This window comes from Methylobacterium brachythecii, from assembly GCF_014196345.1.
GTDB lineage: Bacteria > Pseudomonadota > Alphaproteobacteria > Rhizobiales > Beijerinckiaceae > Methylobacterium > Methylobacterium brachythecii.
Map to the genome: position 1 here is coordinate 222,222 of NZ_JACIDN010000001.1, position 52,458 is coordinate 274,679.

Consider the following 52,458-nt stretch of genomic DNA (forward strand, 5'->3'; position numbering starts at 1 on the left):
GGCGTCCCCTCGCTCAGCCTGACCTCGCCGAGGCTCAGACCTTCGGGCGCGCGGCCAGCAGATCGCGGATCTCGGCGAGCAGCTTCACGTCGGCTGGCACTTCGGCGACGGGCTCGGGCTTGGCCTCTTCCTTCGTCTTCAGCTTGTTCATGGCGCGGATCACCATGAACAGCACGAACGCGACGATCGCGAAATTCACCGCCAGGGTCAGGAATTGCCCGTACCCGACGACGGCGCCGAGCTTCTTGGCATCCCCGTAGGACAGGCCTGGCGTCACCTTGGACGACAGGGCGACATAGTAGTTCGAGAAGTCGAGGCCGCCGGTCACCGCGCCGATGATCGGCATGATGACGTCCTGCACCAGCGACGTGACGATGGCGCCGAAGGCCGCGCCGATGATCACGCCGACCGCGAGGTCGACGACATTTCCGCGTAGGGCGAACTTCTTGAATTCTTCCAACATTCGTCGTCTCCTCGGATCACGGGCAGGATGTGCCGAGTGGCAACGCTATTGCAGGATCGGAAACCGCCAAAGCTTCACCACGCTCTGTCCACGGCCGATTGTGGTCCGGGCCGGCGAAGACCTTGAGCGCAAACGGCCTGCGGCCGAGGGGAGGCGCCATGTCGGACTGGAACGCGGCCCAATACCTGCGCTTCGCCACGGAGCGGACCCGGCCGGCGGCCGATCTCCTTGCCCGGGTGCCCCTCGAGGAGGCAGCCGAGATCGTCGATCTTGGCTGTGGGCCGGGCAACAGCACCGGCCTGATTGCGGCGCGTTTCCCAAAGGCGCACATCACCGGCGTCGACAGCGCGCCGGACATGCTGGCCCAGGCCCGGCGGACGCTTTCACGGATCAGCTTCGTGCAGTCGGATCTGCGCGACTACACGCCCCATGACGCACCGGACCTCGTCTTCGCCAACGCCGTGCTGCAATGGCTCCCGGACCACGCGACGCTCGTCCCGCGACTCGCACGGCTCCTGAAGCCGGGCGGATGCCTCGCCTTCCAGGTGCCCGACAATCTCGACGAGCCCTCTCATGCCCTGATGCGTACGGTCGCCGCCGACGGGCCGTGGAGCCCTCTGATCGGCGATGCGGAGGCGGTCCGTGCCCGGATCCCCTCGGCGGGCGTGTATTACGACTGGCTCAGGGCAGCCGATTGCAGCGTCGACATCTGGGCGACGACCTACATCCATCCGCTGGCCGATGCCGCAGCCATCGTCACTTGGCTGCAGGCGACGGGCCTGCGCCCGTTCCTGACGCCCCTCGACCACGACATGCGCGTCGGCTTCCTCGCGGCCTACGAGGCGGCGCTGGAGACGGCCTATCCGCGGCAGGGGGACGGGCGCGTGCTTCTCAGGTTCCCACGCCTGTTCGTGGTGGCGCGGCGGGGTTGAGCGACCCCATCCTCGTCGCAGATGGGACGGCGATCAGGGCTCCTGCGCCTCGCTCGATGCTGGCGCGGCGGCCTCCTGCTTCACGCGTCGGCGGTACTGCATCGCGCCGACCGGCAAGGCGACGAGATAGACGGTCGCCAGCGTCACCATCGTCTCGAAGGGGAAGCTGATCACCAGGCCGAACACCACGACGAGCACCAGGAAGATCGGCAGCACGTGCTCGCGCGGCACCCGCTTGCCCCAGGTCTTGCCGGAAAAGGTCGGCACCGTTGAGACCACGAGCAGCGCGATACAGAGCACGTAGACGAGCAGAACCGGCGCGGCCCAGCTCTCGAAGGTCAGGCCGAGGAAGTGCAGGTAGAGCGGCAGCATGCCGGTCAGAGCCCCCGCCGGGGCGGGCATGCCGACGAAGAAGTCCTTCTTCCATTCCGGCCGGTTCGGGTCGTCGAGCATCGCGTTGAAGCGGGCGAGCCTCAGCGCCATGGCGATGGCGAAGACGAGCGCTCCGATCCAGCCGAGCGATTTCAGGTGGTGCAGCGCGAATCCGTAGAGGATCAGGGCCGGCGCGCAGCCGAAATTCACGAAGTCCGCCAGCGAATCGAGCTCGGCGCCGAAGCGCGAGGTGCCCTTGAGGAGCCTCGCCACGCGCCCGTCGATGCCGTCGAGGACGGCGGCCACCACCACCGAGATCACCGCCGGCTCGAACCGGCCTTCGAAGGCCAGCCGGATCGCGGTCAGCCCCAGGCAGAGGGCCAGCAGGGTGATCATGTTGGGCGCGATCAGCCGGAAGGGAATCGGCTTGAACCGGCGCGGCCGGGATTCATTCGCGTCCGGCGCGAAAGGCGGAAAAAGATCGTCCATGTCGCCTCCGTCCGCTCGCCGCTCAGATACGGCGGAACGCCCGCTCGGCGCCACCCCCGAGATCGGCCAGCACGGTCTCGCCGGCCACCGACTTCTGGCCGAGCCCGACCAGCACCCGCGCCGTCGTCGGCAGGTAGACGTCGACCCGCGAGCCGAAGCGGATCAGGCCGAAGCGCTCGCCGGTCTGGAGCGTGTCGCCGGCCGAGACGAAGCCGACGATGCGCCGCGCCACGAGGCCCGCGATCTGCACGACGCCGACGCGCAGGGGCAGGCCCTTGTGCGTCGTCTCGATGACGAGGCCGTTGCGCTCGTTGTCGTCGCTGGCCTTGTCGAGCTCGGCATTGAGAAACAGGCCGGGCGTGTAGTGGATCTGGCCGATCCGACCCGTCACCGGCACGCGGTTCACGTGGCAGTCGAACACGTTCATGAAGACCGAGATGCGCAGCATCGGCTCGTGCGAGAGGTCGAGCTCGGGCGGCGGCACCACGGTGGAGATCAGGTTCACGCGCCCGTCGGCCGGGGCGATGACCAGGCCCTCGCCGGAGGGCACCACCCGCTCGGGATCGCGGAAGAAGTAGCAGACCCAGAGCGTCAGGATCAGGAAGATCCAGAACAGGAACTGCGCGAACCAACCGAGCAGCACGGTCAGCACGATGCCGATCAGGATGAAGGGGTAGCCCTCCTTGTGGATCGGCACGAGGGTCCGGCGGATCGTCTCGAAGAGGTCGGTCATGGCGCCCTGGCTGTGTCGCGCTTCGTCTCGCGATCGGCGCCGCGATGGCAGGCACCCGCGCCGCCGTCAACCGGCGGGGTCGCGACCCGCGCCAGCCATGGCCGGCGCGGGCGGCATCGTCTTCGTCTCCGGGGTATGGCCCCAATCAGCAGCTCAAGCGCCTGTTCTCGCGGCGCCCGAACGTCCGGTAATGCGCCAGACCGGACGTCACCTGCCCGTTGACGACGGCGCGGCGGACGTCGGGATTGCAGCGCAGATACTCGCGCTCGTCGAAGGCGTAGTCGCCGCGGTTGCGCTCGCGTCCGCGGTATTCGCGGTCCTCGTAGCCGCGGTCACGATCCCGATAGCGGTCGCCGCGGTCGTAATCGCGGCTCTCGTAGCCGTAATCCCGCCCGCCATAGGGCTGCGCGACGGCCGGGACGATCGTGGCGAGCCCGACGACGGCCGCCATGCAAAATCGGATCATTGTCTCACTCCCCCAAAAGTTTCTCGGTGGAGGCTGCTTGAAACACGGCTTGCCCCCTCAGCGCCAGGGGGCAAGCGCGGCAGCCGCCGCACTTGCTCCAATGCCCGGGAGGCCGCCCGGTTCACCGGAATGCCGTCGGCCGCCGCGGCTTCCGGACGAAAGGTGGGCCCGTCAGCGGGTCGCGAACTTGATGCTGATCGCCGCCTTCGCCGTCAGGCCGGGACTCTGCAGCAGATTGAGATACTGCGTGTAGCGCTTGTCGAAGGCGTTCTGCAGGATGAAGTCCGCCTTGACGCGGTCGTTGACCTGGTAGGACGCGAAGAAGTCCACCAGTCCATAGTCCTTGGTCTTCAGGATCGTCGCGCCAGCGGGAACGTTGAGGCGGCTGTCGACGAAGGTCAGGCGGCTGCCCACCGTGAGACTGTTTTCGAGGAAGCGCAGCCCGATCGTGCCGCTGACCCGGTCCGGCGCCACCGTCAGCAGCGATTGGCGGGTAGCCTTGTCGCGGCCCTCGGTATGGGTGGCCGCGACCGAGACGAAACCGCTACCCCAATCGTAGGCACCCTCGAGTTCGACGCCCGAGAGCTCGGCCTGGGCGACGTTCAGATACTGGAAGGACTGAACCGGGATCACGCAGGGGAAGCGCCCCGGGATGCGGGCGCAGATCGAGGCCGGGATGCCGGGGATCGCCGGGACGAAGTAGGTCGGCCCGACCGCCGAGATGTTGATGAAGTCGTCGACCTCGTTCTGGAACACGTTCGCCTTGGCGCGGAAGCTGTCTCCGGGCGTGAAGATGTCGCCGTACTTGAGATTGACGCCGCCCTCGATGTTGTGGGCCACCTCGGGCCGCAGCGTCGGGTTCGGCAGGATGTTGAAGGCTGGGAACGGGTGGATGCCCTGGACGAGCGTCTCGGTGATCGAGGGCGCGCGGTAGCCTTCGGCGTAGGTGCCGTAGAGCTCGATCCCTGGCAGCGGCGTGACGCCGACGGTGATCTTCGGCGAGATCCGGTCTCCGCTGGAGCGGAAAGCGCCGCCGGACAGGTCGTAATGGTCGTAGCGCAGGGCGCCGATCACGCGCAGCCACGAGCCGTAGCGGACCTCGTCCTGGATGAAGGCGCCGGCGAGCGTGCGCTGGCCCGACGGGGTGAATGCGCCTCCGAAGCCGCCGGCATTGTCCGTGGTCTTGACCCGGTCGAACACCGCGTCGCCGCCGATGGTCAGGGCGTGGCTGAGCGCCCAGGTGTCGAAGCGCGACGTGTTGTGGATGTCGAAACCGCTGGTCTCGATGTCGTAGCTGATCCGGTTGCCGGCCTTCACGCCGAGATTGCCGTAGACCCCGCTGGCGGAGTCGTTGAGGAAGGTCAGCGTGTTGTGCGTGGTCGTGTAGTAGCCCTTCGCGCTGAAATCGATCAGCGGCGTCTCGGGCCGGGCGAAACGATAGCCGAGGGTGTAGGTGTCGGCCTGCACCGAATTCGCGAAGCGCGCGCCGGCATTGCTCGAGCCGTTATTGGTGAAGTCGAAATTCTGCAGCAGCGCCGTACCGCTGATCTCGTGGCCCTCCGCCGGCCGGAGGTTGACCTTGGCGAGGCCCGAGGTCAGCTCGTTGCCGGTATCGCGCACCAGCGTCCCCATGCCGTCCCGGTAGGGGTCGTTGTTGCGGTAGACGAATTGGCCGAACACGTCCGCGCCCTCGCCGATGCGGGCACCCATCGAGGTCGAGTTCAGGAATTTCTGGCCGTTCGTGCCGAAGCCCTGCTTCTGTACGACGCCGGCCCGCTCGTCGGGGTTCAGGATGTCGTCGATGGAGCGGGTGCGGAAGGCGACGACGCCGCCGATCGCGCCGGATCCGTAGATGGTCGAGGTCGGGCCGCGTGTGATGTCGATGCCGCCGACGAGTTCCGGGTCGAGGTAGAACACGCCGTTGGCGCTGTGGCCCGAGGTCTGGAAGTTCTGGCGGGCCCCGTCGACCAGCACGTTCACCCGGCCGAAATCCTGGAGACCGCGGATGTTGATGGCCTGAGCCGGATCGTTCTGGTTCTCCTGCGTGGTCACGCCGGGCACGTCGCGCAGCACGTCGGACAGCCGGCTCGGCTGGATGCGCTCGATCTGCTCGCGGGTGACGACGCTGGTGCCGGAGAGGGCGTCGATCGCCCGCTCCTCGGTCTTGGTGGTGGTCACCGAGATGGTGTCGAGGCTGACGAGTTCCGGCAGCGGTGCGGCCGGCAGGCGCGCGGCGGTTTGTGCCTGCGCGGCGGCGATCGACAGCAGGGAGACACCGGCCGCGATGACGGAGCGGCAGGACAGGGACACGCGAGGGGAGGGCATCTTGGGGTTCCGCGAGGCAGCACGCAGCGAGGGGAGAGGTCGGCTGGCTGGCTGGCGGAGGGCTGGCTTGCTGAAGTCCTGATGCGTTCAAGCTCGGCCCAAGGTCAACGAAGTGTTCCAGGACGCTGTCTGGTGTGAATCTAAGTCATTCCTTGCAAAGACTGAAACCATTCCAAGTCGAGTTCACGCGTCTGTGAACTGTGGTCAGGGTGCAACATCTTTTCGCGGCAGGATGAAGGGCTGGCCGCCTGGCGGAACCCGGCCGACGGGCCAGCGTACCCCGAAAACCTCGGCGATGAGATCGTCGCGCAGAATCTCGGAGGGCGTACCCCCGGCGACGAGCCGGCCCTCCTTCAGCACCAGCAGCCGGTCCGCATAGGCCGCCGCCAGGTTGAGGTCGTGCAGGATCGCGACGACGCCGACGCCGTCACGCCGCAGGAGGTCGACGGCATCGAGGATGGCGCTCTGGTGGCGCAGATCGAGGCTCGCCGTCGGCTCGTCGAGGAGCAGCACCTGCCTCTCGCTGAGCGTACGGCCGGCGGCGAGCTGGCAGAGCACGCGGGCGAACTGGACGCGCGCCTGCTCGCCGCCCGACAGCCGATGATACGGCCGCTCGGCGAGATGCAGCACGTCGGCAGTCCCGAGGGCGTCGTCGAGGATCGCCGCCTTGTCCTGCCGGGACAGGCCGCGGCCGATCCCGTCGAGGCCGATGCGGGCGACCTCGGCCACCGAGAAGGGAAAGGCCAGCCGCGCGCTCTGCGGCAGCACGGCACGCAGGCCGGCGAGGCGCCAGGCCGGGATCGCCGCGACGGGTTCGAGGCCGTAGGCGACCTGCCCACGCGTCGGCGCCAGTTCCCCGCTCAGCAGCCGCAGCAGCGTCGACTTGCCCGCTCCATTGGGGCCGACGACGACCTGCAGCGTGCCGGCCTCCACCGAGAGCGAGACGCCGTCGACGAGCCTGCTCTCGCCGGTCTGGAAGGCGAGGTCGCTCGCCGTGAGGAGCGGTGTGGGCTCAGGCATCGAACGAACGGGAGCGTCCGAGGAGCAGCCAGAGGAAGACCGGCGAGCCGATCAGCGCGGTGACGATGCCGATCGGCAGTTCGGCCGGCCTCACCACGAGGCGCGCCGCCACGTCCGCGAGGACGAGGAGCGTGCCGCCGAGGAAGGCGCAGGCCGGCAGCAGCCGGCGATGCTCCGAGCCGATGACCAGCCGCAGCATGTGCGGCACCACCAGCCCGACGAAGCCGATGATCCCAGCCGCCGCCACGCTCGCGCCGACGCTGACGGCCACGAGCAGGATGATGGCGCGTTTCAGCCGCTCGACCGGCACGCCGAGATGGAAGGCCTCCGCCTCGCCGAGAACCAACGCGTTGAGCCCGCGGCCAAGGAAGGGCACGGCGACCAGCACCGGCAGGATCGCCGGGGCGATCGCGGCGAGCTTCGTCCAGCTCGCGCCTCCGAGGCTGCCGAGGGTCCAGAAGGTCAGGTCACGCAATTGCCGGTCGTCGCTGGCGAAGACCAGAAGCCCCGTCATGGCGCCGCCGAAAGCCGCGAGGGCGATGCCAGCGAGCAGCATCGTCGCTACCGAGGTGCGGCCGGACCGCGTCGCGATCAGATAGAGGCCGAGGATCGCGCCGAGGCTGCCGAGGAACGCGCCGATCGGCAGAACCCAGAAGGGCAGCGGGCCGGCCACCGCGAAGGCCGCCAGGGCCGCATCGCCCAGGACGATGACGCAGGCCGCCGCGAGGCCGGCTCCCGCCGAGACCCCGACCAGTGCGGGATCGGCCAGGGGATTGCGGAACAGGCCCTGCATCAGGGCGCCCGACACGGCGAGCGCCGCCCCGACGAGAAGGCCGAGCAGGGTGCGCGGCAGGCGGATGCCCTGGATGACGAGGGCGTCGCGCGCCAAGCCCGGATCGTCGGCTCCGCCCGTCAGCACGGCGATCACCCGCAGCGGCGAGATCGGAATCGCGCCGACGCCGATGGAGAGAAGCGCCGCGCCGAGGGCGAGGGCGGCGAGGCCGAGGAGAACGAAGAGGGTGGAGGCCTGGGCCGGGACGAGGCGCTGGGAGCGTCCGGTTCCCGACTCAGTCATGGGCGAGATCGGGATAGACCGCTCGCATCAGCTCCCGCGCCGCATCCGGGGTGCGGGGGCCGAAGCCGAGCAGGTAGAGGCCGTCCATCGCGACGAGCCTGCCCTTCTGCGCCGCAGGGGTGCGCCCGAGGACCGTGCCGGGTGCGAAGACGGCGTCGCGCCCCGGGGCCTCGGGGCCGTTGCGCATCATCACCACCGCATCCGGCGCGGCCGCGACGATGGCCTCGTCGCTCATCGGCTTGAACCCCTCGATCTCGGAAGCGGCGTTCTGCAGGCCGGCCAGCGTGAGGATGCCGTCCGCTGAGCTGTTGCGTCCGCCGACCATGATCCGGCCGTTGGCGAGCGAGAGGATCACGAGCGCCTTGGCCGGGCTCTTGATGCCGGCTCGGGTGCCGCCGAGCTTCGCGAAGCGCGCCCCGATCTCCTTGGCAAGCCCTGCGGCCTGGTCTTCCAGGCCGACGATGCGGCCGATCGTGGTGATCTTGTCGAGGACGCCCTCGGGTGTCGGCGGCTCCTTGATCAGCGAGATCGGCACGCCGGCCTCGCGGACGAGGGCGAGCACGTCCGGCGGCCCTGCCCCCTCGGCCGCGACCACGATGTCGGGACGGGTCGAGAGCAGCCCCTCGGCCGACAGCGCCCGGAGATAGCCGACATTCGGCTTCTCGCGCATCGCCTCGGCCGGAAACAGGCTCGTGGTGTCGACCGCCACGATTCGGTCCGCCGCGCCGAGCCTGTAGAGCGTCTCGGTCACGGCGCCTCCGAGGGAGGCAATCCGCCGGGCTCCGGTCGGCGCGATCTCGGCCGCACCGGCGATGCGCGGCAGGCCGGCGGAGGCGAGCAGGCCTGCCAGCACCGCGCGTCGGGACGTGGGAGAGCGCGTCATTTGGTCAGGATCAGTTTGTCGTTGGTGGTGACTCTGAGCTGATACCGCTCGTTACCATGCACGATCGTCAGTTGGCGACGACCCTTCATCAGGCTCACCGACTCGACCACACCGCCGGTTGCAAAACTCTCGTCGCCTGATGTAGCGGCTGTATTTTCATCTTTGCTAAGATCATCGCTTTTTATCTCTGGAACTCCAGGCTTCATCAGACGATGCTCTTTTGAATTGTTCAATTTATAAGAACAATATTTCAGATATTCTCCCGTACGAGGTTGCTTTCGGTTTCGCAAGCGAGGTGAGTGAGAGCAGCCATCGCGAGATCGCTTGACAGTGCCGCGCTTGAGGAAAGACATCACGCCGACCAGCGGAGAGCGAGAGCCATGGCGAGATCGACGATGAGCGCCCGCGACGCGGCGGAGGCGGCCTTCAAGAAGACGACGACCAAGCCCGTCGAGGCGGCGGTCGCGACGAAGGCGCCTGCCATCCCAGGCGCGCGGGAGCAGGTCTCGCTGCGCATCGATCGCGACGTGCTCGAGCATTTTCAGGCGAACGGACCGGGATGGCAGGACCGGCTCAACGCCGCGCTCCGCAAGGCCGCTGGCCTGGCCTGAGGGCGTGGGCTGGGCGGCGCGACGGAGGGGTACCGCTTGTCCGTGAACCCGGTCCGGGCATTCTGGATGCGTCCGCGCCTCCTCGGCGCGATCGTCGTCGCGATCGTCCTGGCGGCAGCTTTGCCCTTCGCGTCGATCTGGACGCGTCTGCTCGTCGGCTGGTGCGCCGGCGTCGTCATCTACGTGACCCTGGTGACCTGGCAGGCCTCCACTGGCTCGCACGATGCCCTTCGCCGCGAGGCCTCGCGGCTCGACGACAGCGCGCTGGTGATCTCGCTCTTCGCCATCCTGGCTGCGGCGGCAAGCATCGGCTCCGTCGCCATGCTGGTCTTCGGTCAGCGGGAGCACGACGCCGACAAGGTGGCCCACCTCGTCCTGGCGGCCGCCACGATGGTCTGCACCTGGGTCTTCGTGCAGATCGTCTTCACGATCCACTATGCTCACGTCTATTACGGGTCTGACGAAGACTACGGCAGTCGCGGCGGACTGGATTTCAACGGCGACACCAAGCCGGACTTCTGGGATTTCCTGTATTTCTCCGTGACGATCGGCGCGACGTCGCAGACCTCCGACACCGACATCACGTCGAAGCGGATGCGCCGCATCGCGACGGTGCAGACGGTTTACGCGTATTTCTTCAACACGAGCATCCTGGCCCTCGCCATCAATATGGCGGCCGGCTTCGCTCAGCATTGAATGGCCGGCTGCAGCGTGGCCGCGACCTCGACTTGCCCGAGGGTCGGGCGCCTTCCGCTGCGCTCACCCACCTTCGGACGAGGCCGAAGGCTCCTCGAACAATCAGTTCAGATAGCCGCGGATCGCGATCGGGGCGAGCATCTCGCCGTCTTCGGTGACGATCCAGGGCTGCCGGGACGAATCCGCCAGCACGCGGGCCGCGGCGGCGAGCGCTTCGCGAAGGCTGGCGTAATGCGTCGAGACCGCTTGCGCGGCGCCTTCGGCGAAGGCGGGCCAGATGGCGAGATCGGCGGGTCGTTCGAGGGCTTCGGTTTCCATCGGGTCGCTCCTTTCCCTTGCGGGATCTCTGTGCTTGGCAATCCTCGCCGCCTCCGCTTGAACGGGCGGTGAGATCGACTGTCGGCTGATGTTCAGGATTCGACCTTCGCATCCCCGTCGGCGGGAGGATGTGCCCCGCCGCACGCTTCCCGAAATGCCGACAGCCGTAATCTCTACCCATTGCGGCGGCGGCCTGTGGGGGCTCTTAAGGCGGGACCGCTCCGGTCTCGTTCACGCGAAGCCGAACGGGTGGCGGACCGAGCCGCGTTTCGCGCTACGGGTTCCGGTCCGCCACTTTCGCTCGGCCCCGGATCGCGATAAATTCCTTCAGTAGGAATTTTAGGATTGACAGCGCGACGCTCCTCCAGTACAAATCATGAACGTTCCAGAGGTGTGACGAGACGGCGGGGGCGGCGATGGCATTCCGGAGTTCTCACGCCCCGGAGATACGCCAACGCGTCTTAGCCCTGCTGGTGGACACCGATCTCAGCATGGCCGCGATCGCCCAGCAGACCGGCGTACCCCCGACGACGGTGAAGCTCTGGAACCGGCAGGCGCGCATCCGCCCCAGGACGCGAGCCCCACAGTTCGAAGCCAATCCACGCAACTGGACGAAGAGGCGCGTCAGTGCGGCTGCCCGGCTGCTCGGGCGCGGCGACCTCGATCCGGGCGATCTCGCCGAAGCGATGGGGGTCAAGCGCGACGATGCCGGCATTCTGATGCTCGCCTGCGGGCTCACGGCCGTGCAGGCCCTCCCCACGCAGGCGCCGGGCACGCCGGACCTCGCGGATCTGAACGCGGCCCTGCGCGGCCACATCGCCCGCCAGATCGTGGCCCTCGACGACAGACTGCACAAAGCCGGACCGGCCGACGACACCGCGCGGCTCCTGCGCGACGTCGGCGGCCTCAAGCGCCTTCTCGACGACCTCTCGACCCCACGCCCACTGGATGCCGTCGGAGACACGGATGGAGAGCCCCTGCCGGATCTCGCCGCCCTCCGCGCGGATCTCGCGCGACGCTATGAGGCGTTCGCGGCAGGCGGGCACCCTGCAGGCCTTCCTGGAGAGCCTGCCGCCGGAGCACCTGGAGGCGCTCGTCCATGACTGGCTGCACCTCGCCCGCGACGACCAGCTCCCACCGCCCGGCGACTGGACGACCTGGGCCTTCATCGGCGGGCGTGGCTCGGGAAAGACCCGTGCCGGCGCCGAATGGGTGCGTGGCCTCGCGCTGGGCGATCCGTGCCTGACGCCCGAGCCGGTCGGTCGCATCGCGCTGGTCGGCGAGACCTATGCCGACGTGCGCGACGTGATGATCGAGGGGCCGTCCGGCCTCCTCTCGTTGCCACTTCGTGGCAGTGCGCGCCCGCTCTGGCAGCCCTCGCGGCGCCGGCTCGCTTTCGCCAACGGCGCGGTGGCGCTGGCCTTCTCCGCCGAGGAACCGGATTCCTTGCGCGGTCCGCAATTCGGCGCCGCCTGGTCCGACGAGGTAGCGAAATGGCGCTATGCCGATGCCGCCTTCGACATGATTCAGTTTGGCCTGCGCCTCGGTACTTGTCCACGCGGGTTGGTGACGACGACACCGAGGCCGATTCCCCTCCTGCGTCGATTGCTGACGGACCCGCGTACGGTGGTGACCCGCGCCCGCACCGCCGACAACGCCCGAAACCTCGCGCCGGATTTCCTGGAGACCGTGGTCGGCCGCTATGCCGGAACTCGCCTCGGGCGGCAGGAGCTCGACGGCGAGCTGATCGAGGACCGGCCCGACGCGCTCTGGACCCGCGAGACCATCGAGGCGGCCCGCGTCGCGGTGGCGCCCGTCCTGATGCGGCTGGTGGTGGCGGTGGACCCGCCGGTCTCCTCCCGCGCCGGAGCTGATGCCTGCGGGATCGTCGCCGCCGGGCTCGGCCCAGACGGCGCAGCCTATGTCATCGCCGACGCCACCGTGAAACAGGCCCCGCCGGAGCTGTGGGCCGGTGCGGCCCTGGCGCTCTATCACCGGCTTCGGGCCGACGCCCTCGTCGTCGAGGTGAACCAGGGCGGTGAGATGGTCTCGACCATTCTCGCCGAACTCGATGCGTCGGTGCCGGTCACGTCCGTACGGGCGACGCGCGGAAAGTACCTGCGAGCCGAGCCGGTCTCGCTGCTCTATGCGCAGGGCCGTGTCCGCCATGTCGGCGCCATGCCGGCGCTGGAAGATGAACTCTGCGATTTCGGCCCCGGCGGTCTCTCGACCGGTGCCTCGCCCGACCGGCTCGACGCCCTGGTCTGGGCACTGACGCATCTCATGCTGACGCCCCCGGCCGAGCCGCGGGTGCGGGTGTTGTAGCGCTACGCTGGTCCCCTCCCCCTTGCGGGAAGGGGAAGGGGTGGGAGTCGCCCAGAAGGCACCGCCGCGCTCGATCCTGCACCACCCCCACCTCCAACTCCTCCCCGGCAAGGGGGAGGAGAGCGGGAGCCGCCATGCCCAACCTCCTCACCCGCCTCGCCCAGGCCGCCGGCTACGCCCCCGCCACCAAGGCCGCCCCGACCACGGTCGCCTTCTACGGCGAGGGTCGCCCGGTCTGGTCGGCCCGCGAGCCGGCGGCCTTCGCCCGTGAGGGCTATACTCGCAACGCCGTCGCGCACCGTGCCGTGCGCCTCGTCGCCGAAACCGCCGCCTCCCTGCCCCTGATGCTGAACGGGGCCGACGACGCGCATCCGCTGCTTGCCCTGCTGGGCCGACCGAACCCACGCGAGGGCGGCGCCCGCTTCCTGGAGGGCGTCTATGGGCACCTGATGGTCTCGGGAAACGCCTACATCGAAGCGATCGGGCTCGACGGCATGCCCCGCGAACTGTTCGGCCTTCGCCCCGACCGGATGCGCGCCGTTCCGGGCCCCGATGGCTGGGTTGGCGCCTACGACTACACCGCCGGCGGCCGCACCGTCCGCTACGAGCAGTCTGGCCCGCTGCCGCCGATCCTGCACCTCGCGCAGTTCAACCCGGTCGACGACCATTATGGGCTCTCGCCGATGGAGGCGGCTGCCGTTTCGCTCGACATCCACAATGCGGCCGGCGCCTGGCACAAGGCGCTCCTCGACAACGCCGCCCGGCCCTCCGGCGCCCTGGTCTTCGCACCCTCCAGCGGCGCGGCCCTGAGCGACGCGCAGTTCAGCCGGCTCAAGAGTGAGCTGGAAGCCAACTACCAAGGCGCGGGCAATGCGGGCCGCCCGCTCCTCCTCGACGGCGGCCTCGACTGGCGCCCACTGGCACTGTCGCCGAAGGAAATGGATTTCGTGGAGGCCAAAGCGTCGGCCGCCCGCGAGATCGCGTTGGCCTTCGGCGTGCCGCCCCTTCTGCTCGGCCTGCCGGGCGACAACACCCACGCCAACTACGCCGAGGCCAACCGCGCCTTCTACCGCCAGACCATCGTGCCGCTGGTCCGCCGCACCGGCGATTCCATCGCCGCCTGGCTGGAACCCGCCTTCGGCCCGGCCCGCCTGGAGCCCGACCTCGACGCCATCGAGGCGCTGGCCTCCGAGCGGGAATCGCTTTGGCGGCGTGTCGGGGCGGCGGATTTCCTTTCGGTCGGCGAGAAGCGGCAGGCGGTGGGGTATCCGGCAACGATGCCGGACGCCTGACCCCTCCCACCGTCATTGCTTCGCTGCGCTCGAAATGACGGGCGCGCTTGAACCCCATCCCCATCACCAGAGATCCCCCATGGATGGCCATTTTGCCGGCTACGCCAGCGTGTTCGGCATGCCCGATCTCGGGCGCGACACGGTCGTGCCGGGCGCCTTCACCGCGAGCCTCGCCAAGCGCGGCGCGACCGGGGTGCGGATGCTCTGGCAGCACGATCCGGCCGAGCCGATCGGGCGCTGGCTTTCGCTCGCCGAGGATGCCCATGGGCTTCGCGTCGAGGGGCGATTGAACCTCGCCGTGCAGCGCGCTCGAGAAGTCGATGCACTGATGCGCGAGGGCGGCCTCGATGGGCTCTCCATCGGGTTTCGCGTGGTGAAGGCGAGCCCGGAGCGGGGCGGGCGAAAACTCGTCGCCGTCGATCTCTGGGAGGTTTCGCTGGTGACCTTCCCGCTCCAGCCCGGCGCGCGGGTGCTGGCGAAGGCCTCGACCGATCTCGCGGAGAACCTGCGGGCCCAGGCGCGGCGGATGCGAGAGCCGCCGCGATGCCCTCTCCCCGCACGCGGGGAGAGGGCCGTCGACCCCTCGTCGGGTCGGCGGCGAGCGTAGGCGAAGCCGAAGCGACGGTGAGGGGGCGTCTCTGGATGAGCCTCTCCCGCGCGGCCCCCTCACCTTCGGCTGCCGCCTCGCTGTGACGACGACGGGGTCGTCACAGCCCTCGCCCCGCAAGCAGGGCGAGGCGATGTGCGGCGCCTTCAGTGAATTCCTTCAACCGTCGAGGACACCCATGACCGCACACAGCCCCATCGAAACCAAATCTGCCCATCCCGTCACCGAGAACAAGGCCGCTACCGGCACCGTCGATGCCGCATTGGAGGACTTCGCCCGAGCCTTCGAAGCCTTCAAGCAGGCCAACGATACCCGCCTCGGCGAGATCGAGACCCGGCTCTCGGCCGACGTGCTCACCGAGGAAAAACTCGCCCGTATCGACATGGCCCTCGACCAGGCCCGCAGCCGGCTCGACCGGATCAGCCTCGACCGCGCCCGACCGCCGCTGGCCGGCCCGGACGGCGCCCCGCGCGATACCGCGGGGACCGAGCACAAGGCGGCCTTCGATCTTTATGTTCGTGCTGGCGAGAGCGCCGGCCTCAAGCGGCTGGAGGAGAAGGCGCTCTCCGTCGGCTCAGGGCCGGATGGCGGCTATCTCGTGCCGGCAACGATCGAGCGCGAGGTGCTGCGCCGGCTGGCGCAGATCTCGCCGATCCGGGCGCTGGCCACCGTGCAGACCATCTCCGGCGGCCTTTACAAGCGTGCCTTCTCGCCCACCGGCCCGGCCGCGGGCTGGGTCGCAGAGACGGCGGCGCGGCCGCAGACGGATTCGCCGAACCTGCTGGAACTGAGCTTCCCGGCCATGGAGCTCTACGCCATGCCGGCGGCGACGCAGACGCTGCTCGACGACGCCGTGGTCGACATCGACGCTTGGCTCTCGGCGGAGGTCGAGGACGTCTTCGCCGAGCAGGAGAGCGTGGCCTTCGTCACCGGCGACGGCATCGGCCGTCCGCACGGTTTCCTCGCCTACGACACCGTGGCGAACGCCTCCTGGGTGCCCGCCAAGATCGGCTTCCTCGGCACCGGCACGGCCTCCGCCTTCCCGGCGAGCAACCCGGCCGACGTGCTGTTCGACCTGATCTATGCCCTGCGCGCCGGCTACCGCCAGAACGCCAGCTTCGTCATGAACCGCCGCGTGCAGAGCACGATCCGCAAGTTCAAGGATGCAGACGGCAACTACCTCTGGCAGCCGCCGAGCGCGGCGGACCGGTCGGCGACGCTGATGGGCTTTCCCGTGGCGGAAGCCGAGGCGATGCCGGACATCGGCGCCGGCAGCCTGTCGATCGCCTTCGGCGACTTCAAGCGCGGCTATCTGGTGGTGGATCGCACGGGCTTGCGGACGCTGCGCGACCCCTACTCCGCCAAGCCCTACGTGCTGTTCTACACGACGAAGCGCGTCGGCGGCGGCGTGCAGGATTTCGACGCGATCAAGCTGTTGAAGTTCGCCTGACCATCGCGGGGCCTCACGCCGTCTTTCCGAGTTCGGAAAGGCGGCGCCCTCCGTGATTTAGCGCTTGCGGCCCATCCCCGAGCCTCCATGCACGTAGCGCTTCTTCGGCTTTGCCATCCGGCGAAGCGCGTCGGTTACGGGCTTCGTCACGCTGCTGAAGATCCGCTCGAAGAACAGCGTCACCGCCGAGACGATGATGGCGAGGAGACAGCAGGTTCCGATCGCGATCCCGAGCACGCCCGGGGTCGGCAGCACCATGATGCAGACCAGCCCGATCAGGGCGACGGCAGGAACCCATTTGCTCATGGCGGCTGTCTTCTCTTCGAGGCAGGCCGATTATTGCATTTTAATGCTTACGATTTGATCAATGGCAGGAATGTTGTCTTTTAGACAGTCGAGGTTGCCGTAGAGCGGGAGAGGTTTCGGCCATACAACTTTTGATGAAGGCGGAAACCTGTCGGCTAACGCTGAACGACCTCACGACAACCGTCTCGATTTGGCTGCGCGATCTGCGCTGAGCCCGCCTAGTTCTTCGACTGAAACCTGTCCTCGGTCCTCGCCGAAAGGCGCTCAGCGCGCCCGGCGGCGGCCCGGTTTGGCCGCCCATTCCGTCGTCGGCCGGGAGGCCTCGCTGGTCTCCATCGCCTCCATTTGCGAGGCGCGGGCCGAGATCCAGCTCGCATGCTCGCCGGTGGGTGTGACGGCGGTGAAGCCGCCGCAGGCGGTGCGGGCGCGCTTGTCCTGGCGCATGGCGCCGCTTGACCAGCTCACCACGCCGACCATCCGGCCGTTGCGCAGGATCGGCCCGCCGGAATCGCCGAGGCAGGCGCCCGCGCCCGCGGTCTCGGCGAGCCGGTGCGCGTCGGTCACCACCGTGACCCGGTTGGCGACCTGGAGCGAGCCGATCGAGACGAGGCGCGCGGTACGCAGGGTGCGCGCGGTGCCGCGCTTGTTCTCGGCCACCACGCCGAAGCCGGCGATGTCGACACCGTCGCCCGAGTCGATGGAGCCGTTGCCGCTCGGATTGAGCGGGCGGAAGCCGGGGCCGACGGGTTGCGCCAGCTTCAGCATCGCCAGGTCGATGCCGGGCTGGTCCTCCGGCGAGGTGCCGGGCACGAAATCGGGATGGGTGGTGGCCGCCAGCGCCGGGATGCGGCGCTGGCGGAAGGACGGGTCGACCACCACGACGCTGTATCCGGCCTGATGCTGCACGCAGTGGGCCGCGGTCAGCACGAGATCTTGCGAGATCAGGGTGCCGGAGCAGATCTCGCCGGAGGTGCTCTCGATGCGCACCACCGAGGCGCGCAACCCGTCGGGATCGCGGCTGACCTGACCCTGCACCACCGCCTGGGCGGAGAGGGGAACGAGCCCGAGGACGGCGCCGGCGAGCGCGGCACGGACGGGACCTGCGACCATGGTCTTGTCTCCAGCGCCCGGCGCGCCTCGAAACCTTCGGGCGCCCAAGCTAGCCGAAGGCAATGCCCCGGCCAAGCTGGAGTTCCCTGAAGCAGAATCCTGCGGCACTCAGCGCGACCAGCGCGCGGTGCTGCCCCAGGTTGCCAGCGTCCGGTCGATCCAGCCGCGCTGGGGGCCGACCAGCACGCCCTGCGTGAGGCCGCCGCACACCTTCTGGACCCAGGCGGCGACGGCGAGCACGCCGGCCCCGTCCGAGATCGGGCCGCCGGAATCGCCGTTGCAGCCGCCGGCTTTCGCCGCGTGCAGCCAGACCAGGATGCGGCTCGGTCCGTGCGGCTCGACCACCGGGAGTTCGACGAGGCGGAACTTGCCGGTGGAGCGGAAATCGTCGCCGCGCACTGCGCCGTAGCCGCCGAAGATGAGGGACTGGCCCTGGCCCGGCATGGCATCGCTCAGGGCGGCGGGCGTGAACCGGGCCGGCAGCGGCTCGCGCGAGCGCAGCAGGGCGAGATCGATAGAGCGGGTGCGCCCGCGGATCGCATCGGGATCGTAGCCCGGATGGACCGCACGGGCCGCGACCTCGAGGAGAACGGGCTTACCCGCCTCGTCGCGAAAATGGACGCGGTTTTCGGCGAAACCCTGCACGCAATGGCCTGCGGTGAGCACGGCATCGCGCGCCACCACGACGCCGGTGCAGGCCCCCCCCTTCGAGGTCAGCACCATGACGGAGGAGCGCGCCTCGGCCGAATCCGGTGCCTCGCGGCCTCCGGTGATGGCGGCGGCGGGGCCGGCGGTGAACAGCAATGCGCAAAACCCGAGCAACACGCGCCGGGTACTCCAACCCCCCTCCTCATCCCGAGGGGCTCGGCGAAGCCGTGCCTCGAAGGAAGGCTCCAGCAGGCGCAGCGATCCCTGGAGCCCTCCTTCGAGGCCTCCGCTCCGCTGCGGCACCCCGGGACGAGCGCGGGGATGGGATCGGCCGAAGAGCGCTCTGCGCATCCAAAAAGCATCTCTGCGGGAGGTGAAGCATGACCCCGATACGCGTCGAGGAGTTCGGCGTCGAGCCGGTGAGCCTCGCCGAGATGCGCGGCTACCTGCGCCTCGACGGTGACGACGGCAGCGAGGATGGCCTGATCGGCAGTCTCGTCACCGCCGCCCGCGCCAGCGTCGAGGCGGCGACGCGCCGGCTCGTCCGGCCGGCCCGTTTCCGGCTGATGCTGACCGCCTGGGCGGCCGGCGGCGTGCTGCCTTTGCCGCTCAGCCCGCTCGTCGCGGTGACGCGGGCCGGGATCGTCGGCGCGGACGCCGTCGTCGAGGAGATCGATCCCGGCCTGCTGCGAATCGGCCCCGACCCGTGGGAGGCGCCCTGCCTGCTCGTCGATCCGTCCGTGCCGCTTCTGATGCGCAAGGCCGCCCTGATCGAGGTCACCGCGGGCTGCGGCGGCGACGGGCCGGCTGTCCCGGCTCCCCTCGCCCAGGCGATCCGCATGACCGTCGCCGATTGGTACGAGAACCGCGGGGACGGCGTCCCCGGCAAGCCGCTCGCGCCGCCGCCGGCCGTCGCCGAGCTGGTCGCGCAGCATCGGATGATGCGCGTCTAGACGGAACTCGCCGGCCCCCGCCGCCGAAACGGACCGCCGCCCTCTCCGTCCGCTTCGCGGCCATCTCCCCCCGCGGGGGGAGGAGACACACCGCCCATCACCGGAGATCTGCCATGACCCATGCGCCCATCGGCGCGCGGCGGCGACGCTTCGTGCTCGAAACGCCCCTCGATCAGCCGGACGGTTTCGGCGGCAGCCTTCGCCGCTACGTAGCCGGTGCGGTGCTCTGGGGTTCGCTCGAACGCGCCGAGGCCGACGCGCGGCGCAGCAACGGCCGCGAGGACAGCGTGATCGTCTACCGCGTCGGCCTGCGCTGGCGCCCCGGTATCTCGTCCGAGATGCGGCTCGCCGCCGGCCCGCGCCGCTTCGCCATCCGCTCCGCCGCCGACCCGGACGGCTGCCGCCGCGATCTCGTCTGCGAGGTCGAGGAGCTTTCGGGAGAGACGGCATGACGAGCCCGCTGCTGCCGCTGCGCGCCGCCATCCTCGCAGCGCTCGAAGGGGACACCGTGATCGCGCAGGCGATGGGCGGCGCGTTGCGGCTGCACGACGAGCCACCGTTCGGCGCGGTCCCGGTCTACGCCGTCTTCGGTGACGGCGAGGCCCGCGACGATTCCGTCGACGGCGCGCGGCGCCACCGCGTCAGCCTCGCCGTCACCGTGTTCGGCAAGCGCGGCTCGACCCGCTCCGCCCTCGACGCCGCCGAGCGCATCGCCGCGTTGCTCGACGACGTTGCCCTCACGCTCGCCGGCCACGCCCTGGTCTCGCTCCGCGTCGACGCGGTCACCACTCACCGCGACGAGGCCACCAGCGAGATCCACGCAACGGTGACCGTGAAGGCCGTCACCGAGGTCCTCACCAACTAACCCCACCGTCATTGCTTCGACCTCGCCTCGCAATGACGGCTCCGAACCATCAAGCACCGGAGCCCATCATGACCGCCCAGAAAGGCAAGGACCTGCTCATCCGGGCCGGAGACGGCGCCGGTGGATACGTGGCGGTGGCCGGCCTGCGCGCCCGGCAGATCGCCTTCAACGCCGAGACCGTCGACATCACCAACGCGGATTCCGCAGGGCGCTGGCGAGAGCTTCTCGCCGGAGCAGGCGCGCGCCGGGCCTCCATCTCCGGCTCGGGCGTGTTTCGCGACGAGGCCTCGGATGCACGGCTGCGCCAAAGCTTCTTCGACGGGGTGATCGACGGCTATCAGATCGTGGTCCCATCCTTCGGCACCATCGAAGGCCTCTTCCAGATCAGCAGCCTCGAATACCGCGGCGACCATGCCGGCGAGGTCACCTTCGACATGGCGCTCGATTCCGCCGGGCCGCTGAGCTTCACGGCGCTCTGAGCCAAACACACCCCATCCCAAAAATCCGGAGCACCCGATGCCCAACCGCAAACGCGGCGAGGTGCCGCTCACCTTCGGGGCTGAGCGCTACACGCTCTGCCTCACCCTCGGCGCGCTGGCCGAGCTGGAAGACGCCTTCCAGGCTGGCGACGTCGTCGGCCTGGCCGAGCGTTTTTCGAGTGGCCGGCTCTCGGCCCACGACGTCATCACTCTGCTCGGTGCGGCACTGCGCGGGGGTGGGCACGATCTCGACGATGCGGCGGTGGCCCGGCTGCCGTTGGCAGGCGACTTTTCTGCCGTGGCAACCGCCCTCGGCGAAGCCCTGTTCGCCGCTTTCGGCGAAGCGGACGCACCGCCGGACCCTCGCGTGCCACGGAGGGCCTGACTTCGGAGGCTGCCGCCTTCGCCTTTCCGTGGGACGACGCCCTGGCGCTCGGGCTGCACGCCCTGCGCTGGACCCCAACGACGTTCTGGTCCGCGACGCCGCGCGAACTCGCTGCAGCCGCGGGCCTGAAGGCCTCCCCCGCCGCGGGCCGGGCCGACCTCGACCGCCTGCTCGCCGCCTTCCCCGACCCGTGAGAGCATTATGGCCGACACCGATCCCGACCGCGCCAATGCGGACCGCGCCAAGCAGCTCGAGACGCTCGACCAGCTCTCCAAAAAATTCGGGCAGAGCCTGTCGAGCGCGCTCACCACCAACCTCAATGCTGGGCGCCAGCTCGACGGTGTGCTCGGCACGCTCGCCACCAAGCTGTCGAGCATCGCCCTGAAGGCGGCGCTGACCCCGGTGACCAAGGGGTTGGCGAGCCTGGTGAAGGGCCTTCTCGGCAACGCCGTCGATGCCGGCACCAGCGCCTTCGCCAAGGGCGGCGTCATCGCCGCCGGCCGGGTGCGGCCCTTCGCCAGCGGCGGCATCGTCGCCGCGCCGACCTATTTTCCGATGCAGGGCGGCACTGGCCTGATGGGCGAGGCCGGCCCCGAGGCCATCCTCCCCCTCCAGCGCGGCAGCGACGGCCGCCTCGGCGTCGCCTCTGCCGGGGAGCGGCCGGTCTCGGTCAGCATCAGCATCGCCACGCCTGACGCCGAGAGTTTTCGGAGATCCGAGGCGCAGGTGGCCGCGAGCCTGGCGCGGGCGGTCGCGCGGGGCAGACGTGCGTTGTGAGCGTGGGCTCTCCTCGCCTTGCCGGGAGGAGTTGGAGGTGGGTGTGGTTCCGCCTGCCTGGGGAAACCAAGCGGAACCACCCCCATCCTCGATCCCTCCCCGCAAGGATGAGGGAAGACGCGCCGAGATCGCCGCGAACAGGTGACACACCATGCCCAGCGACTTCCACGAGGCCCGCTTCCCCCTCGACGTGGCCCTGCGCGGCAGCGGCGGCCCGAGCCGGCTCACCGAGATCGTGACGCTGGCCTCGGGCCGCGAGCATCGCAACAGCCGCTGGGCGGACTCGCGGCGGCGTTACGATGCCGGCCTCGGCATCCGCACGCTCGACGCGCTCCACACCGTGCTCGCCTTCTTCGAAGAACGGCGGGGGCGACTCTACGGCTTCCGCTATCGCGACCGGGTCGATTTCCGCTCCGCGCCGCCGAGCACCGCACCGGGCCCCACCGACCAGCCCCTCGGCACCGGTGACGGCAGCACCACCATCTTCGCCCTGGCCAAGACCTATGGCAGCGGCCCGACACCCTATCGTCGCGCCATCCAGAAGCCGGTCGCCGGCAGCGTGCGGATCGCCGTCGACGGCATCGAGGTGCCGCCGGCCGACTTCGTCTGTGATGCGACGACCGGGCTCGTAACCTTCGCCGCCTCGTCCGTCCCCGCGCCCGGAGCCACCGTGACCGCCGGCTACGAATTCGACGTGCCCGTCCGCTTCGACACGGACGACCTCGTCATCGACCTCGCCGCGTTCACCGCCGGCGAGGTTCCGAAGGTGCCGCTCGTCGAGATCGTGCCGTAGGGCCGGACAAATCTCATCCCGGCCAACCTCCTCATACTGAGGCTGCTTCGCAGCATCGCGGGATGAGGGGGCGGGTTTTGGACTCATTCCGCCGGAGCCGCCATGCGAGACATCCCCGCCGCCCTCGCCGCGCGCCTCGAAGAGGGCGCGACGACTTTGTGCCATTGCTGGTCGCTCACGCGCCGCGACGGCCTGGCCCTCGGCTTCACCGACCATGACCGCGATCTCGTCATCGACGGCCTGACCTACGCCGCCCGCACCGGCCTGGAGGCGGCCGAGGCGAGCGCCGAACTCGGCTTCGCGGTGGGCGGCGGCGATGTGGCGGGGGCGCTCAGCTCGGCGGGGATCGCGCCCGACGACATCACCGCCGGGCTCTACGACGGCGCTAGCGTCGAAACCTGGCTGGTCGATTGGAGCATGCCGGAGGCCCGCCTGCTCCTCGACGTCGCCACCATCGGCGAGATCCGCCGCGCCGGCACGGCCTTCGTGGCGGAGCTGCGCGGGCTGATGCAACAGCTCGATATCGAGCAGGGCCGCCTCTACCGCGCCACCTGCGACGCCGAACTCGGTGAGCCCCGCTGCGGCATCGACCTCGACGATCCGCGCTGGCGAACGGGCGGGACGGTCATCGCCATGGCGGGGCCGAGCCGTTTGACCGTCACGCTCGATGGCAGCTTCGCCGAGGGTTGGTTTGCGGGCGGCCGTCTACGCTGGACCTCCGGCGCCAATACCGGGCTCGATGCCGGCGTGCGGGCACAGGGACGTTACGGCGCCCTCGACCTCTGGCAGCCGCCAGCCCGCGAGGTTGCGCCGGGCGACGCCTTCATGCTCACGGCCGGCTGTGACAAGCGCTTCTCGACCTGTCGCGAGAAGTTCGCGAACAGCCTGAACTTCCAGGGCTTTCCGCACATGCCGGGCAATGACTTCGTCATCCGCCCGGCACCTGGATCGAACACTGCGCTCGATGGCGGGAGCCTGTTTCGGTGAGCCTTCAAAACCCTCCCTCCTCTGCGGGGGAGGATGCCTCGCGGATGCGAGGCGGGAGAGGGGACGGCTCACATCACGCCGGAGATGGCGCTCCCCTCTCCCGACCCCTGCTGACGTAGGGGCCACCCTCTCCCGCAGAGGGGAAAGGGCTTTTCGCGCGCATCGATCGAGACACCTCCATGCCATCACCCGCCCTCACCCAAGCGCTCGTCACCGAGGCCCGGGCCTGGATCGGCACGCCCTACCGCCACCAGGCGTCGCTCAAGCACATCGGCTGCGATTGCCTCGGGCTGCTGCGCGGCGTCTGGCGGGAGGTGATCGGGCCGGAGCCCGAGGCGCCGCCGCCCTATGCGGCGAGCTGGGCCGAATCCGCTCCCGGCGGGGCCGATCCACTGGTCGAGGCGGCGCGGCGGCATCTCGTGGCGGTGGAGACCGGTGAGCCCATGGCCGGAGACGTCTTACTCTTCGCCTTCCGCGCGCATCTGCCGGCCCGGCACTGCGCCATCGTGACGGGCGACGGCACGATGATCCATGCCCATGACGGCGCGGCCGTCACCGAGGTGGCGCTGACGCCTTGGTGGCGGCGGCATCGCGCGCATGTGTTCCGGTTTCCCGGAGCGCCGTCAGGCGAAGGAATTCAGGGAGACGGCCCATGGCGACCCTGATCCTTGGCACGGTCGGCGGGGTCGTCGGCACGGCTCTCGGCGGCCCGATCGGCTCGGCCGTCGGCAAGGTGCTTGGCGCGGCGGGTGGCTCGCTCATCGACGGTGCCCTGTTCGGCGGAGGCACCCGCTATGTTGAGGGGCCTCGCCTGAGCGACGTCGCCGGCCTGACCTCCACTGAGGGCGAGCCGATCCCACGCGTCTATGGCCGAGCCCGCCTCGGCGGCACGCTGATCTGGGCGACGCGGCCGCTCGAAGTGGCCAATACCAGCACGCAGCGCTCCTCCTCTGGCGCGAAGGGCTCTGGCCAGAAGACGGTCACGACGAGCTATGCCTATTTCGCCAACATCGCCGTGGGCATCTGCGCCGGCGAGATCGCCTTCATCCGCCGGGTCTGGGCGGATGGCAGCGAGCTCGACCTCACCACGCTGACGATGCGCGTCCATACCGGCCGCGCCGACCAGGAGCCGGACCCGCTCATCGTCGCCAAGGAGGGCGCGGCACGCACACCGGCCTATCGCGGGCTCGCCTATGTCGTGTTCGAGCGGCTGGCGCTCGCCGATTTCGGCAACCGCATCCCGCAGCTCGCCTTCGAGGTGATCCGGCCGGTCGACGGCATCGCGCGCCACATTCGCGCGGTTTGCCTGATCCCCGGAGCGACCGAGTTCGGGCTCGATCCCACACCCGTCTCCGTCGATGCCGATTTCGGCACGACGCGGCCGGCCAATCGCTTCCAGCTCCCCCACGCCAGCGACGTGGTGGCCTCCCTCGACGCCCTGCAGGCGCTCTGCCCGAACCTCAAAAGGGTCTCAGTGGTGGTGAGCTGGTTCGGCAGCGACCTGCGCGCCGGGCACTGCGACATCGCCCCGCGCATCGACAGCCTGACCAAGAAAACCACGGGCGACAGCTGGAGCGTCGCTGACCTGACCCGTCTCACGGCGGACAGGGTCTCACTCGTCGACGGCAACCCGGCCTATGGCGGCACCCCGTCCGATGCCGGGCTCGTCCGCCTCGTGGCCGAGCTGACACGGCGCGGGCTCGGGGTCGTGCTTTACCCCTTCGTGATGATGGACGTGCCGGCGGACAACGCCCTGCCCGATCCATACCGCCCCGGTGAAAGCCAGCCGGCCTATCCCTGGCGCGGGCGCATCGCCTGCGACCCAGCCCCCGGCCTGCCCGGCTCGCCCGATGGCACGGCGGAAGCCGCGATCCAGGTGACGGCGTTCTTCGAAGGCCACCGCCGGCTGGTGCTGCATTATGCGAGCCTGCTGCGCGACAGCGGCCTCGCCGGCCTCATCATTGGCAGCGAATTGCCGGGCCTGACCCGCCTGCGAGGGGCCGATGGCGGTTACCCGGCGGTCGAAGCGCTTCGTGTTCTCGCCGGGGAGGCACGCGCCATCCTCGGGCCATCAGTGAAGCTCGTCTACGCGGCCGACTGGACCGAGTACGGCGCCCATGTCCGCGATGGCGGCGCGACGATCCGCTTTCCCCTCGACGCGCTCTTCGCCGATCCTGCGATCGACGCGGTCGGCATCGACTATTACCCGCCCCTCTCTGACTGGCGCGACGGCGACGGGCAGGCCGACGCTGCGCTCAGCCCCACGATCTACGACCGCGCCTATCTGAAGAGCCGCCTCGGCGCAGGCGAGGCCTTCGACTGGTTCTATGCGAGCGACGCCGACCGCATCGCGCAGACCCGCACGCCGATCACCGATGGCGCCTACCAAAAGCCCTGGATCTACCGGGCCAAGGACCTCGTCGCCTGGTGGTCGAACCCTCACATCGAGCGCGACGGCGGCGTCGAGACGCTGACAACCGCCTGGCTGCCGGGCTCCAAGCCGATCTGGCTCACCGAGATCGGCGTGGCGGCGGTGGACCGCAGCACCAACGGCCCCAACGCCTTTCCCGACCCGAAATCCTCGGAGAACGCGCTGCCGCCGTTCTCCCGCGGCATCCGCGACGAGCTGATCCAGGTGCGCGGCCTGGAGGCTATCCTCTCTCGTTTCGACCCAGCGGTGAGTGGTTTCGAGCCGGCTCACAATCCGATTTTCTCGGAGGGTGGGCTGCGCATGGTCGACCCGGATGGCATCTTCGTCTGGTGCTGGGATGCGCGGCCGTTTCCTGCCTTCCCGGCCTTCGACACGGTCTGGTCCGACGCGGATAACTGGGCGCTCGGTCACTGGATCACAGGACGGAGCGAAGGCCAGGAGCTCGACCGGCTGATCGCCTTCATCCTCGCCGCGTTCGGCATCGCGGCGCCGACGACCATCGCGGCGGACGGTTTCGTGGATGGATTCGTGATCGACCGGCCGCTCTCGGCCCGCGGCGTGCTCGAAGGCCTGTGCCAGCTCTTCGGCCTCGACGTCTCGGTCGCGGCGGGGCGGCTGCTGATCCGGGGTCCGCAGGCGTCGCAGCCCGTCGCCCTCCTGGCGGCCGATCTCGTCGAGCCGGGTGACGGAAGCGCACCGCTGAGCAGCGTGCGCGCCGAGGACGGCGCCCTGCCCCGCACGCTGGAGGTGGGATTCAGCGACGGCGAGAGCGACGAGTACCGCCGTGCCACGGCAGCCGCCCTGCGACCAGGGGGAACGCGGCGGCGCGAGAGCCGGATTGAGGCGTCCATCGTCTCCCGGCGCGGCGCCGCCCAGAGTCTCGCGGAGGGAGCCCTCGATGCCGCGCTTGCCGCGCGCGAGACCGCCAGTTTTTCCGTGAGCCCGCGCCGGCTCGACCTGAAACCCGGCGACCGGCTGATCCTGCCCGATGGTAGCCTCCACCGCATCACGCGGATCAGCGACAGCCCGGTGGGGCGCGCGGTCGAGACCGCCGGCGCGCCCGTGATGACGGCGGATGGCGGCAGCGCGGCGGCGAGTGAGACCCGCTCCCGCGCCGGACCGCCCTCTCTGCCCAGCCCGCCCTTCGCGGTCGCCCTCGACCTGCCGGTCACCCGCGGCGATCCAGTGCCGCTGCAATACCTCGCGGTCGCCGCCGACCCGTGGGCCGGCCTGATGGCCGTCTGGCGCGCGGACGGCGCCGGGGCGCCGCTCGCCGTGCAGCGCCTCGTGGAGCATCCGGCCTGTCTCGGGCGCACGCTTTCGCCGCTGCCACCCGGCCCGCTCTGGCGCTTCGACCGCGCCGCGCGCCTCGACGTGATGCTGCGCCATGCCGAGGGCTTCGCATCGGTGGACGAGGGCGCAGCGCTGGCCGGTGCGAACACCTTCGCCCTCGTCGGCCCCGATGGCACGGTCGAGATCCTCTCGGCGGCTGGAGCGGAGCTGATCGGCCCCGACACCTTCCGCCTGACGAGACTCATGCGCGGCCTCGCCGGCAGTGAAGCCGCAGCGTCGCAAACCGTGCCGGCCGGCGCGCTGATCGTCCGGCTCGATGACGGCGCCGTGGTGCCTCTGGTCGATCGCCTCGACGAAGCCGGCCGCGCCTTCGCCTATCGCGTTGGGACGGCCGACCGCGACCCTGGCGATCCTGCCGTGATCGGGTTTTCCGCGAGCGCGGGGCTCTCCGTCTTCCTGCCCTTGCGTCCGGTCCATCTGCGGGCGCGGCGCGAGGCTGATGGCATCCGCTTCACGTGGATCCGCAGGGCGCGGCGCGACGCCGATGCCTGGGAGCCATCCGAGATCCCGCTCGACGAAGCGAGCGAGGCTTACACTCTAGACGTCTTTCGCAGTGACGGCGGCCTCGCCCGCTCGCTCAGCGCCGGCACGGCGAACGCGTTCTATTCGGCGGAGGACGAGGCCGCCGATTTCGGAAGTGTCCAGACGACGATCGAGGCGGCCGTCGCCCAGATCAGCAGCATCGCCGGACGTGGTCCTGCCACCCGCGCGCGGGTGCCAATCCGCTCAGCCTGAGACCACGCCTCACCTCCCACCCATCGGCTCCGCGCATCCCCTCTCCCCGCCGGGAGAGGGGACATGCGCGACGGACCGATCGATCGACAGCCAACCGATCCCACCCGAAACGGAGCCCATCCGATGGCGGACATCACGCCCCGTCTCGGCTTGCCGCTGCTCGCGGCGGCCCAGGCGCAGAAGCACGTCACGCACAACCAAGCACTGTCTGCCCTCGATGCGCTCGTCCAACTCGCCTGCCTCGACAAGGACTTGTCTGCTCCGCCGGCCGATCCGGCCGAGGGCGACCGCTATCTCGTCACCGCGACGATGCCGACGGGAGCCTGGGCCGGCCTGTCGGGCCAGATCGTGCGCCGGGAGGACGGTGTCTGGGTCGGCTTCGAGCCGCGGCCGGGCTGGCTCGCCTATCTCGTCGACGAGGCCGATCTCTATGTCTTCTCCGGCACCGCCTGGAGCAGCCTCAAGGCCAGCCTCTCCGCGATCGAGAGCTTGGCGCGGCTCGGCATCGGCACGAGCCCCGACGCGACCAACCGCTTCGCCGTGAAGTCCGAGGCGGCCCTGTTTTCCTGGGACGATGCGACGCCCGGCTCCGGCGACATCCGCCTGACGCTCAACAGGCAGGCTTCGGGCAAGGATGCGGGGCTGACGTTCCAGACCGGCTTTTCCACGCGGGCGCTCCTCGGCACCCTCGGCTCGGACGATGTCGGCCTCAAGGTTTCGCCCGATGGCGCCAGCTTCTCGACGGCCTTCACCGCCTCCGCTGCGACCGGCCGCCTGAGCCTCGCCCGGATCGAGGCTCCGCTTGAGGTCAGCGCCCATCCCGGCGCGCTGCCGGATGCGCCTGCGCAGACCGTCCTGCGCGTCTCCGGTGCCGACGGCCAACCCGCCCGGCTGGTGCTCGACGGCTTTGGCGTGGCTGCGCCGGGCACGATCAGTTTTCGCGCGGCTGGCGGCACGGCGGCGGCGCCGGCGGCGCTGGCGAATGGAGCGAGCCTCGGCCAACTCTCCGCCTTCGGCCACGGGGTCACCGGTTATGCCGGGTCGGCGCGGGCGGAGCTCGCATTCCTCGCGGCCGAGACCTGGACCGATGCGGCGCAGGGTACCCGCGTCGCGATCCGAACCACGCCGGCCGGCACCACCGGAAGCGCCGAAGTTTTTTCCGCCGAAGCTAACGGCGCGGTGAAGCTTGCGCCGCTGGCTTCCGCTCCGTCCACCGGTCTCGCCCTCGGCCAGATCTACGCCGACAGCACCGCGACAGCCCTGAAATGGCATACCGGCGCGGCCTGGGCGCGGATCAGCAACTTCGGCAAGTTCGCCGCCGCGACGAACTTCGACAACTACATCCCGGCCGCCGCCTGGACGAAGGTGCAGTTCAACAGCGCCGACAGCAACGACCAGGGCGCCTTCTCGGCCGGCAGCAACCGCTTCGTCGCGCCGGAGGCCGGGCTCTACGGGTTCGATATCGCGCTGGTCTTCAAGGCGAACGGTGGCAATGCGCCGAGCGCCTTCGAGGCGCGAGTCCATCGAAACGGCAGTTCGGCCGGCCGGGGCCGGGCTTCGGCCACCGGCACGCTCGTCGACGGCGTCACCACCCTCGGCCTGTCCTCGGCTCTGACGCTCGCAGTGGGCGATACGGTCGAGGTCTTCGTGCGCTTCACGGGCGCGGACGGCTACGTGGCCGCGAGCGATTCCCTCTTCGCCGGCCGACAGTTGGCGTGAGTATTCCGCGGCCTCAGCCGACCCAGCGCAGGCCTACGAGCATACACAGCATCAAGCAGAGGCTGGCCACGATCACGGCCGCCGCAGCATCGAGCGACCAGACGGCGCGGTCCCACCGCTTGTCTTCCGGCGTCATCGGTTTCCTCCCGATCGAGCTGCCTGCGTAACCCGCTCGTGTTGCCCGAAGATTTCGGAAGTCTCTTTCCGATCTCGCGCTTCCCCTGACATCACGGAGACTGACCATGACCGCATCGGCGATCATGACGCCGCTCGGCATCGCGGTGCTGAAGGCGCGCGAAGGCGTGCGGCTGAAGGCCTATCGCGACAGCGTCGGCGTGCCGACCATCGGCTACGGGCATACCCGCGGTGTCAGGCTCGGGCAGAGCATCACGCAGGGCCAGGCCGACGCGCTCTTCCTGGAGGATCTCGCCGGTCATGCCTTGCCGATCCTGTCCTGCGTCACGGTACCAGTTGAAGACCACGAGCGCGACGCGCTGATCTCCATCGCCTTCAATATCGGCGTGGCAGGCTTCCGGAATTCGACGTTCTTGCGCCGGCTCAATACCGGCGACCGAGCCGGCGCGGCCGAGGCGATCCTCGCTTGGCGAAAGCCGCCGGAGATCCTCTCGCGGCGGCAGGCCGAAACCGACCAATTCCGCACGCCCTATGCCAGCGCACCGCCGAAGGCCCGGCGTAGCGATCCGCGCCCCGTCGCCCTGCCGACGGCTTTCGACCCTGCCCGACCGCTGCCCGTCAGCCCACCCGGCATGTTCGGCCGCCTGTGGCAACAGCTGCGCGACCGCCTGCCCGGCTAAGGCGCCCTTTCCAACTGCAACCCGAGGAGATCACCATGTCCATCACAAAAGGCGCCGCTGCGTGTAGCTTCGCCGTCGCCGTGCTGCCCGCCATCCTCGCCGGAGGCCTTCCCGCGCAGGCCGCCGAGACGGACGTCACCGTCCATTGGGGTGACGCCGTCATCACCGGTGCGCAGACGATCGGCACGATCCTCGTCCCCCTGGCCGTGACCGCGGCAACCGCGGCCGTGGCGCGGATGGCCGGCCCCCTGCGCTTCCTCGTCACCACCACGCTCGTCGAGCGCATGGTGCGCAATGCCGCCGACTATGCCCTCAACGCCGTCGCCGGAGCGGTTCGCGGCAAGAGCCTGACGATCCCCGTGGGGTCGGCGGTGATCGCCCAAGGCGTGCAGCGAGCCCTCGACCAGGCGCCGGCCTGGCTGATCGAGGCGGCCGGCGGCCCGACCGGCATCGCCGAAAAAATCTTCCGCAGCCTGCCGTTGGAGGCGACGGCCAATGCCGGCAACACGTTGGTGCCCGGCCTCGACGCCGTCCTCAACCGCCGAACCGCCATCTGAGAACGCCAGAGGCCGCCATGGACGCCATCGCCCTGGAGGCCGTCCGCCTGTTGTTCAGCGCCGGGGGCACCGGCTGGATCGTCGCAGTGCTGCTCGGGCTGGCCTGCCTTCACCTGCACCGCGAAAACTTGCGCGCGCTGGAGGCCCGGATCGAGGAAACCGGCACTACCGCGACGGCCCTGGAACGCGCCTCGCAGACCAACGCCGCCGTCGCGGCCGCCCTGGAGAGCCGCACGCGCGTGCTCGAGGATCTCACCCGCCTCTCCAGCGAGATCGCCCGCGGTGTCGATCGCAGCGACGAGCGCTCTCGGGAAAAGTTCGACGAGATCCTCAGGCGCATCAATGAGATCCGGCTCGTCGGCAGGGCGTGACGGCGCCGATCTCGAAGGAAGAGACGTTCATGGCCCGCATCTTCGTCCGTTCCCGCGGCTTGGACAGCCTGCGGGGCCGGACCCGCGCCAGGGGCGCGGCAGCCACCACGCGCCTGTATGCGGCACGCAGCACCTTCGACCTCTCGGTCCAGGCGCTGCGCAAGGCGGCCCTCGACCATGTCGACCTGCAGGATCTCGCGAGCATCGCGCTCCGCGCCAATCTCATCCGCCTCGCCGAGCGGCTGGGCGCGGATGCCTGATACGGCCGGCCCTGTGGACGCCGACTGCGCGACAGGCCGCCTCATGGAACCGTGGCAGGCCTCCACCCTTATGTTCATCCCGACATGCGGCACCGGCCGCGCGGCGTCGGTGATTTGGCACGACTGGATGAAACGGTTCCCGACACGGCCTGCACGGACCATTCAGCACGTATTCAGTGCCTGGGCCCAACAACAGGGCACCATGCATCACGCGCTCGCCCTGCTGCTTGCCGTCTCAGCCGTCGCGGCGATCGCGACCGGCTCCGTCGGCACGCTCGCCGAGGAGACCGAGGGTCCGTCTCCCAAGACGCATCCGGTCGCCCGGATCGAGAATTGTCTCTCGCCCGCCGACATGCGCGAGTCGGTGGCCGAGAAGCGCGTCGTGCCGCCGCTCACCGCGATCCGCGCGGCGCGCAGCGTCTATCCCCGTGCAGAGATCCAGCGGGCGACCTTGTGCAAGCAGGAGGCCGGCCTCGTCTACGTGCTGACGGCCCTGCGACGGGACGGGCAATTCGTGCAGGTGATGGTGGACGCCCAGTCCGGGCAAGTGCATGGACAATAACGTGAGTTCGCCGCGATCGCTGCGGCGCCAAACGAGGGGTGGTTGAGGTGCGTCTGCTCGTCGTCGAGGACGACCGGGATATCAACCGGCAGGTGGTGAAGGCGCTGGAGGAGGCGGGCTACGTCGCCGACACGGCCTTCGACGGTGAGGAGGGCGGCTTTCTCGGCGAGAGCGAACCCTACGACGCCATCATCCTCGACATGGGCCTGCCCAAGACCGACGGCGTCAGCGTGCTCCAGAACTGGCGCCGGGCCGGCGTGAAGACCCCCGTCATCATCCTCACTGCCCGCGACCGCTGGTCGGACAAGGTCGACGGCTTCGATGCCGGCGCCGACGACTACGTCACCAAGCCCTTCCACATGGAGGAGCTGATGGCCCGGGTGCGCGCGATCCTGCGCCGCGCCGCCGGCCACGCCACCTCGCAGATCTCCTGCGGTCCCGTGGTGCTCGACACCCGTTCCGGCCGCGTCTTCGTCGACGGCAACCCGGTCAAGCTCACGAGCCACGAATACCGGCTGCTCTCCTACCTGATGCACCATACCGGCCGCGTGGTCTCCCGCGCCGAGCTGACCGAGCATCTCTACGACCAGGATTTCGACCGCGATTCCAACACGATCGAGGTCTTCGTCGGGCGGCTCAGGAAGAAGCTCGCGGTGGATCTGATCCAGACCGTGCGTGGGCTGGGCTATTTGATCGATGGGGCGCAGACGAAGGGCTGATCAGATCCCACCGAGATCGGTGTGGACGAAGTCTTCGCCCTTGTAGAGCAACGGCACCCCGTGGCCCTTCGCGACGGCGTAGGCGAAGCAGTCGCCCATATTCAGTCGAGCCGGGTGGCCGGTGCCTTTGCCGTATTGCTCGTGGGCTGCGAGCGCCCGGTCGGCATCCTCGGGCGTGACCGGGACGACGCGAATTCCAGTGAGTGCGAGAAACGCATCGAGATCGCCTTTGGCGGCACGCGGGCCGCCCTTGAACGTTCTGCCGATGGCCATTGCGGCTTCGTAGATCGCGACCGGCGATGTGATGGGTTCGGCCGCATCCTGGATTTGGCGGATCATGACGGGAGCGTCGGGCTCGCGCTTGAAGATCGCCACCAGGGCCGAAGCGTCGACGAACATCACTCGTCGTTCAGGCTGTCGTAGAACGCCTTGTCCGCCTCGAGCCCCGTCGATCCGCGTGCCGCCACCCTGTCGAGCAACGGCTGCAACCGCTCCCACAGATCCGGAGTCTTCTCGTCGCGCTCTAGTGCTTCGCGAGCGGCAGCCGCCACAGCCTCCGTCAGCGGAATACCCCGACGCGCTGCGAGTTCACGGACCAAGCGGTCCGCCTGCTTGTCGCGGATATGTAGGGCCATGACCGTTCCTCGGGCAGCGCTTGTGTACATAGGCCGACCGTTCGATCTACACAACGCAACGATGACGACGCAGCTTTCATGACCGACCGCTTCTCCTGGCTGCCCATGCGCCGCCGCTCGATCGGCGTGCGTCTCGCGGTCTCGGCGCTGCTGTCGAGCGCGGCGATCCTGGTCATCGCGGCCTGGATCCTCACCACGCTCTATCGCGAGAACACCGAGCGGGGTTTCGACAGCCGATTGCTCGTCTATGCCAACAACCTCGCCACCGATCTCGTCAGCCCCGACCCGGAGGCGCGCTCCTTCGCGCTCGGCGATCCGCGCTTCGATCTGCCCCTCTCGGGTTGGTACTGGCAGGTCGGCCATCCGGATGCGAAGCCGCGCGACCTACGCCAGTCGCGCTCCCTCGTCGGCGTACCGCTGAAAGGCCCGGACAAGGCCGGCACCGCGACGATCGGCCAGATCCGCCAGGGCTACGGCCATGGCCAGGACGACAGGTTGCTGCGCGTCGTCGAGCGCGACGTGGATGTCGGCCAGGACGGGCGCTACACGGTGCGCGTCGCCGGCCCCGCCGACGAGATCGTCAACGACGTCGACCGTTTCCGCTTCTCGCTCTCGGTGACCTTCGGCCTGCTCGGCCTGTCGCTGGCGCTGACGGCCCTGCTGCAAATCCGATTCGGCCTGGCGCCCCTGAAGAGGCTGCGCGCGGCGCTCGGCGCCATCCGCCGCGGCGAGGCCGACCACATTCCCGGCGAATACCCCCACGACATCGCACCGCTCGCCAGCGAGACCAACCTCCTCATCGATACCAACCGCGAGATCCTGGAGCGCGCCCGCACCCAGGTCGGTAACCTCGCCCATGCGCTGAAAACGCCGCTCTCGATCATCGTCAACGAGGTCGGATCGAGCGACGCGCCGCCGGAACTGGCCGAAAAGATCCGGGAGCAGGCCGCGGTGATGCGCGATCAGGTGAACTACCATCTCGACCGGGCGCGGGCGGCAGCGCTCGCCGGCACGCTCGGCACCTCCACCGAGATCGAGCAGGCGCTGGCCGGCCTCGTGCGCACCTTCGGAAAGATCTATCGCGACAAGGACATCGCCTACGAGGTGCGGGTTCCGCCGGGCCTGCGCTTCCGCGGCGAGCGGCAGGATTTCGAGGAGATGGTCGGCAACCTCGTCGACAACGCTTCGAAATGGGCGAACGGACGGGTCGCCATCGCGGCCGCCCTCATGGCCGAGCACGATTTCACACGCCTCCTCATCACCATCGAGGATGACGGCCCCGGACTGCCGGAGGAGGATCGCGCCGCCGTGCTCGCCCGCGGGCGCCGGCTCGACGAGAGCAAGCCGGGCTCGGGCCTGGGGCTTTCCATCGTCGCCGACCTCGCGGCGCTCTATCGCGGACGCTTCCGGCTGGAAGCCGCCGCGCTCGGGGGGCTGCGTGCGGTCCTGGAGGTCCCCGGGGACGCGCCCGCCGCCGCCCAGCGGTAGTCCGTCGCCGTTACGATCTTAGCGTGCTGTGCTAAGCCGCCTCTCGCGGCACGGACGGGTTCGCCCGCCTTCAGGCATCATCCGACGACGGGTCACACCGGCGCAGACGGAGTGGATGAGCGTGGGAAAGGCGCGACGGACTCGTCTCGTGCGACGCCAAGAAAGGCTGTTTAGGGTCGAATGACGGCGATCTGGTTCATCCTGGCGATCATGACCGGTTCGGCCGTGTTCGCCCTGCTCTGGCCGCTGGCCCGGCGGCGCAAGGCCGAGCAGGCGGGCACCGCCGAGACCGGACTCGCCACCGAGACCGCCTTCTACGAGGACCAACTCGCCGAGATCGAACGCGATCTCGGGCGCGGTCTGATTGGCCCATCCGAGGCCGAGGCCGCCCGAATCGAGGCCGCCCGCCGGCTGCTGAGGGCGAGCCGCGAGGGCCGCACGGAAGAGGCTGGACCGATCGCCGAGCCGCATCTGCGCCAGCGCCGCGCGGCTTCCGCCTTCGCCCTCTCCACCGTCCCGCTGGTGGCGCTGGTCGTTTACGGGCTCTACGGCTCCCCCAACCTCCCCTCCCAGACCGAGGCCGACCGCAAAGCGGCGCAACAGGGCGGCGAGGGGGTGATGAAGGCGATCGCCCAGGTCGAGGCGAAGCTCGCCAGCAACCCGAACGACGCCCGCGGCTGGGCGGTCATCGCCCCGGTCTACATGCGGATCGGCCGTTTCGACGATGCCGCCCGCGCCTACGAGCAGGTGCTGCGCCTTCAGGGTGAGGATCCCGAGCGGCTCTCGAATTGGGGCGAGGCGCTGGTCGCGGCCGGCGAGGGCGCCGTCTCGCCGCATGCGCGCAAGCTGTTCGAGCGCGCCCTCGTGCTCGACGCGAAGTCGGCCAAGCCGCAATTCTACCTGGCGCGGGCAGACGAACTCGCCGGCAATCCAGGCGGCGCCGCCACGCGCCTCGAAGCTCTTGCCGCACAGGGCCCCGAGGACGCCCCCTGGATGGGGCTTGTGCGCCAGAATCTCGCTCGCCTGAAGGGCGAAGCGCCATCCGCCGAATCCTCGAAGGCCGAGGCGGATGCCAAAGCCGCGAGCCCGAAACCCGACGAGTCCAACTCTGACGCGGCCAAGTCTGACGCGGCCAAGCCTGCCCAGAGCCCGGCCGCTGGCCTCCAATCCCTTCCGCCAAACGAGCGCATGGCCGCCATCCGCGGCATGGTCGAGGGACTCGACCGGCGTCTGACGCAGCAGGGCGGCAGCGCAGAGGATTGGGTGAAACTCGTGCGCTCCTACGGCGTCCTCGGCGAGCGCGACAAGGCGCGTGAGGCCCTGGCACGCGCCCGCACCGCCCTTGCCGACGACGCGGAAGGCCGCGGCCGGCTCGAAGCCGAGGCCAAGGATCTCGATCTCGCCGAGCCGGGACGGCAGGGCGATGCCGGCCCCACCGCCAAGCCGGCTCTGGCGGCCCCCGTACCGACACCCGATGCGCCTGCCCCGGCCATGATGCCCTCGGGCGCTCCCGCGACCGACGCGCCGGCGAGCGGCTCGACCGCCGCCATCCAGGCAATGCCGCCAGCCGAGCGCGAGAAGGCGATCCGCGGCATGGTGGCAGGGCTCGACCGGCGCTTGTCCGCCAAGGGCGGCAGCGCCGACGAATGGATGCGGTTGGTGCGCTCCTACAGTGCCCTTGGCGACCGCCAAGCCGCCGCCGGAGCGCTCGACAGGGCTCGCATGGCGCTCGGTGCCGACAGGAGCGCGATCGAGCGCCTCGACGGACTGGCACGCGACCTCAGCCTCAAGACCGCCGCCGTCGGACGCTGAGGTGGGGGGCCTCCCCCTGACAATAGGTCCCGGCCTGAAACCTTGACCCGGCGGCGCGCGCGTCGGAAACCGGACCCAACACTTTAGAACGACGCCAAGGCTCGCGCGCTCGCCGCGCCCATGCCGGTGCCCTGGGACGGAACACGTGACCCGCAAGAGCCGCCGCCTGACTCTGATCGCCGCCTGCGGGGCCGTGCTCGTCGTCGCGGTCGGGCTGATCCTCTGGCAGATGAGCGGCTCGATCGTGTTCTTCCGCTCACCGGCCGAGGTTGCCGCGCAGGGGGTGGCGCCGGGCGTGCGCTTCCGGCTGGGCGGCCTCGTCCTCGATGGCTCACTGAAGCGCGGCCCGGACCAGACCGTCGACTTCGCGGTGACCGACACCAAGGGTACCATCCCTGTGCACTACAAGGGCCTGTTGCCGGACCTGTTTCGCGAGGGTCAGGGCGTGGTGACGGAGGGCATGCTCGACGCCGGCGGCACCTTCCGCGCCGACACCGTGCTGGCCAAGCACGACGAATCTTACATGCCCCGCGAGGTTGCCGACGCCCTCAAGGCACAGGGACGCTGGCAGGAGGGGACCGGCGGTAAGCCGGTGCCGAAGGCCGAAGGGTCCGACAGTTTGCTCGGCAAGCGCAGCGAGCGGTGATGTCGTTGAAAGCTTTCGCTTCCCTGGGATCCCCCTCCTTCCCATTCAGAGGGGAGAGGGTTTTCGCACGCCGCGACATCACCGAGGACGCCCTCACATGCTCGTAGAGGCCGGCCATTTCGCCCTCGCACTGGCGCTCGCCCTCTCCGTCATCCAGATCGCGATGCCGGTCTGGGCGACGTACTCGGGAGACGAGGCGCTGCGCGAGACCACGGTGCCAGCGGCGCTCGGGGTGTTCGCCTGCATCCTGTTCGCGTTCGGCGCGCTGACCTACGCCCACGTGATGTCCGACTTCTCGGTCAAGAACGTCGTCGAGAACTCGCACACCCTGAAGCCGCTGATTTACAAGATCTCCGGCGTCTGGGGGAACCACGAGGGCTCGATGCTGCTCTGGGTGCTGATCCTGTCGCTGTTCGGCGCCATGGTCGCGGTGGCCAGGAACTCTGTGCCGCCGGTTCTGCGCACCAACACGCTGGCCGTGCAGGCCACGATCACCTTCGTGTTCGTGCTGTTCATCATCACCACCTCGAACCCGTTCGATCGGGTCGCGCCGGCGCCCCTCGAGGGCAACGACCTCAACCCGCTGCTGCAGGATTTCGGCCTCGCGGTGCATCCGCCGCTGCTCTACCTCGGCTATGTCGGCTTCTCGATCACCTTCGCCTTCGCCGCCGCCGCGCTGATCGACGGGCGCATCGACGCCGTCTGGGCGCGGGCCGTGCGGCCCTGGACGCTAACCGCCTGGGTCTTCCTGACCCTCGGCATCGCGATGGGCTCCTACTGGGCCTATTACGAGCTCGGCTGGGGCGGCTGGTGGTTCTGGGATCCGGTCGAGAACGCCTCGCTGATGCCCTGGATCGCCGGCACGGCGCTGTTGCACTCCACCGTCGTCATGGAGAAGCGCGACGCGCTGAAGGTCTGGACGGTGCTCCTCGCGGTGCTGACCTTCTCGCTGTCGCTGCTCGGCACTTTCATCGTGCGCTCGGGGCTGCTCACCTCGGTCCACACCTTCGCCACCGACCCGACCCGCGGCGTGTTCATCCTGGCGATCCTGGTGCTGTTCATCGGCGGCTCGTTGACGCTGTTCGCTTGGCGCGCGCCGATGCTGCGCCAGGGCGGCCTTTTCGCGCCGATCTCGCGCGAGGGCGCCCTGGTCCTGAACAACCTCTTTCTCGTCGCGGCCTGCGCGACGGTCTTCGTCGGCACGCTCTACCCGTTGCTGCTGGAGATGCTGACGGCCCAAAAAATCTCGGTGGGGCCGCCCTTCTTCAACTGGACCTTCGTGCCGCTGGCGATCCCGCTGCTGCTGATCGTGCCCTTCGGCCAGTCGCTCGCCTGGAAGCGGGGCGACGTCGCCGCCGCCGCGCAGCGCCTGTTCGCAGCCTTCGCATTCGCCTTCGTCGTCGCCATCGGCACGGCGGCCTTCACCTGGGGCGGCCCGGTGATGGCGCCCGTCGCCATCGGCCTCGGCGCCTACCTCATTATCGGTTCGGCGCTCGAAATCATCGCGCGGGCTCGCGGCTACGGTGCCAGCCGGGCGCGAGACCTCGGCACGATCTGGCGGCGCGCCGCCGGCCTGCCGCGCTCGGCCTGGGGCACGGCGATCGCCCATGCCGGTGTCGGCGTGGTGGTGATCGGCATCGCAGCCCAGAGCTGGGCGGTGGAGGGGCTCGCCACGCTGAGGCCGGGCGGCACGCTCGCCGTCGGGCCCTATGTCGCGACCCTCGACAAGGTCGGTCCGCAGACTGGCGAGAATTACGAAGAGACCGCTGCCTTCCTGACGCTCCGCACCGCCTCCGGCGACATGGTCGGCCCGGTCGAGACCGGTAAGCGCTTCTATCCATCGCGAAAAATGTCGGTGACGGAGTCCGGCCTGAAGACCATCGGCGTCAGCCAGGTTTATGCCAGCCTCGGCGAGGTCATGCCGGACGGCTCGATCGGCCTGCGGCTCTATTACAAGCCGCTGGTCCTGCTGATCTGGCTCGGCGCCGTGGTGATGGCGCTCGGCGGCGCGGTCTCCCTCACCGACCGTCGCATCCGCGTCGGTGCCCCGGCCAAGGCGCGCGCGAAGCTGCCGCCGCATGCGGTGCTGGCGGAATGATTTTTTTCGCAGTTTCTCGCCGCGTAAACCCTCCCTCCCCCGCAGAGGGGGGAGGGTTTGCGCGGTCGATCATACTGGCGATGCTTCTGACGTTCAGCGTCTTCCCAGCCCACGCCGTCCAACCCGACGAGGTCTTGAAGGACCCGGCTCTCGAAGCCCGCGCCCGGCACATCTCCGAAGGCCTGCGCTGCCTCGTCTGCCAGAACCAGTCGATCGATGATTCCGACGCCCCGCTTGCCAAGGACCTGCGCGTGATCGTGCGCGAGCGTCTCACTGCCGGCGACGGCGACCGCCAAGTCGTCGACTACGTCGTGGCCCGTTACGGCGAGTTCGTGCTGCTGAAGCCGGTTTTCGCCTGGCACACGCTGCTGCTCTGGCTGACTCCACTCCTGGCGGTGCTGCTCGGCGGTTTCGGCATCTGGCGCCTGTCCCGCCGCCGCGCGCCGGAGAAGGCAGCGGGTCTGTCCGCCGCCGAACAGGCCGAAGTCGAAGCGCTCCTCGATCGGCGATAGAGCGCTTTCCGACGAAGTCGATGCCGGTTCGTCGAAGGAAAGCGCGTCAATTCAAAGACCTAGAGCCGCCGGCCTGATGCAATCAGGTCGGATGCTGCGCTAGGCGGCCCGGGCCGAGGCCGTCTCGGGCAAGACGAGGTCCGGGCAGGCGGCTTCGACGCGGTCGCGGCCGGCATGCTTGGCCCGGTACAGGGCCTGATCCGCCGCTTCGATGAGCCCTGCCGGCGTCACGCCGAGCACATGCGTCGTGCCGTGCATCGCGGTGACCCCGACGCTGGCGCTGAGCCGTGTTCCGGGCCTGCCGGGATGAGGCAGCCCCAGGCGGGTGACCGCATCGTGCAGCGCCTGTCCTGCCTCGATCATCGCTTCGGGCGTTGCGCCGGGCAGCAAGGCCACGAACTCTTCTCCGCCGAACCGCGCCACCAGCCCCACGCGTGATGCGAGCGCCTGCTGCAGCGCCGATGCGACCTGGCGCAGGCAACGATCCCCCTCGGCATGGCCGGCGGCGTCATTGAACGCCTTGAAGTGATCGACGTCGACGAGGGCGAGGCCGAGCCAGGCCCGCTCGCGGCCTGCGGCGATCCAGGCCTCGACCAATCGCTGGTCGAACAGGCGGCGGTTGGCGACGCCCGTCAGGGCATCGGTCTCCGACAGCACGGTCAGCCGGGAATTGGCCTCGGCCAGGGCATCGGCCTGGATCCGCTCGCGCAGGCCGAGCAGGAAGCTCTGCTTCGTCTCCCATTCCTGGGCGTAGGTGAGCTTCAGCGGCACCAGGATCAGGCTCGCCACCAGCATCGGCACGCCGAACCCGTCGTGATCGCCGAGGCCGAAGCCGGCAATCGCGCCGACATAGAGCGTGAAGCAGGCGGCGCAGTAGATGATGCCGTGCCGGAACGAGAGCGGCGCGATCATGCCGACCACGAGCGGGATGATCGCCGCGAGGATCGAATAGACGTCCCCATGCGGCCCCGGCACGATCCAGGCGCTGTTCAGCGTGACGGCCATGGCGACGAGGCTGACCGTGAGCACAGCGCCGAGCTGCCGGCGTGGCGAGGGCTCCTTCCTGAGGAGCAAGATCGCCAGCAACGTGATCGGCACGAGCACGCCGAGCGTCAACGCCGCGGGAATGGCGACGGCCTCGGGCCCGAACAGATCGAGATCGACCTTCACCGAGATCACGTTGACGAGGATGAAGACGAGGAGCCAGGAGCGGATGCGCCGCGCGTTGGCCGCGCGGCCCTGAGTGGCCCAGCGCGCCTCCAGAGGGGCGGGCAGCCGAAGGCGATGCCAAGGCCGAGTGAGGCCTTCTTCGATGAGCGGCAGCATCGCGGTGGTGGCGGCTCCTGGATCACGTCCGGCGAGACAACCTTACAAATTCAGCGTTTCCATCAGGTTAACCCTCGGGCGCCGGGAGGTATTTCGTCCCAATCGCCGCGCGCGCAGAGGCGCCCCGAGCCGGCGGCAGTCGCGTTCGTGTCCGAGATCGCCTATACGGACGCCGTTCCGCATTTCCCAAGGTCACATCAAGTCATGGCGACGGCGTCGTTCGACAGCGCCCGGCGTGAGCCCGGTGCTATTCCTCCGATCGAGAAGACGCCCGACTTTCGCCCCGAGCCGGCCGCGCTCGGCGGCAAGACCTCGTTGGTCGGCCTGACCCGCGTGGGCCTCAAGGACGCCCTGCTCGGCATCGGCGTGCCCGAGCGCGAGGCGCGCATGCGCAGCAGCCAGCTCTGGCACTGGATCTACCTGCGCGGCGCGAGCGCCTTCGACCAGATGACCAATGTCGGCAAAGGGTTGAAGGCGCAGCTCGCCGAGCGCTTCACCCTCGACCGGCCCGAGGTGGTCAGCGAGCAGATTTCTCGCGATGGCACCCGCAAGTGGTTGATCCGCATGGCGCCGACCAACGTGCAGGAGCACAATCGCGGCGCCGAGATCGAGTGCGTCTACATCCCGGGCCCGGATCGCGGGACGCTCTGCGTCTCGTCCCAGGTCGGCTGCACGCTCACCTGCACCTTCTGCCACACGGGCACCCAGCGCCTGGTACGCAACCTCTCGGCAGCCGAGATCGTCTCTCAGCTCATCCTCGCCCGCGACCGCCTCGGCGACTGGCCGGGCCAGGAGCCCGTGCGCAATGCCGGGTCGACCGGCGAGGCCGGGCGTCTCGTCACCAACGTCGTGTTCATGGGCATGGGCGAGCCGCTCTACAACGTCGATGCGGTGATCGACGCGGTCCAGGTGATGACCGACCAGGAGGGCATCGGCCTCTCGCGCCGTCGCGTCACCGTCTCGACCTCCGGCGTCGTGCCGCAGATGTTCCGTCTCGGCGACGAGTCGCACGCCTCGCTGGCGATCTCCTTGCACGCAGTGCGCGACGAACTCCGCAACGAACTGGTGCCGCTGAACCGTAAATACCCGATTGCCGACCTGCTCGATGCCTGCCGCACCTATCCGGGCCTGAGCAATGCGCGCCGCATCACCTTCGAATACGTGATGCTGAAGGGCGTGAACGACAGCGACGACGACGCCTACGAGCTGGTCGAGATGCTCAGGGACATTCCGGCCAAGATCAATCTGATCCCGTTCAACCCCTGGCCCGGCAGCGTCTATGCCTGCTCGGACTGGAGTCGGATCGAGCGCTTCTCGCAGATCATCTTCGACGCGGGCTATGCCTCGCCGGTGCGGACTCCACGCGGCCGAGACATCCTCGCCGCCTGCGGCCAGCTCAAGAGCGAGACGGAGAAGCTGCGCGCCCGCGCCCGGATGATGCTCGAAGAGGGCATGGGCGCGGAAGCCGTCTACGCGGGCTCCGACACGGACGATTGATGCGGCTCCTCGGCCGGCTTTTCCTCGGAGCCTTCGCGCTCGTCCTCGCTGTGCCCTGCGGCGCGCTCGTCCTCGCGGCCGGGGTGCTGCTCGATCCGGTCTCGCGCGACACGATCGGAGCGCTCGGGCTGATCGGCATCATCGAGGGCATCGACGACATCGCCGCCGGCCTTCCGCCGGATGTCGCGATCGGAGCGGTGATCGCCTTCCTCAAGGCGCTCGCCACGCTCCTGCTGCTGCCGCCGGCCCTGGCCGCGCTGATCGGCGAGACGCTCCGTCTCAGGGCCCTCGCCTGGTACGGCGGCGCCACCGGTCTCCTCACCGCCGCTTTGCCCTGGATCGCCCGCGGCGGCGTGAAACCGCCTTCGGGGCAAGGCGCGCTCGTGGCTGAGGGCCGGGTGATGGTGGTGCTCTTCCTGACCGGCGCGGTGTCGGGGCTCGTCTACTGGATGATCGCCGGACGCAGCACCGTGGACGAACGAACCCCGCCCGTTCATCCCTGATGTCGCCCAACTACAACAGCCCTAAGCCCTTCCCAAAGCGCACGAATTAAGTCCACCGCATCGGCCGTCCGAATGACGTGACCCCCTTGCCGGCGAAGGATCATGGCGATCCGAACCGGCCCTCGGAGATCGGCTTTCGGATGCATTCCTCGAACACGACGATCGTTGCCGCGCTGGCCCTCGCCATGGCGAGCGGTACCTCGGCACTCGCGGCCTCGGCGGCCCAGCCGGGCCAGACGCTGGGCCTCCCCACCGGCGCTCAATTGCCGATCGGCCTCATCCTGCTCGACACCTCGAGCTTCGGCATCCGCGACACCGCTCCGAACCGGACCGAGAACAACATCAACCTGCCGGGCTTGGTCTGGGTACCGGGCGTGCACCTCTTCGGTGGCCGTCTGCACATGATCTTCATCCAGCCGGTCGTGGCCACGCGCCCGGCTGCCGGAGGCCGCTATCAGAGCGGCATCGGCGTGCCGTTGGTGGCAGCCCAGCTCGCCTGGAAGATCGGCCCGGATTTCAGCGTCAGCTACCTGCTCGGCGGCTATCTGCCCGTCGACACACAATTCGTGATCAACCAGGGTTCGCTGCAGCAGCGCTTCGCCGCCACCTATAACGGCGACGGCTGGAACCTGACCGGCAACCTCCTCTACGGGACGTATTTCGACGCCACCAACAAACAGGGCGCCTTCTACCCGGACTTCCTCAACCTCGACGTCACGGCGACGAAGAAGTTCGGCAAGTGGGAGCTCGGACCCGTCGCTTTCGGCTCGACGGATCTGCCGACGAACCGCCCCGGTTACCGTCACCAGGGCCAGATCGCCGTCGGCGGCCTCGTCGGCTACAATTTCGGCGACTATTTCATCCAGGGCTTCGTGACCCGCGACGTCGTCGAGCGGAATTACGGCGGCTACGATACCCGCGCGTGGCTGCGGGGCGTTTTCTTCCTCTACAAGCAGACTGAGCCTGGCGGCCCGATGGGCGGTCTCCTCGCCCGCAATCAGCCGTAGGGCCTAGCTGACCCGGACGCGTGACGGGCCTTCCATCGCGACAGCTGGGCGGCGGGCTGATGACGGCTCGCCGCTTTCCCCCTTCGGTCAGCGCACGACGCGCGCTTCCTGGGCATCCTGCGCTATGTCATCCGCATGCCGACCGTGATCCGCCGCTTCGCCGCGTCTCTCGCCTGCCTTGTTCTGCTCGCCGAACCGGCTCTCGCCCAGGCGGACCCGACGCCGGGCTCCCTCGGTACCGTGCCGCTCCAGGCCGAAGACGCGCGCATCCTGCCGGTTCTGGCGAGCCACGGCATGGTGTCCTCGCAGGAGGAGCACGCCACGCGGATCGGCGTCGACATCCTCAAGCAGGGCGGCAACGCGGTCGATGCGGCCGTCGCAGTAGGCTTCGCCCTCGCCGTGACATTGCCGCGGGCGGGCAATCTCGGCGGCGGCGGCTTCATGCTGGTGCATCTGGCCGACCGCAACGAGACCGTGGCGATCGACTATCGCGAGACTGCCCCGGCCGCGGCCACCGAAGGCATGTTCCTCGATGCGCAAGGCGAGCCCGACAAGGCTGCCTCGACCCGCACCGGCAAGGCGGTCGGCGTGCCCGGCACCGTGCGCGGCCTTGCCGAGGCGCACCGGCTTTACGGCTCCAAGAAGTTCACGCTCGCACAACTGATCGAGCCTGCGGAAAAGCTGGCGCGAGAGGGGATCCCGGTTGAATCCGGCCTTGCCGATTCCCTCCCCCGCGCCTCGGGCCTGCTCGGGCAATGGCCGTCGAGCCGCGTGGTCTTTTTCGACGGCGACCGCGTGCTGCCGCGCGGTGCCATGCTCGTGCAGAAGGATCTCGCCGGCACCCTGCACGCGATTGCCGAGAGGGGGCCTGACGCCTTCTACACGGGCGACATCGCAGAGCGGATCGCCGCCTCCGTGCAAGGCGCCGGCGGCATCATGAAAGCCGCCGATCTCGCCAGCTACCGGCCGGAGACCCGGAAGCCCGTGCGCGGCACCTATCGCGGCTACGACATCGTCTCGATGCCGCCGCCGAGCTCGGGCGGCGTGCACCTCATCGAGATCCTCAACATCCTGGAGGGCTACGATCTGGCCGGCATGGGCGCCGGCAGTGCCGTGGCGATTCATGCCCTCGCCGAGGCGATGAAGCCGGCCTATGCCGACCGCGCCACCTGGCTCGGCGACCCGGCCCGCACGAAGGTGCCGGTCGAGGGCCTGATCTCGAAACTTTATGCCGAAACCCTGCGCAAGCAGATCGAGCCGAACCGCGCGCGCCCGGCCGGCGAGGTGAAGGCCGGCAATCCGCTGCCTTTCGAGCATGACCAGACCACGCATTTCTCGGTGGTCGACGCCCAGGGCAATGCGGTGGCTAACACCTACACGCTCAACTTCTCCTACGGGATCGGCCTCGTTGCCGAGGGCACCGGCGTGCTGCTGAACAATGAGATGGACGACTTTTCTGCCAAGACCGGGGCGCTCAACGCCTACGGGCTCGTCGGTGGCCAGGCCAATGCCGTGGCGCCGGGTGCGCGCCCGCTCTCCTCGATGACGCCGACTATGGTGTTTCGCGGCGGAAAGCTGTTCCTCGTGACGGGGAGCCCCGGCGGCAGCCGCATCATCAGCACCGTGCTGCAGGTGATCGTCAACGTGCTGGATTTCCGAATGAATCTGGCGGAGGCCGTCGCCGCCCCGCGCATCCATCACCAATGGCAGCCCGACGTGCTGATGGTGGAGGAGGGCATCTCGCCCGATACCGTCTCCCTGCTCACGCAGCAGGGCTACAAAGTGAAGGTCGGGGCGCCGTCGGGCTCGGCCAATTCGGTGATTTTCGACGAAGGATTGCTCGCCGGAGCCTCCGACCAGCGTCAGCGCGGTACTCTGGCCGACGGCTACTGAGCCTCAGGCGGCCAGTGCCCGCTTCACCGTCGAGCGGAGGTCCGCCAGCGAGAACGGCTTGGTCAGCACGTCGAGCACGATGGCATCGAGGCCGCGGGCGCGCTCGCGCTGGTCGGCGAAGCCGGTCATCAGAAGGATGGTGAGGTCCGGATAGTCGCGCTTGGCCGCGAGCGCGAGAGCGATGCCGTCCATCAGCGGCATGCGGATGTCGGTGAGCATCAGGTCGAACTCGCCCGAGGCTTCCGTCAGGCGATCGAGCCCGTCGCTGCCGTCGATCGCCGTCACGACGGCGTGGCCGTCGAGCTCGAGCCCGCGCTTCAGAAATCCGCGGATGGTGTCCTCGTCATCCACGAGGAGGATGCGCGCCATGTTGGCTGCCTCGGCTTCGCTCTCAAATCTGCCGGCCGACCTCGCAAGCGTGGCGACGGACAGTCAAGATTCTTGAGGCCACAGAGTTCCTTGAACCGCAATCCTACGCATTCTTCGGAACACTTTCCGTCAAATCCTCGTGGCCGCCACGCCCGGACGCGGCTGCTCAGGCGCCGCCGAAGAGATCCGGATCGTTGCTTTCGTAGTCGACCAGGCCGACGAAGGGCAGTTGGCGGAAGGCATGGGCCGCGTCCATGCCGTAGCCGACCACGAACACGTCGGGGCAGGTGAAGCCGACGAAATCCGCGTCGATCGTCTCGGAACACTTTCCGTCAAATCCTCGTGGCCGCCACGCCCGGACGCGGCTGCTCAGGCGCCGCCGAAGAGATCCGGATCGTTGCTTTCGTAGTCGACCAGGCCGACGAAGGGCAGTTGGCGGAAGGCATGGGCCGCGTCCATGCCGTAGCCGACCACGAACACGTCGGGGCAGGTGAAGCCGACGAAATCCGCGTCGATCGTCACGGCCCGCTTGCCAGGCTTCTCGAGCAGGACGGTGGTCAGCACCCTTTTGGCGCCGCGGGCCATCAGCAGGTCCTTGGCGAACACAACCGTGCGACCCGATTCAAGGATGTCGTCGACGAGCAGCACGTCGCGCCCGCGAACCTCGCTCTGGACGTCGCGCAGGATCTCGACCTTGCCGGAGGAAATCGTCGCGTCGCGGTAGCTCGACAGATGGACGAACTCCACCTGAGGCGACAGCCCGACCCGGTGCAGCGCGCGCAGCAGGTCGGCGGCGAACATGAAGCTGCCCTTGAGCACCGCCACGACGAGCAGGTTCTCCGGCTTGGCCGCCAGAATCTCCGCGGCCAACTCTTCGTTGCGCCGCGCGATGGTGACTTCGTCGAATAGGACGCGGACGCGCCGAGAAGCAGAGGTCATGCGGGCCTCCGAGTAAGCCTCATGGTCATGCTTCGCCTCATAACACGCGAGCGCGGGGGCGCCACCGGCTCAGTGATGCCCATGCTGCGCGTCCTGCGCGGGAGCGGGCGCGTCGGCCGTGCCGGCATCGGCGAAGCGCACCAAGATCTGGCTGCCCTGCGCGGGCGGCGCCGAGAGGCTGGCGTGGAAGCGGGCCGTCTCGCCCGGTTCCAGGGCGGCGCGGGCGGGCGGCACGATCCAGCGGTAGAGCGATTGGTCGCGCGCGTCGCGCAGCTCGATCTCGAGGGGGGCCAGCGCGACGCGCTCCCGGGCCACCCCGACGAGATTGCCTTCGACCACGAGCTGGACCGGGTTCGTACCCTCGGCCGGATTGCGAAAGGCCGTGACCTCGCGGAAGTCGACGCCGCGCAGGTTCACCGGCAGGCCGATGGCCGAAAACAATCCCGCGCTCTGCGGCATAGCGCGCACGACCGTAGCGCGCCCGAAGGTGGCCAGCGGCAGGATCGCGAATACGACGAGTCCGGCGGCGATGGCCGGCGATGGGCGCGGAATCGAAAAACGCTTGGCTGCCTCAGGCTTGACGGTGCGCGGCGGCGGTGTCGGCTGGTCGATGGTGGTGGGCGCAGGCTCTGCGCCGGCCGCCGGCTCGTCATCGAACGAGACCGTATCCCAGGCGTCGATCTCGTCGGTCTCCCCCGAATCCGGTGCCTCGGGGCCGACGAACCAGGTTTCGCTGCAGGCCGCGCAGCGTACGGAGCGGCCCTCGGCGCCGACGAGGACGCCCTCGATCTCGTACTCGCTCGCGCAGGCCGGGCAGGAGATCAGCATCGCAAATCGATTTGGCACCCTCGGCGGCGGGTTGCCGCGCGCGGAAAAAGGACCGAAACGAGTGTTGCGCGAACAGGGTTAACCGCCCGTGAAACGGCCCCCCGGTCCGGCCGCTTCGATCCTCTCCCGAATCCCGCGCGACGGAGCGAGTCTTGGCAGGCGGAGTGAACGTGACCGGCAGATCGAGGACGGGCAGCCTCCTCTCCGAGAGCGAGGCGCCAGCCGTCCACTTCGAGAATGTCGGCATGCGCTACGGGATGGGACCAGAAGTCCTGTCCGACGTCAGCTTCGAGATCGCGCCACGCTCGTTCCAGTTCCTGACCGGCCCGTCCGGCGCCGGCAAGACCACGCTGCTGCGGCTGATCCTGCTCTCGGTGCGCCCGACGCGGGGGCTGGTCTCGGTGTTCGGCGAAGAGGTGAGCGGCATCTCCAACGAGGCGCTGACGGGCCTGCGCCGGCGCATGGGCGTGGTCTTCCAGGATTTCCGTCTGCTCGACCACCTCACCACCTACGAGAACGTGGCGCTCCCCCTGCGCGTTCAGGGCCGCTCCGAGACGAACTACCGGGCGGAGGTCGTCGAGCTGCTGCGCTGGGTCGGGCTCGGCGAGCGCATGCACGTGCTGCCGCCGCTTCTCTCGGGCGGCGAGAAGCAGCGCGCGGCGATCGCCCGGGCTCTGATCGCCCGGCCCGAGCTGCTGCTCGCCGACGAGCCTACCGGCAATGTCGATCCGAGCCTGGCGCGGCGCCTGCTCCGGCTGTTCATGGAGTTGAACAAGCTCGGCACCTCCGTGTTGATCGCCACCCACGATTTCGGCCTGATGGACCTGATCGACGCGCGCCGGCTGGTGCTCGGGGACGGCCGGCTGCGGATCGAAGAGTGATGGCCGAGACGAGCGCGCCGCGGCGCCCTGCCGCCTCACCGCCTCAGGCGGCCGCCGAGCCGCCGCTGCCGGCGACGCTCCGCCGGAACGCGCCGCTGGTACCGACCGACACTGCCGCGAGCCGGGCGCTCGCCGCGGTGATCGCGATCCTCACCTTCCTCGCCGCCCTCTGCGCCGGCGCCGCCGAGATCGTCGCGACGAGTGCCGGGCAGTGGCAGGGGGCGGTGGCGCAGGAGGTCACCGTCCAGGTCAGGCCCGGTCCCGGCCGCAACATCGATGCGGACGTGACGCGCGCACAGGAGATCACCAAGGCCGTTCCGGGCATCGCCGAGACGCGCATCTTCTCGAAGGCCGAGTCCGAGAGCCTGCTCGAACCCTGGCTCGGCAGCGGCCTCGACCTGTCGGACCTTCCGGTTCCGCGTCTCATCACCGTCAAGCTCGCCTCCAGCCCGGCGCCCGACCTCAAGGCCCTGCGCGAGCAGCTGAGCGAGGCGCTGCCGGGCGTCGCCAGCCTCGACGACCATGCGCTCTGGCTGCAGCGCCTCTCGACCATGGCCAACACCTTCGTCGGCATCGGCGCCGGCATCGTCGCCCTGGTGTTGGCGGCGACGGGCCTTGCCGTCGTCTTCGCCACCCGCGGCGCCATGGCCGGAAACAAGGAAGTCGTGGAGGTGCTGCACTTCGTCGGTGCCAACGACGACTACATCGCCCGCGCTTTCCAGAGCCGCTTCTTCCGGCTCGGGTTGCGCGGAGGAGCCATTGGGGCCGGCGCGGCCCTTCTCGCCTTTGCTTTCGCGGGCGTGCTCGCCCGCCTCTCGCGCTCGGGCCCGGCCGGTGACGAGATCGAGGCCCTGTTCGGCAGTTTCCAGGTCGGCTGGCGCGGCTACGCACTCATCATCGTCATCGGCGTGATCGCCTCCGTGGTGACGGCCGTGGTGTCTCGGATCACGGTGCGCCGCTTCCTCGCCTGATGCCCGCGCTGGCGGCCGGTTCGGTGCAGAAATCCGATTTCCTGAATCCACATCTGGACTTGCGACGATGCGCGCAGATCGCGTTAACCATTCGTAAACCCGTGCGGGAGGAAAATTTCGCCTCTCCACGGCCGCAATCGCGGCTACGCTCGGGAGGATGACCCTGCGTACGCTCACACGGACGCGCGACTTCGCCATCGTCACACCGGTGACGGCCTTGGAGGCCGTCGGCTGGGTATGGCAGAATGACGGTGTGCAGGATCGTCAGTCCCGGGCGGATGACGGCAAACGAGCCATGCCGGCTTCTTCCGCCCCTCGCCCTCTGCTGCGTCTGGTCAAGCGGGTCCTCGCGGGCACGGCCGTTATCGGTGCATTCGCGCTGTTTGCCGGCTTCCTGTTCTTCGTGGCGACGATCGAGCGCATGGAGCGGCGTCCGGGCGGCCGGGCCGACGGCATCGTCGCCCTGACCGGGGGCGCCCAGCGCGTCGGCGATGCGATCGAGCTGCTGGCCAGCGGCTACGGGCAGCGCCTTCTCATTTCCGGGGTCAACGAGCGCACCAGCCGCGACGAGATCGCCCGGCTGAACCCGAGCCAGAGCCGCTGGATCGAGTGCTGCGTCGATCTCGACTACCGGGCGCGTAACACCATCGGCAACGCCATCGAGACCCGGCGCTGGATGCGACGCAATCATTTCGAGACCATCGCGGTGGTGACCTCGAACTACCACATGCCGCGCACGCTGGTCGAAATCGAACACGCGCTCACCGACGGCCAGTCGGTGGTGCCCTATCCGGTGGTCGCGGACGGTCTCGACATCGGCCGCTGGTGGCAGGACCCGGCCGTGGCTCGGCTCGTCGGTGCCGAATACGTCAAGTTTCTCGCCGCCTGGCTGCGCACCCGGCTCGAGGCCGATCCGGAGCAATCGCATTTCGCGGTGCTGATCGGGCGCGGCAAGCCGTCGAAGACCCCGATGAGGATGGTGGCCGAGCCCCACCTGCACGCGGCGAACTGATCGCAGGCCCTCGCTCCTCGGGCGAGGACACGATGCGCGATCTCAGAGCCCCTTGCACTGGTTGCGGACGAGGCCGCTGAACTCGATTTCCTGACCCTGGGTCTGCGCCAGCTTTTCCTTGCGATCCGGCCCCGACAGGCAACGGCCGTAGACGCCGGCGATGCGGCGCATCGTGTCGATATGGCGGCGCCAGACGCGGCACTGGCTGGCCTGATCGTCCCCGGCGCTCTCGAGCTGCTCGCCGGCCTGGCGCTGCATGGAATTCGCCACGAGCACGTCGCGGGCACAGGCCGCGTCGCCTTCGGCGCGCGCGGCGGAAACCGCGGCCATCGTCATCAGACCGATCACCGCGATCCGCGCGATCCCGTGCCTGTTTCGTTCTGCCACGATGCCGTCGTCCTTGCCTCTCACGCCGCTTGGGGCGTGGGTCGATTGGTCAGCAGCGCATAAAGCGCGCTGGCGTCGCGGGCGGTGCGGATGCGTTCCAGTAGGCCCGGCTCGCGCAGGATGCGCGCTACCTGCGCCAAGGCCTTGAGATGGTCGGCCCCGGCATTCTCCGGCGCCAGCAGCAGGAAGACAACGTCAACGGGCTGGCCGTCGAGCGCCTCGAAATCCGTGGGTTTCTCAAGGCGGGCGACCATGCCGAACAGCCGGTCGAGACGGGCGAGCTTGCCGTGGGGGATTGCCACGCCGTCGCCGATTCCAGTCGAACCGAGCCGCTCGCGCTGCAGCAGCGTTTCGAAGACCTCGCGCTCGTCGAGGCTCGGCAACTGGCGGGCGGCCTGCGCGGCCAACTCCAGCAGGATCTGCTTCTTGGCCCGCGCCCTCAGGCCCGGGATCACCGAGTCCGGACTCAGGAATTCCAGAACTGGCATGAAGGATCGCGGCCCATCGACAAGACCCGGGACCGGTAACCCGGTCACGGGTAGGGAGGCCGGCACACGTGCGCCGATCCTCGATCTCCAACCGACCGCCTCGCGACGGCGTTCCAGCGAAATCGGAGGCGAGGCTCCGATCAGGCCCGCTCCGGCGGATCGACCCAGCCGATCGCACCATCGCTGCGTCGATATACGACGTTGATGCGGCCGGTGCCAGCGTGAACGAAGACGACGACCGGCGCGCCGGTGAGATCGAGGCTGGTCACGGCCTCGCTCACCGA

Annotated in this window: 62 protein-coding genes and 1 pseudogene (2 of these 63 running past the window's edge); 39 read left to right on the forward strand and 24 right to left on the reverse strand. The window is 69.3% G+C overall.

The window, feature by feature from the left end; translation table 11 throughout:
- On the forward strand, nucleotides 1-22 hold the end of the coding sequence (locus GGR33_RS01045) for a hypothetical protein (RefSeq protein ID WP_183501526.1). The gene continues 245 nt to the left of window position 1, outside the view; only the last 22 of its 267 coding nucleotides appear in the window; the start codon falls outside the window, past its left edge; the stop codon is at nucleotides 20-22.
- A 12-nt stretch (nucleotides 23-34) separates the two neighbouring features.
- Here the strand turns inward: GGR33_RS01045 and mscL are convergent, their stop codons facing one another.
- The gene (gene mscL, locus GGR33_RS01050; protein WP_183501527.1) at nucleotides 35-463 is read right to left on the reverse strand and encodes a large conductance mechanosensitive channel protein MscL; all 429 of its coding nucleotides are present in this window, start codon (nucleotides 461-463) and stop codon (nucleotides 35-37) included.
- 158 nt (nucleotides 464-621) lie between these two features.
- Between mscL and tam the strand changes: the two genes are divergently transcribed.
- On the forward strand, nucleotides 622-1,395 hold the full coding sequence (gene tam, locus GGR33_RS01055) for a trans-aconitate 2-methyltransferase (protein ID WP_183501528.1): 774 nt from the start codon (nucleotides 622-624) through the stop codon (nucleotides 1,393-1,395).
- A 33-nt stretch (nucleotides 1,396-1,428) separates the two neighbouring features.
- On the opposite strand, the gene GGR33_RS01060 is transcribed toward tam, so the two are convergent.
- From GGR33_RS01060 to hemP, 8 genes are all read right to left on the reverse strand, one after another.
- The gene (locus tag GGR33_RS01060; RefSeq protein ID WP_183501529.1) at nucleotides 1,429-2,256 is read right to left on the reverse strand and encodes a CDP-alcohol phosphatidyltransferase family protein; all 828 of its coding nucleotides are present in this window, start codon (nucleotides 2,254-2,256) and stop codon (nucleotides 1,429-1,431) included.
- A gap of 22 nt (nucleotides 2,257-2,278) precedes the next feature.
- The gene (locus tag GGR33_RS01065) at nucleotides 2,279-2,989 is read right to left on the reverse strand and encodes a phosphatidylserine decarboxylase (protein ID WP_183501530.1); all 711 of its coding nucleotides are present in this window, start codon (nucleotides 2,987-2,989) and stop codon (nucleotides 2,279-2,281) included.
- Nucleotides 2,990-3,134: 145 nt separating this feature from the next.
- Nucleotides 3,135-3,440, reverse strand: a complete 306-nt coding sequence (locus GGR33_RS01070) for a hypothetical protein (RefSeq protein ID WP_246412702.1) — start codon at nucleotides 3,438-3,440, stop codon at nucleotides 3,135-3,137.
- Nucleotides 3,441-3,626: 186 nt separating this feature from the next.
- Nucleotides 3,627-5,780: a TonB-dependent hemoglobin/transferrin/lactoferrin family receptor gene (locus GGR33_RS01075; RefSeq protein ID WP_183501532.1), complete on the reverse strand. Its 2,154-nt coding sequence runs from the start codon at nucleotides 5,778-5,780 to the stop codon at nucleotides 3,627-3,629.
- Nucleotides 5,781-5,984: 204 nt separating this feature from the next.
- Entirely contained in the window at nucleotides 5,985-6,800 is an 816-nt protein-coding gene (locus GGR33_RS01080) for a heme ABC transporter ATP-binding protein (protein ID WP_183501533.1), read from the reverse strand.
- The gene (locus tag GGR33_RS01085; RefSeq protein WP_183501534.1) at nucleotides 6,793-7,875 is read right to left on the reverse strand and encodes a FecCD family ABC transporter permease; all 1,083 of its coding nucleotides are present in this window, start codon (nucleotides 7,873-7,875) and stop codon (nucleotides 6,793-6,795) included. Before GGR33_RS01085 ends, GGR33_RS01080 begins: the two co-directional genes overlap by 8 nt.
- Entirely contained in the window at nucleotides 7,868-8,758 is an 891-nt protein-coding gene (locus GGR33_RS01090) for a heme/hemin ABC transporter substrate-binding protein (protein ID WP_183501535.1), read from the reverse strand. Before GGR33_RS01090 ends, GGR33_RS01085 begins: the two co-directional genes overlap by 8 nt.
- Nucleotides 8,755-8,964 (reverse strand): hemin uptake protein HemP, encoded by a 210-nt coding sequence (gene hemP / locus GGR33_RS01095; protein ID WP_183501536.1) that lies wholly within the window; start codon nucleotides 8,962-8,964, stop codon nucleotides 8,755-8,757. The genes GGR33_RS01090 and hemP overlap by 4 nt, the downstream gene beginning before the upstream one ends.
- A gap of 174 nt (nucleotides 8,965-9,138) precedes the next feature.
- Here hemP and GGR33_RS01100 point away from each other — a divergent pair, with 174 nt between their 5' ends.
- Complete coding sequence (locus tag GGR33_RS01100; RefSeq protein WP_183501537.1) at nucleotides 9,139-9,369, forward strand: BrnA antitoxin family protein; 231 nt, start codon at nucleotides 9,139-9,141, stop codon at nucleotides 9,367-9,369.
- 42 nt (nucleotides 9,370-9,411) lie between these two features.
- Nucleotides 9,412-10,065 (forward strand): DUF1345 domain-containing protein, encoded by a 654-nt coding sequence (locus GGR33_RS01105; protein WP_284212062.1) that lies wholly within the window; start codon nucleotides 9,412-9,414, stop codon nucleotides 10,063-10,065.
- Between the two features lie 102 nt (nucleotides 10,066-10,167).
- On the opposite strand, the gene GGR33_RS01110 is transcribed toward GGR33_RS01105, so the two are convergent.
- A complete protein-coding gene (locus GGR33_RS01110) occupies nucleotides 10,168-10,383 on the reverse strand; it encodes a hypothetical protein (RefSeq protein WP_183501538.1) in 216 nt (71 codons plus the stop codon).
- A gap of 473 nt (nucleotides 10,384-10,856) precedes the next feature.
- Here GGR33_RS01110 and GGR33_RS01115 point away from each other — a divergent pair, with 473 nt between their 5' ends.
- The 5 genes from GGR33_RS01115 (at nucleotide 10,857) to GGR33_RS01135 (ending at nucleotide 16,057) form a co-directional block, all read left to right on the forward strand.
- The gene (locus tag GGR33_RS01115) at nucleotides 10,857-11,486 is read left to right on the forward strand and encodes a hypothetical protein (RefSeq protein ID WP_183501539.1); all 630 of its coding nucleotides are present in this window, start codon (nucleotides 10,857-10,859) and stop codon (nucleotides 11,484-11,486) included.
- Nucleotides 11,404-12,708 (forward strand): DNA-packaging protein, encoded by a 1,305-nt coding sequence (locus GGR33_RS01120; RefSeq protein ID WP_183501540.1) that lies wholly within the window; start codon nucleotides 11,404-11,406, stop codon nucleotides 12,706-12,708. Before GGR33_RS01115 ends, GGR33_RS01120 begins: the two co-directional genes overlap by 83 nt.
- A gap of 134 nt (nucleotides 12,709-12,842) precedes the next feature.
- A complete protein-coding gene (locus GGR33_RS01125) occupies nucleotides 12,843-14,000 on the forward strand; it encodes a phage portal protein (RefSeq protein ID WP_183501541.1) in 1,158 nt (385 codons plus the stop codon).
- A gap of 79 nt (nucleotides 14,001-14,079) precedes the next feature.
- On the forward strand, nucleotides 14,080-14,607 hold the full coding sequence (locus tag GGR33_RS01130; RefSeq protein ID WP_183501542.1) for an HK97 family phage prohead protease: 528 nt from the start codon (nucleotides 14,080-14,082) through the stop codon (nucleotides 14,605-14,607).
- 178 nt (nucleotides 14,608-14,785) lie between these two features.
- Nucleotides 14,786-16,057 carry a phage major capsid protein gene (locus GGR33_RS01135; protein ID WP_183501543.1) on the forward strand — a complete coding sequence of 424 codons (1,272 nt, stop codon included), beginning with the start codon at nucleotides 14,786-14,788 and terminating at the stop codon, nucleotides 16,055-16,057.
- Between the two features lie 57 nt (nucleotides 16,058-16,114).
- Here the strand turns inward: GGR33_RS01135 and GGR33_RS01140 are convergent, their stop codons facing one another.
- The 3 genes from GGR33_RS01140 to GGR33_RS01150 all read right to left on the reverse strand — a co-directional run bounded on the left by GGR33_RS01140 (nucleotide 16,115) and on the right by GGR33_RS01150 (nucleotide 18,298).
- Nucleotides 16,115-16,363, reverse strand: coding sequence for a hypothetical protein (locus GGR33_RS01140; RefSeq protein WP_183501544.1), 249 nt, complete (start codon nucleotides 16,361-16,363; stop codon nucleotides 16,115-16,117).
- Between the two features lie 264 nt (nucleotides 16,364-16,627).
- Nucleotides 16,628-17,473, reverse strand: a complete 846-nt coding sequence (locus GGR33_RS01145; RefSeq protein ID WP_183501545.1) for a S1 family peptidase — start codon at nucleotides 17,471-17,473, stop codon at nucleotides 16,628-16,630.
- A gap of 108 nt (nucleotides 17,474-17,581) precedes the next feature.
- Complete coding sequence (locus GGR33_RS01150; protein ID WP_284212059.1) at nucleotides 17,582-18,298, reverse strand: S1 family peptidase; 717 nt, start codon at nucleotides 18,296-18,298, stop codon at nucleotides 17,582-17,584.
- A 203-nt stretch (nucleotides 18,299-18,501) separates the two neighbouring features.
- Here GGR33_RS01150 and GGR33_RS01155 point away from each other — a divergent pair, with 203 nt between their 5' ends.
- The 12 genes from GGR33_RS01155 to GGR33_RS25705 all read left to right on the forward strand — a co-directional run bounded on the left by GGR33_RS01155 (nucleotide 18,502) and on the right by GGR33_RS25705 (nucleotide 29,598).
- Entirely contained in the window at nucleotides 18,502-19,074 is a 573-nt protein-coding gene (locus tag GGR33_RS01155) for a head-tail connector protein (protein WP_183501547.1), read from the forward strand.
- A gap of 113 nt (nucleotides 19,075-19,187) precedes the next feature.
- On the forward strand, nucleotides 19,188-19,526 hold the full coding sequence (locus GGR33_RS01160) for a head-tail adaptor protein (RefSeq protein WP_183501548.1): 339 nt from the start codon (nucleotides 19,188-19,190) through the stop codon (nucleotides 19,524-19,526).
- Nucleotides 19,523-19,939 (forward strand): DUF3168 domain-containing protein, encoded by a 417-nt coding sequence (locus GGR33_RS01165; protein ID WP_183501549.1) that lies wholly within the window; start codon nucleotides 19,523-19,525, stop codon nucleotides 19,937-19,939. Before GGR33_RS01160 ends, GGR33_RS01165 begins: the two co-directional genes overlap by 4 nt.
- 68 nt (nucleotides 19,940-20,007) lie before the next feature.
- Nucleotides 20,008-20,418, forward strand: coding sequence for a phage major tail protein, TP901-1 family (locus GGR33_RS01170; protein WP_183501550.1), 411 nt, complete (start codon nucleotides 20,008-20,010; stop codon nucleotides 20,416-20,418).
- Nucleotides 20,419-20,455: 37 nt separating this feature from the next.
- Complete coding sequence (locus GGR33_RS01175) at nucleotides 20,456-20,803, forward strand: gene transfer agent family protein (RefSeq protein WP_183501551.1); 348 nt, start codon at nucleotides 20,456-20,458, stop codon at nucleotides 20,801-20,803.
- Nucleotides 20,800-20,997 carry a phage tail assembly chaperone gene (locus GGR33_RS01180; protein WP_183502113.1) on the forward strand — a complete coding sequence of 66 codons (198 nt, stop codon included), beginning with the start codon at nucleotides 20,800-20,802 and terminating at the stop codon, nucleotides 20,995-20,997. Before GGR33_RS01175 ends, GGR33_RS01180 begins: the two co-directional genes overlap by 4 nt.
- Nucleotides 20,998-21,004: 7 nt before the next feature.
- Nucleotides 21,005-21,580 (forward strand): phage tail tape measure protein, encoded by a 576-nt coding sequence (locus tag GGR33_RS01185; RefSeq protein WP_183501552.1) that lies wholly within the window; start codon nucleotides 21,005-21,007, stop codon nucleotides 21,578-21,580.
- Nucleotides 21,581-21,731: 151 nt separating this feature from the next.
- Nucleotides 21,732-22,373, forward strand: coding sequence for a DUF2460 domain-containing protein (locus GGR33_RS01190; RefSeq protein WP_183501553.1), 642 nt, complete (start codon nucleotides 21,732-21,734; stop codon nucleotides 22,371-22,373).
- A 102-nt stretch (nucleotides 22,374-22,475) separates the two neighbouring features.
- Nucleotides 22,476-23,360, forward strand: coding sequence for a DUF2163 domain-containing protein (locus GGR33_RS01195; protein WP_183501554.1), 885 nt, complete (start codon nucleotides 22,476-22,478; stop codon nucleotides 23,358-23,360).
- A 179-nt stretch (nucleotides 23,361-23,539) separates the two neighbouring features.
- Nucleotides 23,540-24,025 carry an NlpC/P60 family protein gene (locus tag GGR33_RS01200; protein WP_183501555.1) on the forward strand — a complete coding sequence of 162 codons (486 nt, stop codon included), beginning with the start codon at nucleotides 23,540-23,542 and terminating at the stop codon, nucleotides 24,023-24,025.
- The gene (locus GGR33_RS01205) at nucleotides 24,013-27,879 is read left to right on the forward strand and encodes a baseplate multidomain protein megatron (RefSeq protein ID WP_183501556.1); all 3,867 of its coding nucleotides are present in this window, start codon (nucleotides 24,013-24,015) and stop codon (nucleotides 27,877-27,879) included. The genes GGR33_RS01200 and GGR33_RS01205 overlap by 13 nt, the downstream gene beginning before the upstream one ends.
- Nucleotides 27,880-28,002: 123 nt before the next feature.
- On the forward strand, nucleotides 28,003-29,598 hold the full coding sequence (locus GGR33_RS25705) for a DUF2793 domain-containing protein (RefSeq protein ID WP_210301797.1): 1,596 nt from the start codon (nucleotides 28,003-28,005) through the stop codon (nucleotides 29,596-29,598).
- Nucleotides 29,599-29,611: 13 nt separating this feature from the next.
- On the opposite strand, the gene GGR33_RS26185 is transcribed toward GGR33_RS25705, so the two are convergent.
- Nucleotides 29,612-29,734, reverse strand: coding sequence for a hypothetical protein (locus tag GGR33_RS26185; protein WP_281381061.1), 123 nt, complete (start codon nucleotides 29,732-29,734; stop codon nucleotides 29,612-29,614).
- Between the two features lie 106 nt (nucleotides 29,735-29,840).
- On the opposite strand from GGR33_RS26185, the gene GGR33_RS01215 reads away from it, so the two are divergent.
- The 6 genes from GGR33_RS01215 (at nucleotide 29,841) to GGR33_RS01240 (ending at nucleotide 32,882) form a co-directional block, all read left to right on the forward strand.
- Complete coding sequence (locus GGR33_RS01215; protein ID WP_183501557.1) at nucleotides 29,841-30,413, forward strand: lysozyme; 573 nt, start codon at nucleotides 29,841-29,843, stop codon at nucleotides 30,411-30,413.
- 35 nt (nucleotides 30,414-30,448) lie between these two features.
- Nucleotides 30,449-30,970 carry a hypothetical protein gene (locus GGR33_RS01220; protein WP_183501558.1) on the forward strand — a complete coding sequence of 174 codons (522 nt, stop codon included), beginning with the start codon at nucleotides 30,449-30,451 and terminating at the stop codon, nucleotides 30,968-30,970.
- Between the two features lie 17 nt (nucleotides 30,971-30,987).
- Nucleotides 30,988-31,341 carry a hypothetical protein gene (locus GGR33_RS01225; protein ID WP_183501559.1) on the forward strand — a complete coding sequence of 118 codons (354 nt, stop codon included), beginning with the start codon at nucleotides 30,988-30,990 and terminating at the stop codon, nucleotides 31,339-31,341.
- A 29-nt stretch (nucleotides 31,342-31,370) separates the two neighbouring features.
- Nucleotides 31,371-31,601 carry a hypothetical protein gene (locus tag GGR33_RS01230; protein ID WP_183501560.1) on the forward strand — a complete coding sequence of 77 codons (231 nt, stop codon included), beginning with the start codon at nucleotides 31,371-31,373 and terminating at the stop codon, nucleotides 31,599-31,601.
- 202 nt (nucleotides 31,602-31,803) lie between these two features.
- Nucleotides 31,804-32,163, forward strand: a complete 360-nt coding sequence (locus GGR33_RS01235) for a PepSY domain-containing protein (protein WP_183501561.1) — start codon at nucleotides 31,804-31,806, stop codon at nucleotides 32,161-32,163.
- A gap of 47 nt (nucleotides 32,164-32,210) precedes the next feature.
- Nucleotides 32,211-32,882 (forward strand): response regulator transcription factor, encoded by a 672-nt coding sequence (locus tag GGR33_RS01240; protein WP_183501562.1) that lies wholly within the window; start codon nucleotides 32,211-32,213, stop codon nucleotides 32,880-32,882.
- Here the strand turns inward: GGR33_RS01240 and GGR33_RS01245 are convergent, their stop codons facing one another.
- Nucleotides 32,883-33,281 carry a type II toxin-antitoxin system VapC family toxin gene (locus tag GGR33_RS01245; protein ID WP_183501563.1) on the reverse strand — a complete coding sequence of 133 codons (399 nt, stop codon included), beginning with the start codon at nucleotides 33,279-33,281 and terminating at the stop codon, nucleotides 32,883-32,885.
- On the reverse strand, nucleotides 33,281-33,517 hold the full coding sequence (locus GGR33_RS01250) for a type II toxin-antitoxin system VapB family antitoxin (protein ID WP_183501564.1): 237 nt from the start codon (nucleotides 33,515-33,517) through the stop codon (nucleotides 33,281-33,283). Before GGR33_RS01250 ends, GGR33_RS01245 begins: the two co-directional genes overlap by 1 nt.
- A 78-nt stretch (nucleotides 33,518-33,595) precedes the next feature.
- Between GGR33_RS01250 and GGR33_RS01255 the strand changes: the two genes are divergently transcribed.
- From GGR33_RS01255 to GGR33_RS01275, 5 genes are all read left to right on the forward strand, one after another.
- Nucleotides 33,596-35,005, forward strand: coding sequence for a sensor histidine kinase (locus GGR33_RS01255; protein ID WP_183501565.1), 1,410 nt, complete (start codon nucleotides 33,596-33,598; stop codon nucleotides 35,003-35,005).
- Nucleotides 35,006-35,185: 180 nt separating this feature from the next.
- On the forward strand, nucleotides 35,186-36,817 hold the full coding sequence (ccmI, locus tag GGR33_RS01260) for a c-type cytochrome biogenesis protein CcmI (RefSeq protein WP_183501566.1): 1,632 nt from the start codon (nucleotides 35,186-35,188) through the stop codon (nucleotides 36,815-36,817).
- A gap of 145 nt (nucleotides 36,818-36,962) precedes the next feature.
- Nucleotides 36,963-37,463, forward strand: a complete 501-nt coding sequence (gene ccmE / locus GGR33_RS01265) for a cytochrome c maturation protein CcmE (RefSeq protein ID WP_183501567.1) — start codon at nucleotides 36,963-36,965, stop codon at nucleotides 37,461-37,463.
- A gap of 97 nt (nucleotides 37,464-37,560) precedes the next feature.
- Entirely contained in the window at nucleotides 37,561-39,561 is a 2,001-nt protein-coding gene (locus tag GGR33_RS01270) for a heme lyase CcmF/NrfE family subunit (protein WP_183501568.1), read from the forward strand.
- An 80-nt stretch (nucleotides 39,562-39,641) separates the two neighbouring features.
- On the forward strand, nucleotides 39,642-40,073 hold the full coding sequence (locus GGR33_RS01275; RefSeq protein WP_246412704.1) for a cytochrome c-type biogenesis protein: 432 nt from the start codon (nucleotides 39,642-39,644) through the stop codon (nucleotides 40,071-40,073).
- Nucleotides 40,074-40,172: 99 nt separating this feature from the next.
- On the opposite strand, the gene GGR33_RS01280 is transcribed toward GGR33_RS01275, so the two are convergent.
- Complete coding sequence (locus tag GGR33_RS01280; protein ID WP_183501570.1) at nucleotides 40,173-41,399, reverse strand: GGDEF domain-containing protein; 1,227 nt, start codon at nucleotides 41,397-41,399, stop codon at nucleotides 40,173-40,175.
- A 204-nt stretch (nucleotides 41,400-41,603) separates the two neighbouring features.
- Here GGR33_RS01280 and rlmN point away from each other — a divergent pair, with 204 nt between their 5' ends.
- From rlmN to ggt, 4 genes are all read left to right on the forward strand, one after another.
- Nucleotides 41,604-42,896, forward strand: coding sequence for a dual-specificity RNA methyltransferase RlmN (gene rlmN, locus GGR33_RS01285; protein ID WP_183501571.1), 1,293 nt, complete (start codon nucleotides 41,604-41,606; stop codon nucleotides 42,894-42,896).
- Nucleotides 42,896-43,399 carry a hypothetical protein gene (locus tag GGR33_RS01290; protein ID WP_183501572.1) on the forward strand — a complete coding sequence of 168 codons (504 nt, stop codon included), beginning with the start codon at nucleotides 42,896-42,898 and terminating at the stop codon, nucleotides 43,397-43,399. The genes rlmN and GGR33_RS01290 overlap by 1 nt, the downstream gene beginning before the upstream one ends.
- Nucleotides 43,400-43,476: 77 nt before the next feature.
- Nucleotides 43,477-44,406, forward strand: a complete 930-nt coding sequence (locus GGR33_RS01295; RefSeq protein ID WP_284212015.1) for a transporter family protein — start codon at nucleotides 43,477-43,479, stop codon at nucleotides 44,404-44,406.
- Nucleotides 44,407-44,541: 135 nt separating this feature from the next.
- Nucleotides 44,542-46,299 (forward strand): gamma-glutamyltransferase, encoded by a 1,758-nt coding sequence (gene ggt / locus GGR33_RS01300; RefSeq protein ID WP_183501574.1) that lies wholly within the window; start codon nucleotides 44,542-44,544, stop codon nucleotides 46,297-46,299.
- 3 nt (nucleotides 46,300-46,302) lie between these two features.
- Here the strand turns inward: ggt and GGR33_RS01305 are convergent, their stop codons facing one another.
- The 4 genes and pseudogenes from GGR33_RS01305 to GGR33_RS01320 all read right to left on the reverse strand — a co-directional run bounded on the left by GGR33_RS01305 (nucleotide 46,303) and on the right by GGR33_RS01320 (nucleotide 48,435).
- Nucleotides 46,303-46,668, reverse strand: a complete 366-nt coding sequence (locus tag GGR33_RS01305; protein ID WP_183501575.1) for a response regulator — start codon at nucleotides 46,666-46,668, stop codon at nucleotides 46,303-46,305.
- Nucleotides 46,669-46,834: 166 nt separating this feature from the next.
- Nucleotides 46,835-46,999, reverse strand: a pseudogene (locus GGR33_RS01310) (hypoxanthine phosphoribosyltransferase); the annotation flags it as partial.
- A 38-nt stretch (nucleotides 47,000-47,037) separates the two neighbouring features.
- Complete coding sequence (hpt, locus tag GGR33_RS01315; RefSeq protein WP_183501576.1) at nucleotides 47,038-47,607, reverse strand: hypoxanthine phosphoribosyltransferase; 570 nt, start codon at nucleotides 47,605-47,607, stop codon at nucleotides 47,038-47,040.
- 69 nt (nucleotides 47,608-47,676) lie between these two features.
- Nucleotides 47,677-48,435 carry a zinc-ribbon domain-containing protein gene (locus GGR33_RS01320; protein WP_183501577.1) on the reverse strand — a complete coding sequence of 253 codons (759 nt, stop codon included), beginning with the start codon at nucleotides 48,433-48,435 and terminating at the stop codon, nucleotides 47,677-47,679.
- Between the two features lie 245 nt (nucleotides 48,436-48,680).
- On the opposite strand from GGR33_RS01320, the gene ftsE reads away from it, so the two are divergent.
- The 3 genes from ftsE to GGR33_RS01335 all read left to right on the forward strand — a co-directional run bounded on the left by ftsE (nucleotide 48,681) and on the right by GGR33_RS01335 (nucleotide 51,299).
- Nucleotides 48,681-49,316 carry a cell division ATP-binding protein FtsE gene (ftsE, locus tag GGR33_RS01325; RefSeq protein ID WP_233382934.1) on the forward strand — a complete coding sequence of 212 codons (636 nt, stop codon included), beginning with the start codon at nucleotides 48,681-48,683 and terminating at the stop codon, nucleotides 49,314-49,316.
- Nucleotides 49,316-50,287 carry a cell division protein FtsX gene (locus tag GGR33_RS01330; RefSeq protein WP_183501579.1) on the forward strand — a complete coding sequence of 324 codons (972 nt, stop codon included), beginning with the start codon at nucleotides 49,316-49,318 and terminating at the stop codon, nucleotides 50,285-50,287. The genes ftsE and GGR33_RS01330 overlap by 1 nt, the downstream gene beginning before the upstream one ends.
- Nucleotides 50,288-50,444: 157 nt before the next feature.
- Nucleotides 50,445-51,299, forward strand: coding sequence for a YdcF family protein (locus tag GGR33_RS01335; protein WP_425488724.1), 855 nt, complete (start codon nucleotides 50,445-50,447; stop codon nucleotides 51,297-51,299).
- A gap of 42 nt (nucleotides 51,300-51,341) precedes the next feature.
- Here GGR33_RS01335 and GGR33_RS01340 read toward each other — a convergent pair whose 3' ends face one another.
- The 3 genes from GGR33_RS01340 to hpf all read right to left on the reverse strand — a co-directional run.
- On the reverse strand, nucleotides 51,342-51,635 hold the full coding sequence (locus tag GGR33_RS01340) for a hypothetical protein (protein ID WP_183502117.1): 294 nt from the start codon (nucleotides 51,633-51,635) through the stop codon (nucleotides 51,342-51,344).
- Between the two features lie 71 nt (nucleotides 51,636-51,706).
- Complete coding sequence (ptsN, locus tag GGR33_RS01345; protein ID WP_183501580.1) at nucleotides 51,707-52,174, reverse strand: PTS IIA-like nitrogen regulatory protein PtsN; 468 nt, start codon at nucleotides 52,172-52,174, stop codon at nucleotides 51,707-51,709.
- 140 nt (nucleotides 52,175-52,314) lie between these two features.
- Nucleotides 52,315-52,458, reverse strand: partial view of a ribosome hibernation-promoting factor, HPF/YfiA family gene (gene hpf, locus GGR33_RS01350; RefSeq protein ID WP_183501581.1) — the final stretch only. It continues 465 nt past the right edge of the window; only the last 144 of its 609 coding nucleotides appear in the window; its start codon lies beyond the right edge, outside the window; the stop codon is at nucleotides 52,315-52,317.

What these genes read in the sequence shown, in the direction of transcription:
- GGR33_RS01280 (WP_183501570.1), bottom strand. Translation starts at nt 41,399, where the DNA reads ATGCTGCCGCTCATCGAAGAAGGCCTCACTCGGCCTTGGCATCGCCTT.
- GGR33_RS01330 (WP_183501579.1), top strand. Translation starts at nt 49,316, where the DNA reads ATGGCCGAGACGAGCGCGCCGCGGCGCCCTGCCGCCTCACCGCCTCAG.
- GGR33_RS01290 (WP_183501572.1), top strand. Translation starts at nt 42,896, where the DNA reads ATGCGGCTCCTCGGCCGGCTTTTCCTCGGAGCCTTCGCGCTCGTCCTC.
- GGR33_RS01160 (WP_183501548.1), top strand. Translation starts at nt 19,188, where the DNA reads ATGACCCATGCGCCCATCGGCGCGCGGCGGCGACGCTTCGTGCTCGAA.
- hemP (WP_183501536.1), bottom strand. Translation starts at nt 8,964, where the DNA reads ATGAAGCCTGGAGTTCCAGAGATAAAAAGCGATGATCTTAGCAAAGAT.
- GGR33_RS01320 (WP_183501577.1), bottom strand. Translation starts at nt 48,435, where the DNA reads ATGCTGATCTCCTGCCCGGCCTGCGCGAGCGAGTACGAGATCGAGGGC.
- GGR33_RS01070 (WP_246412702.1), bottom strand. Translation starts at nt 3,440, where the DNA reads ATGGCGGCCGTCGTCGGGCTCGCCACGATCGTCCCGGCCGTCGCGCAG.
- GGR33_RS01080 (WP_183501533.1), bottom strand. Translation starts at nt 6,800, where the DNA reads ATGCCTGAGCCCACACCGCTCCTCACGGCGAGCGACCTCGCCTTCCAG.
- GGR33_RS01145 (WP_183501545.1), bottom strand. Translation starts at nt 17,473, where the DNA reads ATGGTCGCAGGTCCCGTCCGTGCCGCGCTCGCCGGCGCCGTCCTCGGG.
- GGR33_RS01100 (WP_183501537.1), top strand. Translation starts at nt 9,139, where the DNA reads ATGGCGAGATCGACGATGAGCGCCCGCGACGCGGCGGAGGCGGCCTTC.
- GGR33_RS01305 (WP_183501575.1), bottom strand. Translation starts at nt 46,668, where the DNA reads ATGGCGCGCATCCTCCTCGTGGATGACGAGGACACCATCCGCGGATTT.
- GGR33_RS01165 (WP_183501549.1), top strand. Translation starts at nt 19,523, where the DNA reads ATGACGAGCCCGCTGCTGCCGCTGCGCGCCGCCATCCTCGCAGCGCTC.
- GGR33_RS01140 (WP_183501544.1), bottom strand. Translation starts at nt 16,363, where the DNA reads ATGAGCAAATGGGTTCCTGCCGTCGCCCTGATCGGGCTGGTCTGCATC.
- tam (WP_183501528.1), top strand. Translation starts at nt 622, where the DNA reads ATGTCGGACTGGAACGCGGCCCAATACCTGCGCTTCGCCACGGAGCGG.
- GGR33_RS01230 (WP_183501560.1), top strand. Translation starts at nt 31,371, where the DNA reads ATGGCCCGCATCTTCGTCCGTTCCCGCGGCTTGGACAGCCTGCGGGGC.
- GGR33_RS01205 (WP_183501556.1), top strand. Translation starts at nt 24,013, where the DNA reads ATGGCGACCCTGATCCTTGGCACGGTCGGCGGGGTCGTCGGCACGGCT.
- GGR33_RS01170 (WP_183501550.1), top strand. Translation starts at nt 20,008, where the DNA reads ATGACCGCCCAGAAAGGCAAGGACCTGCTCATCCGGGCCGGAGACGGC.
- GGR33_RS01185 (WP_183501552.1), top strand. Translation starts at nt 21,005, where the DNA reads ATGGCCGACACCGATCCCGACCGCGCCAATGCGGACCGCGCCAAGCAG.
- GGR33_RS01190 (WP_183501553.1), top strand. Translation starts at nt 21,732, where the DNA reads ATGCCCAGCGACTTCCACGAGGCCCGCTTCCCCCTCGACGTGGCCCTG.
- GGR33_RS01065 (WP_183501530.1), bottom strand. Translation starts at nt 2,989, where the DNA reads ATGACCGACCTCTTCGAGACGATCCGCCGGACCCTCGTGCCGATCCAC.
- hpt (WP_183501576.1), bottom strand. Translation starts at nt 47,607, where the DNA reads ATGACCTCTGCTTCTCGGCGCGTCCGCGTCCTATTCGACGAAGTCACC.
- GGR33_RS01155 (WP_183501547.1), top strand. Translation starts at nt 18,502, where the DNA reads ATGACCCCGATACGCGTCGAGGAGTTCGGCGTCGAGCCGGTGAGCCTC.
- GGR33_RS01215 (WP_183501557.1), top strand. Translation starts at nt 29,841, where the DNA reads ATGACCGCATCGGCGATCATGACGCCGCTCGGCATCGCGGTGCTGAAG.
- GGR33_RS01275 (WP_246412704.1), top strand. Translation starts at nt 39,642, where the DNA reads ATGCTTCTGACGTTCAGCGTCTTCCCAGCCCACGCCGTCCAACCCGAC.
- GGR33_RS01110 (WP_183501538.1), bottom strand. Translation starts at nt 10,383, where the DNA reads ATGGAAACCGAAGCCCTCGAACGACCCGCCGATCTCGCCATCTGGCCC.
- mscL (WP_183501527.1), bottom strand. Translation starts at nt 463, where the DNA reads ATGTTGGAAGAATTCAAGAAGTTCGCCCTACGCGGAAATGTCGTCGAC.
- ftsE (WP_233382934.1), top strand. Translation starts at nt 48,681, where the DNA reads ATGCGCTACGGGATGGGACCAGAAGTCCTGTCCGACGTCAGCTTCGAG.
- GGR33_RS01075 (WP_183501532.1), bottom strand. Translation starts at nt 5,780, where the DNA reads ATGCCCTCCCCTCGCGTGTCCCTGTCCTGCCGCTCCGTCATCGCGGCC.
- GGR33_RS26185 (WP_281381061.1), bottom strand. Translation starts at nt 29,734, where the DNA reads ATGACGCCGGAAGACAAGCGGTGGGACCGCGCCGTCTGGTCGCTCGAT.
- GGR33_RS01200 (WP_183501555.1), top strand. Translation starts at nt 23,540, where the DNA reads ATGCCATCACCCGCCCTCACCCAAGCGCTCGTCACCGAGGCCCGGGCC.
- GGR33_RS01195 (WP_183501554.1), top strand. Translation starts at nt 22,476, where the DNA reads ATGCGAGACATCCCCGCCGCCCTCGCCGCGCGCCTCGAAGAGGGCGCG.
- ccmI (WP_183501566.1), top strand. Translation starts at nt 35,186, where the DNA reads ATGACGGCGATCTGGTTCATCCTGGCGATCATGACCGGTTCGGCCGTG.
- GGR33_RS01250 (WP_183501564.1), bottom strand. Translation starts at nt 33,517, where the DNA reads ATGGCCCTACATATCCGCGACAAGCAGGCGGACCGCTTGGTCCGTGAA.
- GGR33_RS01090 (WP_183501535.1), bottom strand. Translation starts at nt 8,758, where the DNA reads ATGACGCGCTCTCCCACGTCCCGACGCGCGGTGCTGGCAGGCCTGCTC.
- GGR33_RS01175 (WP_183501551.1), top strand. Translation starts at nt 20,456, where the DNA reads ATGCCCAACCGCAAACGCGGCGAGGTGCCGCTCACCTTCGGGGCTGAG.
- GGR33_RS01130 (WP_183501542.1), top strand. Translation starts at nt 14,080, where the DNA reads ATGGATGGCCATTTTGCCGGCTACGCCAGCGTGTTCGGCATGCCCGAT.
- GGR33_RS01060 (WP_183501529.1), bottom strand. Translation starts at nt 2,256, where the DNA reads ATGGACGATCTTTTTCCGCCTTTCGCGCCGGACGCGAATGAATCCCGG.
- GGR33_RS01120 (WP_183501540.1), top strand. Translation starts at nt 11,404, where the DNA reads ATGAGGCGTTCGCGGCAGGCGGGCACCCTGCAGGCCTTCCTGGAGAGC.
- rlmN (WP_183501571.1), top strand. Translation starts at nt 41,604, where the DNA reads ATGGCGACGGCGTCGTTCGACAGCGCCCGGCGTGAGCCCGGTGCTATT.
- GGR33_RS01270 (WP_183501568.1), top strand. Translation starts at nt 37,561, where the DNA reads ATGCTCGTAGAGGCCGGCCATTTCGCCCTCGCACTGGCGCTCGCCCTC.
- GGR33_RS01220 (WP_183501558.1), top strand. Translation starts at nt 30,449, where the DNA reads ATGTCCATCACAAAAGGCGCCGCTGCGTGTAGCTTCGCCGTCGCCGTG.
- GGR33_RS01085 (WP_183501534.1), bottom strand. Translation starts at nt 7,875, where the DNA reads ATGACTGAGTCGGGAACCGGACGCTCCCAGCGCCTCGTCCCGGCCCAG.
- GGR33_RS01340 (WP_183502117.1), bottom strand. Translation starts at nt 51,635, where the DNA reads ATGACGATGGCCGCGGTTTCCGCCGCGCGCGCCGAAGGCGACGCGGCC.
- GGR33_RS01245 (WP_183501563.1), bottom strand. Translation starts at nt 33,281, where the DNA reads ATGTTCGTCGACGCTTCGGCCCTGGTGGCGATCTTCAAGCGCGAGCCC.
- GGR33_RS01225 (WP_183501559.1), top strand. Translation starts at nt 30,988, where the DNA reads ATGGACGCCATCGCCCTGGAGGCCGTCCGCCTGTTGTTCAGCGCCGGG.
- ggt (WP_183501574.1), top strand. Translation starts at nt 44,542, where the DNA reads ATGCCGACCGTGATCCGCCGCTTCGCCGCGTCTCTCGCCTGCCTTGTT.
- GGR33_RS01235 (WP_183501561.1), top strand. Translation starts at nt 31,804, where the DNA reads ATGCATCACGCGCTCGCCCTGCTGCTTGCCGTCTCAGCCGTCGCGGCG.
- GGR33_RS01255 (WP_183501565.1), top strand. Translation starts at nt 33,596, where the DNA reads ATGACCGACCGCTTCTCCTGGCTGCCCATGCGCCGCCGCTCGATCGGC.
- ptsN (WP_183501580.1), bottom strand. Translation starts at nt 52,174, where the DNA reads ATGCCAGTTCTGGAATTCCTGAGTCCGGACTCGGTGATCCCGGGCCTG.
- GGR33_RS25705 (WP_210301797.1), top strand. Translation starts at nt 28,003, where the DNA reads ATGGCGGACATCACGCCCCGTCTCGGCTTGCCGCTGCTCGCGGCGGCC.
- GGR33_RS01335 (WP_425488724.1), top strand. Translation starts at nt 50,445, where the DNA reads ATGACCCTGCGTACGCTCACACGGACGCGCGACTTCGCCATCGTCACA.
- GGR33_RS01135 (WP_183501543.1), top strand. Translation starts at nt 14,786, where the DNA reads ATGACCGCACACAGCCCCATCGAAACCAAATCTGCCCATCCCGTCACC.
- GGR33_RS01125 (WP_183501541.1), top strand. Translation starts at nt 12,843, where the DNA reads ATGCCCAACCTCCTCACCCGCCTCGCCCAGGCCGCCGGCTACGCCCCC.